49 protein-coding genes are annotated in these 57,671 nt (G+C 41.9%); 17 read left to right on the forward strand and 32 right to left on the reverse strand.

From position 1 onward, the window contains the following. Nucleotides 1-107 precede the first annotated feature (107 nt). A complete protein-coding gene (gene aepY, locus HWQ23_RS28550) occupies nt 108-1,328 on the reverse strand; it encodes a phosphonopyruvate decarboxylase (RefSeq protein WP_292836291.1) in 1,221 nt (406 codons plus the stop codon). 70 nt (nt 1,329-1,398) lie between these two features. Between aepY and HWQ23_RS28555 the strand changes: the two genes are divergently transcribed. Next, a complete protein-coding gene (locus tag HWQ23_RS28555; RefSeq protein WP_292836293.1) occupies nt 1,399-1,590 on the forward strand; it encodes a hypothetical protein in 192 nt (63 codons plus the stop codon). Nucleotides 1,591-1,832: 242 nt separating this feature from the next. On the opposite strand, the gene aepX is transcribed toward HWQ23_RS28555, so the two are convergent. From aepX to HWQ23_RS28615, 12 genes are all read right to left on the reverse strand, one after another. Then, the gene (gene aepX, locus HWQ23_RS28560; RefSeq protein ID WP_292836295.1) at nt 1,833-3,488 is read right to left on the reverse strand and encodes a phosphoenolpyruvate mutase; all 1,656 of its coding nucleotides are present in this window, start codon (nt 3,486-3,488) and stop codon (nt 1,833-1,835) included. A gap of 218 nt (nt 3,489-3,706) precedes the next feature. Beyond that, nucleotides 3,707-4,462, reverse strand: a complete 756-nt coding sequence (locus tag HWQ23_RS28565) for a phosphocholine cytidylyltransferase family protein (protein ID WP_292836297.1) — start codon at nt 4,460-4,462, stop codon at nt 3,707-3,709. A 135-nt stretch (nt 4,463-4,597) separates the two neighbouring features. After that, on the reverse strand, nt 4,598-5,311 hold the full coding sequence (locus tag HWQ23_RS28570; protein WP_292836300.1) for a 2OG-Fe(II) oxygenase family protein: 714 nt from the start codon (nt 5,309-5,311) through the stop codon (nt 4,598-4,600). A 99-nt stretch (nt 5,312-5,410) separates the two neighbouring features. Beyond that, nucleotides 5,411-6,037: a CDP-alcohol phosphatidyltransferase family protein gene (locus HWQ23_RS28575; protein WP_292836302.1), complete on the reverse strand. Its 627-nt coding sequence runs from the start codon at nt 6,035-6,037 to the stop codon at nt 5,411-5,413. A gap of 65 nt (nt 6,038-6,102) precedes the next feature. After that, a complete protein-coding gene (gene hpnI, locus HWQ23_RS28580) occupies nt 6,103-7,305 on the reverse strand; it encodes a bacteriohopanetetrol glucosamine biosynthesis glycosyltransferase HpnI (RefSeq protein WP_292836305.1) in 1,203 nt (400 codons plus the stop codon). 240 nt (nt 7,306-7,545) lie between these two features. Then, the gene (hpnK, locus tag HWQ23_RS28585; protein ID WP_292836308.1) at nt 7,546-8,460 is read right to left on the reverse strand and encodes a hopanoid biosynthesis-associated protein HpnK; all 915 of its coding nucleotides are present in this window, start codon (nt 8,458-8,460) and stop codon (nt 7,546-7,548) included. A 428-nt stretch (nt 8,461-8,888) separates the two neighbouring features. Beyond that, nucleotides 8,889-10,343 carry a hopanoid biosynthesis associated radical SAM protein HpnJ gene (hpnJ, locus tag HWQ23_RS28590; RefSeq protein WP_292836311.1) on the reverse strand — a complete coding sequence of 485 codons (1,455 nt, stop codon included), beginning with the start codon at nt 10,341-10,343 and terminating at the stop codon, nt 8,889-8,891. 651 nt (nt 10,344-10,994) lie between these two features. After that, on the reverse strand, nt 10,995-12,650 hold the full coding sequence (locus HWQ23_RS28595; protein ID WP_292836314.1) for a B12-binding domain-containing radical SAM protein: 1,656 nt from the start codon (nt 12,648-12,650) through the stop codon (nt 10,995-10,997). A gap of 450 nt (nt 12,651-13,100) precedes the next feature. Then, the gene (locus tag HWQ23_RS28600) at nt 13,101-14,408 is read right to left on the reverse strand and encodes a CO2 hydration protein (RefSeq protein WP_375466551.1); all 1,308 of its coding nucleotides are present in this window, start codon (nt 14,406-14,408) and stop codon (nt 13,101-13,103) included. A 133-nt stretch (nt 14,409-14,541) separates the two neighbouring features. Then, the gene (locus tag HWQ23_RS28605) at nt 14,542-16,038 is read right to left on the reverse strand and encodes an NADH-quinone oxidoreductase subunit M (protein ID WP_292836316.1); all 1,497 of its coding nucleotides are present in this window, start codon (nt 16,036-16,038) and stop codon (nt 14,542-14,544) included. A gap of 245 nt (nt 16,039-16,283) precedes the next feature. After that, nucleotides 16,284-16,997, reverse strand: a complete 714-nt coding sequence (locus HWQ23_RS28610; protein WP_292836319.1) for a carbonic anhydrase — start codon at nt 16,995-16,997, stop codon at nt 16,284-16,286. A 51-nt stretch (nt 16,998-17,048) separates the two neighbouring features. Next, nucleotides 17,049-18,926 (reverse strand): NAD(P)H-quinone oxidoreductase subunit F, encoded by a 1,878-nt coding sequence (locus HWQ23_RS28615; protein WP_292836322.1) that lies wholly within the window; start codon nt 18,924-18,926, stop codon nt 17,049-17,051. A gap of 612 nt (nt 18,927-19,538) precedes the next feature. On the opposite strand from HWQ23_RS28615, the gene HWQ23_RS28620 reads away from it, so the two are divergent. Continuing rightward, nucleotides 19,539-21,158 (forward strand): cyclic peptide export ABC transporter, encoded by a 1,620-nt coding sequence (locus tag HWQ23_RS28620; RefSeq protein ID WP_292836325.1) that lies wholly within the window; start codon nt 19,539-19,541, stop codon nt 21,156-21,158. Between the two features lie 139 nt (nt 21,159-21,297). Here the strand turns inward: HWQ23_RS28620 and HWQ23_RS28625 are convergent, their stop codons facing one another. Beyond that, nucleotides 21,298-21,741, reverse strand: a complete 444-nt coding sequence (locus HWQ23_RS28625; RefSeq protein WP_292836328.1) for a TOBE domain-containing protein — start codon at nt 21,739-21,741, stop codon at nt 21,298-21,300. 93 nt (nt 21,742-21,834) lie between these two features. Here HWQ23_RS28625 and modA point away from each other — a divergent pair, with 93 nt between their 5' ends. Next, nucleotides 21,835-22,629, forward strand: coding sequence for a molybdate ABC transporter substrate-binding protein (modA, locus tag HWQ23_RS28630; protein ID WP_292836330.1), 795 nt, complete (start codon nt 21,835-21,837; stop codon nt 22,627-22,629). A 146-nt stretch (nt 22,630-22,775) separates the two neighbouring features. Here the strand turns inward: modA and HWQ23_RS28635 are convergent, their stop codons facing one another. From HWQ23_RS28635 to HWQ23_RS28645, 3 genes are all read right to left on the reverse strand, one after another. Then, the gene (locus HWQ23_RS28635) at nt 22,776-23,333 is read right to left on the reverse strand and encodes a peroxiredoxin (RefSeq protein ID WP_292836333.1); all 558 of its coding nucleotides are present in this window, start codon (nt 23,331-23,333) and stop codon (nt 22,776-22,778) included. Between the two features lie 57 nt (nt 23,334-23,390). Next, nucleotides 23,391-23,633: a regulatory protein SipA gene (gene sipA, locus HWQ23_RS28640; protein ID WP_292836336.1), complete on the reverse strand. Its 243-nt coding sequence runs from the start codon at nt 23,631-23,633 to the stop codon at nt 23,391-23,393. A gap of 428 nt (nt 23,634-24,061) precedes the next feature. Continuing rightward, nucleotides 24,062-24,574 carry a Spy/CpxP family protein refolding chaperone gene (locus tag HWQ23_RS28645; RefSeq protein WP_292836339.1) on the reverse strand — a complete coding sequence of 171 codons (513 nt, stop codon included), beginning with the start codon at nt 24,572-24,574 and terminating at the stop codon, nt 24,062-24,064. Between the two features lie 336 nt (nt 24,575-24,910). On the opposite strand from HWQ23_RS28645, the gene HWQ23_RS28650 reads away from it, so the two are divergent. The 3 genes from HWQ23_RS28650 to HWQ23_RS28660 all read left to right on the forward strand — a co-directional run bounded on the left by HWQ23_RS28650 (nt 24,911) and on the right by HWQ23_RS28660 (nt 27,509). After that, nucleotides 24,911-26,176 carry a sensor histidine kinase gene (locus HWQ23_RS28650; RefSeq protein ID WP_292836342.1) on the forward strand — a complete coding sequence of 422 codons (1,266 nt, stop codon included), beginning with the start codon at nt 24,911-24,913 and terminating at the stop codon, nt 26,174-26,176. Beyond that, nucleotides 26,176-26,838 (forward strand): response regulator, encoded by a 663-nt coding sequence (locus HWQ23_RS28655; RefSeq protein WP_292836528.1) that lies wholly within the window; start codon nt 26,176-26,178, stop codon nt 26,836-26,838. The genes HWQ23_RS28650 and HWQ23_RS28655 overlap by 1 nt, the downstream gene beginning before the upstream one ends. Before the next feature lie 167 nt (nt 26,839-27,005). Continuing rightward, nucleotides 27,006-27,509, forward strand: a complete 504-nt coding sequence (locus HWQ23_RS28660) for an O-acetyl-ADP-ribose deacetylase (protein WP_292836344.1) — start codon at nt 27,006-27,008, stop codon at nt 27,507-27,509. Between the two features lie 200 nt (nt 27,510-27,709). On the opposite strand, the gene HWQ23_RS28665 is transcribed toward HWQ23_RS28660, so the two are convergent. Beyond that, on the reverse strand, nt 27,710-28,135 hold the full coding sequence (locus HWQ23_RS28665) for a nucleoside deaminase (RefSeq protein ID WP_292836530.1): 426 nt from the start codon (nt 28,133-28,135) through the stop codon (nt 27,710-27,712). Between the two features lie 88 nt (nt 28,136-28,223). Here HWQ23_RS28665 and HWQ23_RS28670 point away from each other — a divergent pair, with 88 nt between their 5' ends. Together HWQ23_RS28670 and fghA are read left to right on the forward strand one after the other, a co-directional pair. Continuing rightward, a complete protein-coding gene (locus HWQ23_RS28670; protein WP_292836347.1) occupies nt 28,224-29,012 on the forward strand; it encodes an ion transporter in 789 nt (262 codons plus the stop codon). Nucleotides 29,013-29,098: 86 nt separating this feature from the next. Continuing rightward, nucleotides 29,099-29,941 (forward strand): S-formylglutathione hydrolase, encoded by an 843-nt coding sequence (fghA, locus tag HWQ23_RS28675; RefSeq protein WP_292836350.1) that lies wholly within the window; start codon nt 29,099-29,101, stop codon nt 29,939-29,941. 74 nt (nt 29,942-30,015) lie between these two features. Here the strand turns inward: fghA and HWQ23_RS28680 are convergent, their stop codons facing one another. Then, the gene (locus HWQ23_RS28680) at nt 30,016-30,438 is read right to left on the reverse strand and encodes a type II toxin-antitoxin system VapC family toxin (protein WP_292836353.1); all 423 of its coding nucleotides are present in this window, start codon (nt 30,436-30,438) and stop codon (nt 30,016-30,018) included. A gap of 1 nt (nt 30,439) precedes the next feature. Beyond that, the gene (locus tag HWQ23_RS28685; RefSeq protein ID WP_292836356.1) at nt 30,440-30,649 is read right to left on the reverse strand and encodes a hypothetical protein; all 210 of its coding nucleotides are present in this window, start codon (nt 30,647-30,649) and stop codon (nt 30,440-30,442) included. A 57-nt stretch (nt 30,650-30,706) separates the two neighbouring features. On the opposite strand from HWQ23_RS28685, the gene HWQ23_RS28690 reads away from it, so the two are divergent. Then, on the forward strand, nt 30,707-30,808 hold the full coding sequence (locus tag HWQ23_RS28690; protein WP_292836359.1) for a BrnT family toxin: 102 nt from the start codon (nt 30,707-30,709) through the stop codon (nt 30,806-30,808). Beyond that, nucleotides 30,792-31,058: a BrnA antitoxin family protein gene (locus tag HWQ23_RS28695; RefSeq protein WP_292836362.1), complete on the forward strand. Its 267-nt coding sequence runs from the start codon at nt 30,792-30,794 to the stop codon at nt 31,056-31,058. The genes HWQ23_RS28690 and HWQ23_RS28695 overlap by 17 nt, the downstream gene beginning before the upstream one ends. Here HWQ23_RS28695 and HWQ23_RS28700 read toward each other — a convergent pair. Further along, nucleotides 31,051-31,470 carry a hypothetical protein gene (locus HWQ23_RS28700; RefSeq protein WP_292836365.1) on the reverse strand — a complete coding sequence of 140 codons (420 nt, stop codon included), beginning with the start codon at nt 31,468-31,470 and terminating at the stop codon, nt 31,051-31,053. The two genes, HWQ23_RS28695 and HWQ23_RS28700, sit on opposite strands and share 8 nt — an antisense overlap. Nucleotides 31,471-31,475: 5 nt before the next feature. Then, nucleotides 31,476-33,695: an FUSC family protein gene (locus tag HWQ23_RS28705; RefSeq protein WP_292836368.1), complete on the reverse strand. Its 2,220-nt coding sequence runs from the start codon at nt 33,693-33,695 to the stop codon at nt 31,476-31,478. 545 nt (nt 33,696-34,240) lie between these two features. Here HWQ23_RS28705 and HWQ23_RS28710 point away from each other — a divergent pair. After that, the gene (locus HWQ23_RS28710) at nt 34,241-35,059 is read left to right on the forward strand and encodes a Uma2 family endonuclease (protein ID WP_292836371.1); all 819 of its coding nucleotides are present in this window, start codon (nt 34,241-34,243) and stop codon (nt 35,057-35,059) included. A 129-nt stretch (nt 35,060-35,188) separates the two neighbouring features. Here HWQ23_RS28710 and HWQ23_RS28715 read toward each other — a convergent pair whose 3' ends face one another. Beyond that, nucleotides 35,189-36,772, reverse strand: a complete 1,584-nt coding sequence (locus HWQ23_RS28715) for a DUF1565 domain-containing protein (RefSeq protein ID WP_292836375.1) — start codon at nt 36,770-36,772, stop codon at nt 35,189-35,191. Nucleotides 36,773-37,446: 674 nt separating this feature from the next. Between HWQ23_RS28715 and HWQ23_RS28720 the strand changes: the two genes are divergently transcribed. Then, a complete protein-coding gene (locus HWQ23_RS28720) occupies nt 37,447-37,953 on the forward strand; it encodes a hypothetical protein (RefSeq protein ID WP_292836378.1) in 507 nt (168 codons plus the stop codon). 144 nt (nt 37,954-38,097) lie between these two features. Here the strand turns inward: HWQ23_RS28720 and HWQ23_RS28725 are convergent, their stop codons facing one another. Together HWQ23_RS28725 and HWQ23_RS28730 are read right to left on the reverse strand one after the other, a co-directional pair. Next, entirely contained in the window at nt 38,098-40,572 is a 2,475-nt protein-coding gene (locus tag HWQ23_RS28725) for a GGDEF domain-containing response regulator (protein ID WP_292836381.1), read from the reverse strand. A 21-nt stretch (nt 40,573-40,593) separates the two neighbouring features. Continuing rightward, nucleotides 40,594-41,382, reverse strand: a complete 789-nt coding sequence (locus HWQ23_RS28730) for a sensor histidine kinase (protein ID WP_292836384.1) — start codon at nt 41,380-41,382, stop codon at nt 40,594-40,596. Nucleotides 41,383-42,126: 744 nt separating this feature from the next. Here HWQ23_RS28730 and HWQ23_RS28735 point away from each other — a divergent pair. Then, nucleotides 42,127-43,356, forward strand: a complete 1,230-nt coding sequence (locus HWQ23_RS28735) for a tetratricopeptide repeat protein (RefSeq protein ID WP_292836387.1) — start codon at nt 42,127-42,129, stop codon at nt 43,354-43,356. A 57-nt stretch (nt 43,357-43,413) separates the two neighbouring features. Beyond that, entirely contained in the window at nt 43,414-44,412 is a 999-nt protein-coding gene (locus HWQ23_RS28740; RefSeq protein WP_292836390.1) for an NAD-dependent epimerase/dehydratase family protein, read from the forward strand. A 238-nt stretch (nt 44,413-44,650) separates the two neighbouring features. Here the strand turns inward: HWQ23_RS28740 and HWQ23_RS28745 are convergent, their stop codons facing one another. The 6 genes from HWQ23_RS28745 to HWQ23_RS28770 all read right to left on the reverse strand — a co-directional run bounded on the left by HWQ23_RS28745 (nt 44,651) and on the right by HWQ23_RS28770 (nt 52,516). Next, nucleotides 44,651-45,220 carry a Uma2 family endonuclease gene (locus HWQ23_RS28745; RefSeq protein ID WP_292836393.1) on the reverse strand — a complete coding sequence of 190 codons (570 nt, stop codon included), beginning with the start codon at nt 45,218-45,220 and terminating at the stop codon, nt 44,651-44,653. A gap of 48 nt (nt 45,221-45,268) precedes the next feature. Next, nucleotides 45,269-46,849, reverse strand: coding sequence for a DHA2 family efflux MFS transporter permease subunit (locus HWQ23_RS28750; protein WP_292836396.1), 1,581 nt, complete (start codon nt 46,847-46,849; stop codon nt 45,269-45,271). Nucleotides 46,850-47,299: 450 nt separating this feature from the next. Further along, nucleotides 47,300-48,559, reverse strand: coding sequence for an MFS transporter (locus HWQ23_RS28755; protein WP_292836399.1), 1,260 nt, complete (start codon nt 48,557-48,559; stop codon nt 47,300-47,302). A gap of 268 nt (nt 48,560-48,827) precedes the next feature. Further along, the gene (locus HWQ23_RS28760) at nt 48,828-50,294 is read right to left on the reverse strand and encodes an HlyD family secretion protein (protein ID WP_292836402.1); all 1,467 of its coding nucleotides are present in this window, start codon (nt 50,292-50,294) and stop codon (nt 48,828-48,830) included. 150 nt (nt 50,295-50,444) lie between these two features. After that, entirely contained in the window at nt 50,445-50,912 is a 468-nt protein-coding gene (locus HWQ23_RS28765) for a MarR family winged helix-turn-helix transcriptional regulator (RefSeq protein ID WP_292836405.1), read from the reverse strand. Between the two features lie 74 nt (nt 50,913-50,986). Then, nucleotides 50,987-52,516, reverse strand: a complete 1,530-nt coding sequence (locus HWQ23_RS28770) for an ArnT family glycosyltransferase (protein ID WP_292836408.1) — start codon at nt 52,514-52,516, stop codon at nt 50,987-50,989. A gap of 728 nt (nt 52,517-53,244) precedes the next feature. On the opposite strand from HWQ23_RS28770, the gene HWQ23_RS28775 reads away from it, so the two are divergent. The 3 genes from HWQ23_RS28775 (at nt 53,245) to HWQ23_RS33515 (ending at nt 56,307) form a co-directional block, all read left to right on the forward strand. After that, nucleotides 53,245-54,978, forward strand: coding sequence for a hypothetical protein (locus tag HWQ23_RS28775; protein WP_292836410.1), 1,734 nt, complete (start codon nt 53,245-53,247; stop codon nt 54,976-54,978). A gap of 97 nt (nt 54,979-55,075) precedes the next feature. Then, on the forward strand, nt 55,076-55,720 hold the full coding sequence (locus HWQ23_RS28780; protein ID WP_292836411.1) for a class I SAM-dependent methyltransferase: 645 nt from the start codon (nt 55,076-55,078) through the stop codon (nt 55,718-55,720). Between the two features lie 269 nt (nt 55,721-55,989). Further along, nucleotides 55,990-56,307 carry an anthrone oxygenase family protein gene (locus HWQ23_RS33515; protein ID WP_365743043.1) on the forward strand — a complete coding sequence of 106 codons (318 nt, stop codon included), beginning with the start codon at nt 55,990-55,992 and terminating at the stop codon, nt 56,305-56,307. Between the two features lie 51 nt (nt 56,308-56,358). On the opposite strand, the gene HWQ23_RS28790 is transcribed toward HWQ23_RS33515, so the two are convergent. Continuing rightward, the gene (locus HWQ23_RS28790) at nt 56,359-57,183 is read right to left on the reverse strand and encodes a M90 family metallopeptidase (protein ID WP_292836415.1); all 825 of its coding nucleotides are present in this window, start codon (nt 57,181-57,183) and stop codon (nt 56,359-56,361) included. Between the last annotated feature and the right edge of the window lie 488 nt (nt 57,184-57,671).

A 57,671-nucleotide genomic window follows, 5' to 3' on the forward strand; every position in this document is an offset into this window, starting at 1 on the left:
AGTGGGGAGTGGGGAGTGGGGAGTGGGGAGTGGGGAGTGGGGAGTGGGGAGTGGGCATTAATAAATTAAGAGTTTGTACAATAAATTTATTAATTACGAATTACGAATTACGAATTAGGAATTATTAGCTCAGAACCAATGTGTTTCATAAAGCGTTGCAAAACTGCTTCTGGGGTAAGGTTAGGTCGAGGTAGGTTTTCTAAAGTTCCGGGACGGATTTTTAAATGAGCGAATTTAGGTCTAGTGTTAGCATCTGCGGTAAATAAGGCATCTAAAAGGGCTGGATCATCTCCGGCTAATGTGACACCATAACCACACGCTTCGGCAATTTTGGCAAAGGAGATACCCGCAGAAACGGTGGCTTGTGCGCCTGTGGAATCGTGGACTTCATTATCTAAAAGAATATGGATCAAGTTAGCACCGCCATAAGTGCCGATAGTCGCAAAGTTACCCATTCGCATCAGTGCTGCACCATCGCCATCTATTACCACTACCTTCAGGTCTGGACGTGCTAAAGATAGTCCCAATCCCATTGAGGAAGCGCAGCCCATCGATCCAACCATGTAAAGATGATTGGCGCTGTCTTTACTGGCAAATAGTTCGCGTCCCGTGTATCCCGTGGTGGCAATTACTACAGTGTTTTCTGGATCAATGAGTTCCACAATCCGAGCTAGTGCTTCGCTGCGAGAAACGCGTTGTTCTTTGCGATCGCGAAAAAAACTTTGCTGAATATGAGCGCTACTACTATTTTCTCGTTCGGGGATAGAAGAACGGGTGAGTGCATGGGGTGCGTTGGCGTAGCCCATCGTTCGCGTAGCGTCTCGCAGAGAAGATATCGCTCCTTTACGCATAATTAGAGCATAAGGACAGCGTTCTTGTTGCATATAAGCTGTGGCTCTTTGCAGAACTGGTTCTATTTCTGCTGCGTGTGTGGGAAAAAATTCCCAAGGTATAGTCATTGTTTCCAACAATTTATCTGTGATTTGCCCCATTAATTGATGTTGCGGTTCATCTTTTAACAGGCGATCGCCTCGCAGGGTACAAATCAGCAGCAACGGAATCCGAAAGATATAAGTGAGCGAAGTTAATGGGTTAACAGCATTCCCCAAACCAGAGTTTTGCATCATTACCACAGCTGGTTTACCAGCAATTGCTGCACCGGCTGCGATCGCTACAGCATCTCCCTCATTGGCTGCGGAGATATATCTAAGTTGAACGTCATTGATGACGTAGTTAATAAAAGGCGTGAGAAAAGAACAGGGTACGCCAGTGTACCACTCAAAACCAAGATTACGCGCAGCTTCTACAAATTCCTCTGCCTGAATCATAATTAAAAATTTACAGTAATTTTTGACATAGGGAGTGGAGAATTGAGAGGAAAAATTATTACTCCAACCTTTGAACTCGGAACTCCCACCTCTGAACTCGCAACTTTTACCTCTGAACTCGGAACTTCCACCTCTGAACTCGGAACGTCAAGATTGGAACTCGGAACGTCAAGATTGGAACTCGGAACTTCCACCTCTGAACTCGGAACTTCCACCTTTGAACTCGGAACTTCCACCTTTGAACTCGGAACGTGGAGATTAGAACTCGGAACGTGGAGATTAGAACTCGGAACGTGGAGATTAGAACTCCCCACTCGCGACTCCTAATATCATGTCCGCATAATTTAGTTATGATTTCCACAGTCATTGCACCCCACCCCTTAATCCCCTCCCCGCAAGCGGGGAGGGGAGACAAAGCGCAGCTTTGGCGGGGTGGGGTTCTTCGGGTTTAATAAGTAATCCAGCATACATAATATAACTCCCCACTCCCCACTCCCCACTCCCCTATTGTTTCAATTGAAAAGCAAGGTCAAGATCATCTAAAGAATTAACATCTAACCAGTTACCGCGAATATAAAGCACCTTGATCGGTTTTCCTTGCTCGATTAAATAATTGCATAATTCTGGCAAACCCAAACTGTTGAATTCCGGTCGTTTTTGCAACTCATGGAGTGCTTCACTCACCCACTGTCTACCTTGACTCCGCACGCGCAGCATCCCAATCCAGCGTCCGCTAGATTTCCCTAATTGGGTTTGTGTTGTTTTAGAAATGTCCAACAGGTTAACATCTTGTCCAAAAATGGAAAGGTCATCTGGGATTGAACAATAGGCGTAGTCAGGTGAACCGCTAACAGACTTACCGTTTGCTACAGAATCGACTACAGCGACAATTTCTCCGGGACATTCTAATAAATCCCGCAGGATGTAGCTTCTAAATAGTAAATCGCCATAAAGTACCAGCATCTCATCGCCGAAACTGGTTTGAGCGCAGGCTAAGGATGCTAATTCTCCCGTTGTTTCATAATCTGGGTTGCGGATGACTTTAGTTCCAGGAACATTAATAGTTTCTGCTTTGTAACCTGCGACAACGGTAATATCGTTGATGGCAAGTTTTTTAAATTTGTCCACCAAAAGCCTGAGCAGGGGTTTACCTCCAAGGGGTAACATTACTTTTGGCTTATCTTGCGTCAACCCTGCTAATTCTTGGCCTCTGCTAGCAGCCAAAACGATCGCTTGGGTATGTTGTCGTCCGTTGCTAAAGTAGCGTTTTTCCGCTTCTATGAGTTCATCCGCCCCCTGTAGCCGGAAAATTTCTTTTACAGGCGCAATCTCATCTTCAATGTTGATTAAAGTTTCGCTGGCTTTCACTTCATGAGCGATCGCTTGCATACTAGCAACAGCAGCTCGAATCAGATGGTTTGCCCAGATGACCAAATTAACTTCAGCTTTGCGAAAAACATCGGTAGGTGTGCTGTAATATTTAGTCGGTATAATCACTAACGGCGAACGACTCGCCCATTCTTTGGCAAAGGCTAGCACTTGGTCAGGACGCGATGATTTACTGTGAATCAAGATCGCGGTTGCTCCGGCTGCGTGGTAAGCTTCAGCTCGGCGCATTGCCTCCGAAAGATCCCAGCCGGCAATCAAAGCTTCGAGTCGGGCGACGATGCAAAAATTTGGGTCTGTCTGACTATCCTTACCTGCTTTTATTTTGCCGCAGAATTCATCAATATCAGCCAAAGCTTGGCGACTCCCGTTGATGAAGCTATTGGTTTTGGGAAAAAGCTTATCTTCAATACAGACTCCAGCAATACCTCGCTGTTCTAACTTCTTAACCAGGCGGCGCATATTATTAAAGTTGCCATAGCCAGTATCCCCGTCTAATAAGATCGGGATGCTGGTAACATCAGACATGAACTCCAGCATTTCTACAACTTGAGTCCAACTGGCTTCATTATTATCTCGAACGCCATATTGAGCCGAAAGGGCGAGTCCACTGGCCCAAATTCCTTTAAATCCAGCCTCTTCCACAATGCGGGCGCTAATCCCATTGTGAGCTTCCATGATGAAGTCGAGTTGAGGCGATTCTAGTAATAACCGCAATTGGGCACACTTACTTAATTTTGTAGCGGTGTCAATGGGTGCAAATATTTGATGCATTTATTCTGCTTTTTTCAACCTATAGTAATAATGAAAGAAGAATTCAGAAGCCAGAATTCCGAATTCAGAATCAATTAGTGGGAGATTCAAAACCGCCACTATGTTTTTGACCACTAAATCGGATATTTAATCGGGTTTTAAACCCCTTGATTCACCCGCTAGTAGTAGCACAGAATTCATACTGAATTCTGATTCCTGAATTCTTTCTAAAGATATTTTCAGACATTTTTTGCGACTTCTATCTGAGGTAAAATATCGTTTTGGGCACGTTGAATATCCTGTGGAAAATCGATTTCAATCCAAGATAAACCAGTGATGTCTTCGTAGCCAAAGCTTTCGGGAGTTTCTAACAGTAGATCCCGAATAACTTCTTCATAAGGTTGTTCATCTCGTTCGTCAGCGATATAATATTCTGTGCGAGTAGCAATCCGGTGAGCAGCAGCACTCCCAAAACGAAAGAATCCCACTGATTCGCCAATCAAATCATAAGCCAAACCAAGAGCTACTTGTTTGCGAAACTCTACTAAATGATTATCTCTGATGCAAAGCTTTACGGGTTCATCTCCGGGTTCAAAATCCCGATCCAGTAAGAAGCAGTTGGAGATATTTGTCTTCACAAGTCGCTCAATGATGCGGCGATCGCACAACACATCTGCATCCATTAATAATATGTCATCGCCAGCAGCTAGCTGTTGACGTAAAGTCCAAAGGCTAATCACACTACCTTTGGTGTAATCAGGATTATAAACTGTACTGACCCAATTTTCGGCTCCTAATGCTTTAATTTCATCCTGAATTCTTTGTGCTTGATAACCCACAGCAATCACCACTTCCTCAATCTGGTAATGACGGAGATAGTTCAAATGGCGCTCTAATAGAGATTTGCCGTTAAATTTCAGTAAGCATTTGGGTTGGATTTGCCCGTCTTTACCTAAGCGTCGTCCAACGCCAGCAGCTAATATAATTGCCTTCATCGTCAAGTCACCAACTGAGCTAAGATACCAGAAAATCTGGGAATTTTCCCAGTATTTTATAATGACTGTTTTTTGCTCAAGACAATATTTGTTAATTAATTCTTAACATGGAAGAAAGATTAACTCTGTATCGCTTCAACGGCGAAACACTTGGCGAAAACCGAAATAGGCGATCGCGTCTTTCATATTCGAGACAAAACGTTTTAACATACCCATGCGGGTGTCGGTGACGTATTCTAAAGTTAAGACAATACGCTGTTCATTTTTACCCAAAGGTGTAACTCTGTGATAGAGTTTGTCACCATTGAATAATACTAGAGTACCAGGGGTTAAGGAGAGCGATCGCGTTTGAGTCTCCTGTTCAGGAATATCTTTGTAGAGTTGATATTCCAGCTTACTGGATGAATTATCAACTAAACCTAGCAACACTGTATAGCGTTTACCGCGATAGTAAGAGGTATCGTAATGATACTGGATATGGTCTCCAAGCTCAGTGTAATAGTACAGCGCGTAAGTATGGGGATCAGCGCCAGGACAGGGAAGGAGTTTTTCTGCCGTAATTTGGTTGAGGAACTCAAAAAAGGCACTGAGTTGATAAAACTCTCCGAAAATCGGAGCAAGACTGTCTAAACTATAGCGGCTGATACTACCGCCCTTTTTATGATTGGGAATATAGTTGCGGTTGATAGCAGGTTGCAAAGATGGCAACAGCGCCAAGAACTGCTCGATGATGCAGTTAGGGAGAAACTTCTCCACTACCAAAAATTCATTTTGAGCTTGGAACTCAGCTTGAAGTTTTTGGTAATCAACAACTGCTATAGCTTTATCAATTTCAGTTTGAAGCTCCATTGTTAATTTGATACTAATACAGGATTGCGAAAATAAATATCGCATTCGGAAAACTAGAAAAGGCTATTTTCTTAGCTTTCTGCCCAATGCCCCGTTATACTAGTTTGATTCCGGCTGCGGGAGTGCCCGAAATTGCCAAATTACCCATACAGCAAAAGTTGGTGCCCCAATTGTCGCTAACATTAGTAACGGCTCTAGTCCATCCAGTAAAGTAACAATGGGAAACAAATACAGCACGTCTTCAATGTCAAACCCGGCGAAATTTGGTTGACGGCTGGCATCTTTACCTAAACGCTGTTCCATTTCGTTTCGCAAATGAAAGATGCAAGCAACAGATACACCAGATACTATCCCCATAAGCAACGCCCACCAACCAAATTTTCCCTCCTTAAGACCATATCCAATACACACAAACAAAAAAATGTGGATGATAGCATCACTAGCGAGGTCATACTGATGTCCCCATTTGCTGCTTTTCCCACTCAAACGAGCTAATTCACCGTCCGTGTGATCTAGAAAGTTGGATAAAGCAAACAGCCCTGCCCCAATGTTAACCCAAATGGCATCGCCAACTGCGGCAGCTACGCCCGTCGTAGACATCGCGACGGCAGCCGCCAACCCTGTCACAAGTCGGACTGTTGTTAGATGATTGGGGTTTACCCAACTGTCTTTTAGAGGTTTAACTAGCCAGTAAGCAAGTTGAGCATCCCAAGGCTTTATGGTCATAGATGAACTTAAATTTGATGTGGTCTTGGAATATGTATAACAGTAATTACTAACAAGTCAAAACCTTAATTGATAATTGATAATTCATAACTTTTGTCTTTTTGTGCTAGTAGCTTTCCATCTTTAGTTAGCTTCAGTTGCTGCCCCCGCCACTCTATAGTGTTGCCAATAAAGGCAAAACACCAAATAGCAAAGCTTAATAAGTCCCACCCAGGAACGAGCCACAGAAACTTTTTGACAATTGGATCTTTCAGACTTATAGTACCAACAATCCAAGCCATCACCAATCTTGTTACCCAACAGATAGATAGTCCTAGCCATCCTAGTATTGAACCACCCGTGGCAATCAGCAGCAGCAAGCTGGTGACGATACCATAGGTAAAAATTAGTCCTAGATAACCCCAAGGACGAGAAACTCGTTTACAAAGCGCCCAACGAATCTGGCGCTTGATGACATCAATTAAGGTGGTGCTTTTATGTAGATGTTCAACTATGTAATCGGAAAGCACAACTTTGTAACCTGCTTGGACAGGTAGATAGCCAAGTTGGAAATCATCTGCCAGATAATCAGCGATCGCTTCAAATCCACCGATGGCTTCTAGTACTTTTTTCGGGATGGCAATCGTGCAACCAAAGGCATATTTTATACCCTTTTCCTGGATGTTGCTGACTAAAACCCCAGCATGAAATTCAGTAGTAGTACCAATAGCCTCTAATGTCGATATCCATCCTTGGGCTAAGGTTCGATACATACAAGTAACTACACCCACGCTTTCGTCTTGCAACGGCTGGATAACTCTTTGTAAATAGTCTGTTCCAACTCGGATGTCACTATCAGCAAGGACTAGAATTTCGTATTTAGCTTTGGCTGCGGCATTCGCCAAGTTGCTAACTTTCAGGTTTGTACCGATGACGCGATCGCTTACTATCAACAGAATATCCAAATCTGAAAAATTGTGGATGATTTTCTCTACAACCTCTATGCAAGGGTCTTGAGAGTTTCGCACAGCAAAGATGATTTGATATTCTGGATAGTCCTGCTGACAAAATGAGGCGAAGTTTTCATAAGCATCGCTATCAAGCCCGCAAATGGGTTTGAGGATACTAACTGGTGGATGAAACTCTAGATCAATTGGCTGGGGAGTAGCAAAAAAAGTTATTGCTGCATAAATTGCATAGCAATAAAACCAGACAGCCGAAATGCACAAAATTAGTAATAAATCAATGATAATCAGGTTAACGTTTGTTAAAAAAGTAGATACAAACATGGGCATTGATTAGCAGAGGAGTAATATTAGCATTTGCTAGATTCGTTGCCGATAAGTTTAGGACTTTTTCATGTAGGTTACATGAAATTGGGGTGACAAAGTTATTACTTTAGATGAATTTTACTTTTAAATTTTCAGGACATATTTTTAGCTGGCGCAATTATTTCCAAAAGTATCTGAATCAAAGCCAGATACTTTTAGGATTAATTATCATTAATTAAAAATTCTGGAAAATAAAATTTAGCTGGTAGGTTGGGATAGAAAATGGTGGTTGGTAATTTCAAAGCCGTTACTAAGGAGTACTTCGCGTACCTGATCACTTAACAAGGCAGCAAGTTCTGCTTCACCTGCCTCTAGTTCTCCATTCAAAGGTTCGCCATGAATAGCGTTGGCGTTGGCGTAGCCTCTGCAAGAGTTGCCCGCCTTCGGCATCGCCGGATGAGAGTAAATCTCCACCAAGTTTGCCTGAATTTGGGGTATCAACCCAAGCAAATATTCCTCTGTAATGCCACCAGTTTGCAATAAACCGTAAACTCTTTCGGTAAAGCTAATACCTTGGGACTTTAGCATCTTCTCACCATAGCGGCGTAGTCTGCCAAATACTGCTGACCAAACTAGCTTTGTCAGCAGATGACTGCGATTCACTCTGAGGGTTAACCCCAGTTCCTCACTTGGAAGACGAATAACTTTAATATCAAATTCTGGTGCCAGATCAACTAAAATACGCAAGATCACTGGATGCATATGCATGTGCAAATGTCCATCCACATGAGAGAGAGATAAACCCGTAGAACGGTATTTTTCTAACTGGGCGCGAATTTCTTGTCGCAGTTCTTGACGGGTTTCCTTGACAAATTGATAGCGCAACCCGGCGAAAAATGGACTGTTGGAAAAGTTACCTTGTTTGTCAACTAAATGGGGAATTTGCTCTGGCGGTAAGACAGAACGACCACATATCAATACAAGATGTAGACCAACAGCCAGGGTTGGGTGGGCAGTTGCCAAGGTGACAGCTTCTTTTGCAGCATCAGCGCTCACCATCAGGCTGGTACTAGTTAGTATTCCCTGTTTGTGTGCTTTGATAATTGCTTGATTAACTCCTTGAGAGAAACCAAAGTCATCACCATTGATAATGGCGAATCGCTTTGCTTGCATATGTTTTTTTCTGATAATTGAGCTATTGAGTTAGGGATTTCTAATAAATAAATTAAACGAACCACTCCAGACGCAGAGAACACAGAGGAATGAGGAAGAGAGAGTTTTTTCGTCAGTTTTGTGTAAGTCTCTTAGCTCGACTTTATCCAAAATTAAGAACTCGGTTTTCTTCATCCGAGCGACTAGAAGTCGCGCGCCAGGTGCTTCAAGTCGGCAAAGCCGCCCAACGCACTGGCTTGGCTACACAGGCAAAACCTGCCTCCGCAGGTTAACAAACCCTTGAATTTGTATTAGTCCACGGAGGTGGACTTTGGTTGTGTAGTAGCGAATTATATTCGCCCAATACTTTTAAAACAACCTGTTAGACTTATGTCGATCCCAATCCAAAATCGTATTATGTCAATTGCTCTAAAAAGAGCAACCAACTACTAACCAACAACTACTGATTCTGCTTTAGCCGTTGCTTGGGTGCGACGATCTTTTAAGTAGGAGAAAAATTCCCGCCCTTCACGCAGGCGACGCACTAACATTTGGGGATCGGTGAGCATTTCACTGACAATTGGAATGATCGCTCTGGGACGAAAGTAAAATTTCCGATACATGTTTTCAACTGCATCTTCAATCTCAGCACTGGAGAGATTTGGATATTGCAGTGTGGACATTTGAATCCCTGAACTAGCAACTAAGGAATTGTTGCTAAACCAATTATTTTCCTGTGCTTGACGATAAAGTTCTGTTCCGGGATAGGGAGCTGCGATCGAAACCTGAATTGTATGAGGACTAATATCGCAAGCAAACCGGACTGTTTCTTCAATTGTTTGTTGGGTTTCGTCAGGTAAACCAATGATAAATGTGCCGTGTACGGTAATGCCAAGTTTATGACAATTTTCCATAAACTTCCGCGCGACTTCCAGCTTGATTCCTTTCTTAATCCCATCCAAAACTTGCTGATTCCCAGATTCAAATCCTACTAATAGTAGGCGTAAGCCATTATCGCGTAGTTGTTTGAGGGTGTCATAGTCGAGATTGGCACGGGCGTTGCAACTCCAAGTCAGTTTGAGTCGCTGCATGTGTTCGCTAATCGCGATCGCTCGATGTTTGTCTATAGTAAAGGTGTCGTCATCAAACATATATTCTCGCACCTTGTCACCGAAGATAGCTTTAGCTTCTTCCATCTCGCGCCCAACAGCTTCTGGGCTTTTAGTGCGGTATAAGTGTCCACCAATTGTTTGCGGCCAAAGGCAGAAGGTACATTTTGCCGGACAGCCCCGCCCAGTGTAAAAGGAAATGTATGGATGTAACAAGTAGCCAATAAAGTATTTGGTAATATCCAAATCACGGTGATAAATCGGCAATACACTGGGCATAGAATCCCAATCGTGAATCAAGGGGCGGTCTTGATTATGACGTATATTACCCTGGCGATCGCGGTAGCTTAGACCGGTGATTTCTTCCCAAGATTTAGATAATGCTAGTTCTTTGCAGGTATAGTCAAATTCGTGGCGACACACAAAGTCAATAATTGGGTTTTCAACCAGCGTCTGCTCTGGTAATATTGCTACGTGCGCTCCAATTAAGCCAATCTGGATATCAGGGTTTTGAGCTTTTATTGCCTTAGCACACTTCACATCATTAGGCAGCGAAGGTGTGCTGGTGTGCATGATAATTAGCTCGTAATCTTTAGCAATTTCGATTACATCTTCTACTGTTTGGCCATGTGGTGGTGCATCCACAAGCTTACTACCAGGTACAAGGGCTGCGGGTTGCGCCAGCCATGTAGGATACCAGAAGGAAGTAATCTCGCGCTTGGCTTGGTATCTCGAACCTGCACCACCATCAAACCCATCGAAGGAAGGAGGACTGAGAAACAAAGTTCTTTTCACAGGTATATTTCCTTGTATATAGTTTGAAGGTTTTAGACTTTTTTACGATAAAACCTCAAAAACAGCATATGCGATCGCAGTCCTAAATCATTCATTAAATTTTCTATTTCTCTGGAGTTAGCGAAAAATATTTTTTAATTGAACCACACCAGACGCAGAGAAAACAAAGAGATAAGGAATGATCTAGGACTGCTATATATCAATAAAAGTGTTTACTGATAAGCATAATTTATCGAACAGAATACATGCGTCAGTCGTCAGAATACAGGAAAGGTATTCTGTACGAAAAAGCGGATAGCGTAGCGTAAAGCCTACGGCATGGCAACTCTTGGAGACGCTACGCGAACGCTTAGAGCGACTGTGCGTAGCGTCTGAATAATCGGCGTTTTTGCACCCCCACCAAATTTTCTTGTTTTGTGGTCTTCTCTACGAGACGCAAGCGCGAACAATCAGTCGCGGGTCTGAATAAGAGACTGATAGCGTTACGCTTTCTCGTGTCCGCGTACTCCTGCGGAGGACAAGCTACGCGTAGCGTCTGTCTGCGACACGCTGCGCGAACGTAGAGAGCGTCTTGATTCTGACGAATGTATTCTGACTTCTGAATTCTTCTTCAACTTTGTTTTGCTTTTTAGCAAAATGACATCTTGACAGTTAGCTACGAACTTTGGTAAGGACTTTTTGGGAATAAAAGGAAGCCGATTCTTCGTTTTTGGCACAATCTTGGGCAAACTTAATCAAATGATGTCCGACAAGTCCAACGTGAATCAAGTTTTCAATATTACCTGCTTTCAATGCTGGCTTGGCCATTTTCCAGAAAGTCTGACGATAGTTACTAAATATGCCTATCCGCAGCAAAATATTAGCTAAATAAGTTAGACCTTTGCGAATATTAGCCGCAGAAGCGCGAGATGGGCTGTTAGGTATTTCGATGCGGTTTGGGTAGGTGTGTTCCATGTTGTAGGCAAACCGTTGATATAAAAATTCTGGCTCATAAGCAGTTGTGATGCAGCGCCGCCACATCTCAATAACTTGCTCGTAGGGCATCAAAAACTCAACATTTGATTCGCGGCTTTCATCATAGATAAGTCGTCCTTCTGCTTCTAACCTCCGCCATAATGGAGTTCTCGGTAATGCATGAAGCAGGTTAATTGTCAACATGGGAATTTGGGATGCCCGAATAAATTCGATAATTCGGTCTGCTGTTTCTGGTGTATCTGTATCCAGCCCGATGATGATTCCTGAAACTACTTCCATGCCATAGCTATTTAAAATCTGAATCGCTTTTAAGATTGGCATACTCAGATTTTGGTCTTTGGAAATAGCATGGAGAGCATTTGGTTCAGGTGTTTCAATACCACAAAAGATTGTGCAAAAATAAGCTTCGCGCATCATCTCTAGCAGTTTTGGACTTTGAGCTAGGTTGAGCGTTGCTTCACAGGCAAACTGGATGGGGTAGCCATTGCGTTTTTGCCAGTCAATCAGATGAGGAAGTAACTTCATGGCGGCGCGGCGATCGCCAACAAAGTTATCATCGACAAAATACACTGCCCCCAAATTACCAGATTGTCGCATTGCATCTAACTCTGCGACTACTTGCTCTGGTGTTTTCATCCTGGGGCTGTTGCCATAGAGTTCTGGAATATCACAAAACTCGCAGCGATAAGGGCAACCACTGGAAAATTGCACATTTGCCAGGAAATAATCATTGATATTCAGCAAATGATAAGCTGGGGTGGGAAACTCGGTTAAGGGTAAACGTTCTTTAGTTTCAAACCGAATTTGCGCTTGGGGACGTTCCAGATTTTGGTCTAAATATTCGATCATGCGATCGCTAGCATCTCCCAACTCACCCAAGTGTAAAATGTCAAACTCAGGATAATATTCTGGACACCCAGATACTGAGGGGCCACCTACAACTGTAATTTTGCCGGCTCGATGGGCAAGTTCATTAATTTGATTAATCTGTGGTTTTTGGATATGCATTCCACTCACAATCACCACATCAGCCCATTGGTAATCAGCCCTACTTGCTGATTTGACATTTTCATCAATAAACCTCACTTCCCATTGTTTAGGTAAGTAGGCAGCCACAATTAAAATACCTTGGGGTGGCATAAAAGCCCGAACGCTACCCATGAGTGGGTAGGCGTGATGAAAAGTACCAAAGGACCGGCTGTATTTGGGAAATATACACAGAATGCGTCGATGGTGCGAGGGAACGTAGCGGGTTCCTTGAGCAGTAGGAGCGGTTTTTGAATCGCCCGCTACATGAATTTGTTTATCTAAAGACTTCAGATTCACAGTCATCGCAAATTTCACCCTGGAAAACTGAGCAGCTAATTTGACAGTTTATTGACAAAATCAGCTATTATTTCAACTAGCTTACCAAAGAAAGGCAGTTATGCTAGAGATGAAACAATGCGGTGAGCCAGCGTGGCATGAGAAATCCGTAATATCATGTCCGGTAGCATACCCATAATAAAAGAACCCCACCCCCAACCCCTCCCCGCAGGCGGGGAGGGGAGCTAAAGCGCAGCTTTGGCGGGGTGGGGTTCCGGGTATTATGCTTAATTACCCGGACATGATATAAGTGATCGATCACAAACTAAGTAGCAGAATAGCCCTTGTGATTGCAACTCTTGGAGACGCTCCGCGAACGCTTCGCTCGCAATGACTGTAAATATTTTTGTCCGATTACTTATTTTTCTTTTTTCGGATGAAACCACCCGGTACTTAAAAAGCGGGCTGGGGGGTTTCTTATCTATAATCTTGCTTTTGGATACTCCCTAAACGAGCCGCATCACGAATATTATATTCAGGACGAGTAAAGCGATTTAGCTGCATCTCAAAAAAATCTCGATTGGCTTGTAAATGCTTAGGATTTTGGTCATCCAATGGATATAAAAGTGCAGTTCGCAAAGCTTGAATTACCGCAGAAGTGACACAGTACATTGAGCGTTGAAAACTAACTCCCAACTGAATCAACATATCTTCTTCACCCCGGCAATGTTTGCTGTAGTAATCTACAAGATATGGTGGCAAAAAATGCAGCATATCTTGCATTAATAATGTCGGGGGAATGCCAGCAGTACCCACTGGAAATACATCAGCGTAAAGAATGCCGAAGTGAAAATCTTTTTGGTCTTCTGGTACTTGACGCGCTTGAGCATTATAAGATTTTGTCCCTCGGAAGGGTGCAGTGCGGTAGAAAACTGCTTCTACGTAAGGTAATGCGGCTTCATATAGCCACATGAAACCCTTAGATTTGGGGACAATTTCATAGCATTCGCCCCGAATATAAACGTGATGGTAAATGGGACGACCTGCGATCGCAAATATACCATTAACTAAGAAACTCATTGCCTCTGGGACGCTGTTAATTGTCCCTTCGTCATAGCGATCGGACATTTCAAAGAATACCGGAGCCATCACTTCCCAGAATAAGCCCAGATTAGCGTAGTATGACATCTGGCGGCACTGTTCTAAAAACATATCGGGGAACAGCTTGTAAAGTCCCAGCATTACGGGATTCCCTTGGAAGTAAGCTTTAATTGCCTTGTCAGCGTTGGCTTTGTATTCTTTTGAATCTAGGTAAGGGTCAAATTGCCCACCCATCCCTCTGTGCCACAACATAGCCCGCATACAAGCTTCCGCAAATTCCATGTTAATGCGATCGTGGAACAAGTGATGCAACAACTTCGGCATTTTGAAAGTTTCACCCTTCTCAATAAATGCCAAAAGTTCTGGATGTGCAGTAGCTTCGCCGCGCCAAATTCGTAAATCGGCATCATCGCCAGCATAATGATTATGCAGTTCTAAATACTCTTTGGGTAAGAAGTATTTAAAGAAGGGAAGCGGGTTTAAAAATTCGTGTTCGGCAATATAAAGTAGGTCACGCCAGTAAAAATCCATCGGCACAGCATATGCTTTGTATAAACCGATGATTTGCATCAAATTTTCTGGGGTATCGGGTAACATTGCACCGCCTGCTTCTAGGCGGTGAATTACTTCGGCAAATTCGTGCTTTGAAGGAGGTAATTTAATTGCTGTTTTAATTGCTGTCATGGTAATCGTAAATTGGTAGAGACGCGATTAATCGCGTCTGGGGGATAAATTTTGAGAGGCGATAAATCGTGTCTGGGGGATAGGTTTTGAGACGCGATAAATCGCCGTCTCTACAAGTGTTTTGATTTATTTCCTATTTCACCGCTACTTGAGAGATGACGGTTTTTTCCAAAGAGGGAATTGTAGCCACCATTGTTGTAGTTGTGGATTCACTCCAACGCACTAACCAAGTGGGTTGTACTCCCAAAAAGATGATAAAAGCTGCCAAAATTAAAGCTGGTATTTTCTCAGACCATAAAACTTTCGGATAGTAGGCTAAGTTATCGAGTCTGCCAAAACAGGTTCGGTTGAGGAGAATCACAAAATAAACTGCGGTTAATCCACTAGCGACTACACACAAAATTGTCGGAATGGGAAAGATAGAGAAACTACCTTGAAAGACGATAAATTCCGCGATGAATCCTGTTAAACCGGGGATACCAGCACTAGCCATACCACTTAAAACTAGTAAGGCGCTAATTAGGGGTAAACCGCGTATGGGACTCATTAAGCCATTGAGTTTATCTAACTCGCGGGTGCCAACTTTGGCTTCCACGACTCCCACCAAGTGGAAGAGAATCGCCAGGATGATACCGTGGCTAAACATTTGGGCGACTGCACCCACAAGTGCTAAAGGAGTACTGGCGGCAGCAGCTAGTAAGATATAACCCATGTGGCCGACGGAACTGTATGCTACCATGCGCTTGATATCTTTTTGAGCGATCGCAATTACTGCCCCATACATGGCGCTGACTGCTCCCCAAATTGCCAAAGTCGGTGCAATAATACTCCAAGCATGGGGAAACATACCTAACCCAAACCTCAACAATCCATAAGTTCCCAACTTTGCTAATACGCCACCGAGAAGAATAGCAATTGGTGCTGAAGCCTCAACATAAGCATCGGGTAGCCAAGTATGGAAGGGAACTAAGGGAATTTTAATCCCAAAACCTAATACTATCCCTGCTAGTAAAAGGATTTGTTTTGCTGTTGATAGATTTTCTGTAGAGAATGCATCAAAAGCAAAATTGGTAGAACCACTCAGCCACACCATACCTAAGAATGTTGCCAGAATTAATGCTCCTGAAACAGCAGTATAAATCAGGAATTTAATCCCAGCATAAGCCCGTTTTTCCCCTCCCCAAATTGAAATTAGTAAGTAGAAGGGGATTAATTCTAGTTCGTAGAATAGGAAGAATAGCAGTAAATTTTCTGCTAAAAAAGCACCTGCGACTCCTCCACTAACTAATAAAATCATCGAGTAGAACAGCCGGGGACGTTCAGTTTCTTTACTACTGCTGTAAATAGCAATCCAGGTGAGCAGGCTATTTAACACCAACATCAATATAGAAAGCCCGTCAACACCTAATTGATAACTCAAACCAAGGGTTTCATTCCAGGGCAAATACTCTTGAAATTGCATTCCGGGATTGCTGATATCAAATTTTAGCAGGATAAAAAGGTTCCAAAATAGAACTATCCCAGAAAAAATTAATGCTGTTAAACGAATGCGATGTTTAGGGATACTTACAGGTAATATTGCTATTAAAACAGCAGCGAAAATTGGCAGCCAAATCAAGACGCTTAACATGGTAATTTTGTCCTTTGTCTTTTCCTCGTTCCCAGTCTGAGACTGGAAACGCACTTCATTGCGGTGCCGCGAATTCGTGAGGCAGCAGCCCCTAAATTTGCATTCCCAGTCTCCGACTGGGGACGAGATTTAAAAAGCTAGTACAGCGCGGCGGAAATAAACAATCCATTCCAAATCAACAAAACGCTTACGCTGTATTAGTTTTGACTTTTGACTTTTGAATGCGTGACTTCCGCCTTGCGGTACTAGCCTACTATAGTGATTGCGCCAGTATCTAAATCGTAATAGCCACCGACTATTTTCAGTTTTTCTGCCTTGATTAACTCAGATAAAACTGTTGATGATTTCAATTTCTTGATTTGCGCCAAAATATTTGCTTTACAAGCATTTTCTAACTTATCTCCTGATTTATCTTTTGAGCTTTCTACACTTGGTTTAATTGCTTCAAGTAAACTTCCAATTTGTCCAGGTACTGGATCGCCTTTCATCGCCGCTTGTACCGCACCACATCTTTCATGCCCTACTACCATGATCACTTTGGAACCTAATACTAAACTGCCAAATTCTAAGCTACCAATTTGCTGTGTTGTGGCAATATTACCAGCTATCCGGCAGACAAATAAATCTCCAAGTCCTTGGTCAAAAACAATTTCTGAAGGGACTCGTGAATCTGCACAACCGAGAATAGAAGCGAAAGGCTTTTGACCTTTAGCAACTTCGACTAAACGTGAATAGCTTTGGTCGGGATTACGACGTTTTCTTTTGGCAAACCTTTCATTTCCATCTAATAGCTCTTGCAATGCCTTATCGGGGGTAATATCATCTTCTGCTAAGGCTTTTTCGGGTGCAAGTAAGTTTGAGCTAAGTCCGGCTGTCAATACACCTGTACCGATCGCACCTGCACTAAACTTAAATAAACTTCTTCTAGAAAGATTTATCTGGGGATGTTGTATGCTCATGAAATTATTCTCACAATATTAAACTGTTAACTTTTAGGAGGATAGTTACTGCTACCCATATGTCGAGATTTGAAAAATCACATTTAAAAACTGCACTCCCCAAAATGACCAAGTTACCCAGATTCCTAAAACGCCTACTCCTAAAAGAACAGTTAAGGCATAAAATTGGGTTTGTCCAGAGGTGCTGTATTTGAGAGTTTCGCTACCTAATAGGGAAAATAAACCAACCAAATTAACGATGCCATCGACTACAAGGCGGTCAATCATATCGGCAAGTTGGGAAATTTTGGCAACGCTGAAAATAATGGTCATCCGATAGAGTTTGGGGGTGTAAAAGTCGTATGCCAGTAAGTCTTGTAAACCTTTCCAAGGGAGGCGAATCGGTTTAGGAATATTGCCTAAATAAATCAGTCCAGTGATGCTGCAACCGGAAATACTCGACCAAATTAAAAGTAGTGTGACATCTTTATTTAGACTTGCCCAATCGGGTAAAATTGATAAGCTTTGCAACACTAAAGGAAGATGTAAACTGACACCAAGTAAAATCATCATTGGCAAAATCATCGGCCAGTGTGCTTCAGGCGATCGCTGACTCATTTGTGTAGCTTTACCGCCAAAAATCAAACCGAATTCTCTGGTTAAACTCACGGCTGTTAAAGTATTTACCGCTATCACTACTCCCACTAACCAAGGCTGCGTTTCCCACAAACCATCTGCTAATTTGATCAACGCCCAAAAGCTACCCAAGGGTGGAAAACCAATTAATCCCAAAGTCCCGACGATAAAGGCTATTGCTGAAATTGGGCGACGTGTCCACAATCCGCCTAATTGGGTGACATCTTGGGTGATGCTATTCCAGATAATTCCCCCAGTACTCATCACCAACAAGGCTGCTGATATGGCATGGGTGAGTACTAACAACAGTGCCGTTTCGGGTTGTTGCACTCCCACGGCGATGAATACTAAACCCATATATGCGCTGACAGAATAGGATTGGCAGCGTTTAAGATCAATTTGAGCGATCGCAATTAAAGAAGCACCTAACGCTGTCACTACCCCAATACCCACCATCGCTGAGGAAACTATGGGCGAGATGGTTAACACAGGTTGCAATTTAATCAGCACCCATGCACCACTAGCGACTACTACCGAATTCCGCAAAATCGTACTGGGAACTGGGCCTTCCATTGCTTCATCCAACCACAAATGCAGGGGGAACTGGGCGCATTTACCCATCGGCCCAGCAATTAAGGCTAAACCTACCAGTGCCATAGTTGTCGGGTTGACGTTAGCAGTAGCCGCCCACTTGGCTAGTTCTGGATAACTCCAAGTCCCGGCTAGGGGCCATAGTGCCAACACGCCCATCAGTAAGAATAAGTCTCCCACCCGCTTAGTTAAGAAAGCATCTCTCGCACCTGAAACTACCAACGGCTGACTAAACCATAAGCCCACTAAGAGGTAGGTTCCCAGCGTCAGGACTTCCAAAATTACATAGCTAAAGAACAAGTTATTACACAGAACAAGGGCACATAGTCCCGCTTCAAATAATCCTAATAACGAATAGAAGCGTCCCCAACCCCAATCCATTTCCATGTAGCCGATCGCATAAATCTGCGCTAGCAAATTCAAGCCAGTAATCAGAACCAAAGCGCCGACACTCACTGAGGAAATTTCTAAAGCAATAGTCAAGTCTAAACCAGCCGTAGATAACCAAGGAATAAATACTTCTTGGGCTGGCTGATTCCAAGTTGCTTGTAAAGCGATCGCACTATGTACAAACGCCAAAAATGTCATCACCAAGTTTACATAACCCGCCGGTCTTGGCCCGGTTTTCCGAATGATCCCCGGCGACCAGGGCACGGCTAATAAGCCACCTATTAAGGCATAGCAAGGAACTAGCCAAACAGTCTCAAGTAGAAACTGAGCCATCAACTTACCTCTAAATGTTCATCAAAAGTTCAGGGTTTTAAATCAACTGGCGTTGATCCCAGCTAACCCAGCGATGTCTACGACGGGCGTAGCTGCCGCTAATGCAAATTTATCTTTTTTTAATTTTCTTAGAAACAGCTTACCGTTATCTTAAGCAAAATGGAATTAGTTAACTAAATAAATTTGAGATAATTACTCTAATTAATTCTTATATAATCAACTATTTGATTAATGAATAATAACTATTGTTTTTTATCTATGATTTAACCGTGGTATTAATCAATGCTGATCATTAAAATTGATATACACCAGGAGTCAGAAGTCAAAAGTCAGGAGCCAGAATTTGGAAGTAAAACAGTCTTTATACCTGGCTTTGAGACTTGGCTTGTGTACTTCAGCTTCCTTGAAATCCTCTAAGATGAAAGCTTCGTATCATACTACAATTGAAGAATTGCGTCAAATCTACCAGGTGCCGAAATCTGATACGCAACCAGAAGTTTAGAGGCACGTCACCTCTTGGTTTTTCAGGGTTTGAAACTGTTCAAATACTGGAAATTAAACTTTTGAGCATGGATCGGATGATGAGCATTTGAGAGAGAATAAAGGCTGAAAGTGTTGATTTTACGATGGTTAGTGCGTTCTTCGTGGCGGATGGTGGCGATCGCGATCGCTACCGGATTCTTGAGTGGCGGTAGTAGTGCTGGCTTGATTGCCTTAATTAGCCATGCTGCAAGTAGCGGTACTGCTTCCCGCCTCACATCGATAATTTGGGGTTTTGCGGGGCTGGCAATAGTTGCCCTGATTACCAGTATCATTTCTCAAGTGATGCTGATTCGCCTTTCTCAGAATGCAGTTTTGAAATTACAGATGGGTTTGAGTCGCCAAATTCTCGCTTCAAAGTTGAGTAATCTGGAACGCTTAGGAAATCCTCGATTATTGGCAACTCTCACAGAGGATATCCAGGCGGTTGCTAATGCTGTTTATCAGATGCCTTTCATTTTTATTAATTTAGCGATCGTCCTGGGTTGTATAGCATATATAACCTGGCTCTCTTGGTTAGTATTGTTGATGGTTTGTGTTATTTCAGTAGTAGCGATCGCTAGTTGTCAGTGGCTACTCACCAGAGGCGGGAAATTGCTCGCCTTAGCTCGTGAAGATGAAGATCATCTATTTAAACATTTTCGCACCATTACCGAAGGAGTCAAGGAACTCAAGCTAAATTACAGGCGACGTCAAGATTTTTTAGAAGAAAAACTGCAATCAACTGCTAACGAATTCCGTCATCACAACGTTAACGGCCTAACCCTTTTTGCCATAACTACAAGCTGGGGTCAACTCGTATTCTTTTTTGCCCTCGGTTTTGTACTGTTCGCGCTACCTAATCTGCTTACCATCAATCGCGAAACTCTCTCTGGCTACATTTTGACCTTCACTTACTTGGTGTTACCAATGGATAACATCATCAGCAAACTTCCGTTATTAAGCAAAGCCAGCATTGCCTTGAAAAAAATCGACTCACTGGGTTTATCTCTAGCTAGTGGAACTGAAATATCGACTGTTCCACCTGCGATTAAATCTGACTGGCACAGCTTGAAATTTGAAAGTGTTACCCACACTTACAAAACAAATCAAGAAGACAATAGCTTTATTTTTGGCCCCATCGACTTGACACTTTATCCTCAAGAATTAGTCTTCATTGTTGGCGGGAATGGTAGCGGTAAATCTACTTTAGCGAAACTACTTACTGGACTTTACATTCCTGATGACGGCGAAATTTGGTTCGATAATGAGCTAATTAGCGAACAGAACCAAGAATGGTATCGCCAGCATTTTTCTGTAGTATTTTCCGACTTTTATTTATTTGAAGAACTTTTAGGATTAAAAAATTTTAACTTGGATGCTCAAGCCACAAAATATTTAAAACAACTGCAACTAGACCATAAAGTTAAAGTTGAAAATGGTCAACTTTCCACGACAGCACTTTCTCAAGGACAACGGAAACGGCTAGCTTTGCTCACAGCCTACTTGGAAGATCGACCAATTTATCTATTTGATGAATGGGCAGCCGATCAAGATCCAGTATTCAAAGAAATATTCTACACTCAACTTTTACCAGAACTGCGATCGCGGGGCAAAACAGTGCTGGTGATTAGCCACGACGATCGCTATTTTCATTTAGCAAACCGAATTATCAAACTTGACTATGGACAAATAGAGTATGACAAAACTTAACCCAAGCGTATTGGGTTAAGACAAAGCTGTTTCATTTTTCATTTAATCGAACCACATATGTTGTAGGGGCACAGCAATGCTGTGCCCCTACCGCGTAGTCTATTTACCTAAAAATTGCTGTAAGAATAGCGGCCACAACCTATTCGCTGGCAATAACTATATCGTTGGACTTAATAACGGCATAAGCCTCTTTCCCTTCAGACAAACCCAACTCTTCAACCGATACTCTGGTGATAATCGAAGTTAACACAACTTTCTGAACAATCTCCAGCGTCACCTCACTATTAACGGCTCCAGTGACAACTCGTTTAACAACACCCTTTAGAATATTGCGGGAGCTAACTTTGAGTGATTTCTTTTGAATAGTAATTTCTATCTCAGGCTTTTGAGTGTAGATATCTTCCTCTTCTGTGTTTATGGTTGGTAGCGAGTTGGATGGTGAAGAGTGTTGATTAAGACCACGTACCAATTCCCGAAGAATCTCCGTTTTGGTTCGCTGAGACTGGCCACAAAAGTCTTCCAAAATCTTTCGCTCCTCTTCTGAGGTTTGGAATGTGACCCACCCTTGTTCTTTTCTAGGCATAATTTTACCGATATAGTTGGGCAAATCTTGGTATTATTGTTACGATTTTACCTAGCATCAATTTTAGAAAAAAACCTCTCAAACACCTTTTTTATGAAAAGAAGACAACTTTTTGGCTTTCTGGGTATAGCGATTGCTGGCTTGCTGCTAACAATTGGTTTACCGTTAGTTACTCCTTCTCCTGTAATAGCACAGTCAAACACCAGCATACTTGTGTCCGCAGCCGCCAGCCTAAAAGAGGCACTGGAAGAAATTAAGCCTCTTTACCAACAAAGTAAATCAGATGTCAACATTAGTTATAACTTTGGGGCTTCTGGTGCCTTGCAGCAACAGATTGAGCAAGGGGCACCAGCAGATATCTTTATTTCTGCTGGCAAAAAGCAAATGGATGCCTTGGAAGAAAAAGGACTCTTGCTAACAGGTAGCCGTACTAACCTGGCAAATAACCGTCTAGTCTTGATTGTGGCTCAGGATGTTGTAGGCATCAGTAGCTTCTACGATTTAAGAGATAGTAAGATTAAAAAAATTGCGATCGGTGAACCCAGAAGTGTACCCGCCGGTCAATATGGAGAGCAAGTCTTAAAGAAATTGAAACTTTATGAGCAGGTGAAGTCAAAATTGGTTTTTGCTAACAATGTGCGTCAAGTTTTGGCAGCAGTAGAAAGTGGTAACGCCGAAGCGGGTTTAGTTTATGCTACGGATGCCAAAATTTCTAACAAGGTAAAAGTCGTAGTCGCTGCTGATGATAAGTTTCACTCACCGATTGTCTATCCGGTAGCAATAATTAAAAGCAGTAAAAATACTTCTGCTGCCAAAGAGTTTGTCGAGTTTCTATCTGGCAGTCAAGTCAAAAATGTACTCAAAAAAGATGGTTTTATTGTGCCTTAAATAAGAATGCAGATATAGCAGTTCCCAGGTGGATGAAGTAGATATCAAAACCTCACCCCAATCCCTCTCCGAACTCACGGAGAGGGGAGATAAAGCACAGCTTTATCAGGGTGAGGTTAAGCTGTACCAGTCTTGTTAATTGAGGTCTAAGAAGCTGTAGACTGTAATTTTTCTAATCGTGCCAGCACTTCTGAACTGTGAATAGTTGGGTTGACTTTGACAAAAGTCTCGCGCAAGACGCCCTGAGGATCGATGATAAAACTGTGGCGCATAGATAAAAAGCCGAGCCACGAGCCGTAAGCTTTACTCACTGAACCATCAGTATCAGCCAACAGGGGAAATTTTAGTCCCTCTGAATCACAAAATTTGGCGTGGGAATCAATGTCATCAGCACTTACGCCAATAATCTGGGCGTTCTTTTGCAGGTATTGGGGTAAGTCTTGCTGAAAACGACGAGCCTCTATAGTACAACCAGAGGTGAAGTCTTTAGGATAAAAGTAGAGGACTAGCCACTTACCGCGCAAGTCAGAGAGGGAGATTTTGCCATCACCTGTATTGGTTGGCAAAGTAAACTCTGGCGCAGGTTGATTAATTGCAGGAAGTTTACCACCAAGAGCATCAGCAGCAGGGGTAAAATTCAGCCAGCTGATGACAGAAATACAGCTGGCAAATAATATGCTTAAAAAAGTGCGGCGGGAAATCATGGTGCAAACCAGAATCACAACTTTACACAAGTTTACAATTCTTGGTTGCTAGTAATCTCACTCTAGATCAGATTTGGGAGGAATATCTATGCTTTCGATGTATTGGCTATCTAGGAGAAAAGCTCCCCTAGCGAAGCGAATACCCCAATATCCACCCGGTCTGCGGTCAATGACTATACCCTCTTCGCCAATATGAATTACATCGGGTGGGCGCAGCATGGGCATAGGTTCAGCAGTTTTGACGTAGGCTGGTAGTGCCACGACACGGACTTTACTACCAATTGCAAATTCTTTGGACATCTTAATCAAGCTAGGAGTTTTGAATTAACTCATAACTCATAACTAGCTTGAAAGTCTACTATATTGCAATACAGTTCAGTTAAGGCTAAAAACTAAAATCGGTGTAGGTTGGGTGGAGCGGAGCGCAACCCAACTGATTATCAGGATGTTGGGTTACGCAAAGCCTTCACCCAACCTACAATTTTTTTTGCTACTTGATCAAGCTAGGAGTTTTGAATTAACTCATAACTCATAACTAGCTTGAAAGTCTACCAAATTGGGCATGGGAATAAATAGGGAAAGGGAAAGGGGATGAAGTTTTTCCCCTTTCCGCATCTTCTGCAAGAAGTCTATTAATTTTTGACTATGGAAAACAATGTCTATCTTGGAATTAGATGGGCAGCATTGCCCACCCCAGATTAATTAAGTATTTTTTAAAAGATTGGGGATTATCCGGGATTCCTTTGTTGACGATTTGGACGTGATTGCTCTAGTTTTTGGCGCTGTTCGGGGGTGAGGACTCCTTGAATCTGTTGTTTTTCTGACTCCCGAATTTGTCGTATTTGGGTTTTCTGTGCTTCACTCAGATTTAAGTCAGCAAAATCACCTTTTCCGCGACCATGATGCTGACCTGGTTGCCGTTGGCCTTGACCTGTTTGCCCCTGAGCCTTACGTGCTTGCCACTCAGCCCGATGCGCTTGTTTTGCTGCCTCTAATTTTGCCTTTTGTTCTGGGGTGAAAACTGCCTCCATTTTGGTGCGGCTATCACGGCGAATTGTCTGAATTTGGCTTTTTTGGGCATCTGTTAGATTCAAGTCTTTCCAAGGGCCTCTTTCTTTTTGGGGAGTTTGTGCAAGTAGCACGGGTGAAGCAGAGGCTGTTTGGGCGTGAACAGCAAAGGAGGTTGCAGTTAAAGTAAGAGCGAACGCTCCAGCGACTAGCGATAATGCTTTGAATTTCATTATTTGTTTCGTGGTTTTTTCTTGGTTAGATGTCACTATCATAAGAACTTATCTTCAGTAGTCACATGAGGAGAAAGTCATGGTTTTACCCATGACTAAAGTCATGATTCAATTTTGACAAATGTGATTGACAATAAATAGTTAGGAGTGGGGAGTTAAGAGTTAAGAGTTAGGAATTTGGAATAAGCAAGATTTTTATTATGATTGATTTATATAGCAATCCTATCTGAGTTGTGAAAATTATTTTGTTTAACGCGGCTCAAATATTCGCGACTCCTAACTCCTAACTTCTAACTCCTAACTCCTAACTAATCCATAACTGGAGCGAAGCAACTGATGAATCGTCCAATTCAAATTAAGAAACACCCTTTTCCGTCTCTACTTTATCTGGAGTGGACACTACTGGCGATTACTGCATTGACAGCAGTTATACCACCTCCGTTACGGCAATTTCGTCCTAAGCCTCCAGAACTATCAATTTGTGGTGTATTTCCAGACTTGTCAGGTTGTAGCATATTGCCACAACTGTCAATTTATAGTCTGATTATTTTTGCGCTAATGGGTTTAACATTACCTAAGAATAACCAGATAACTAAGGTAGTCTACACAGCCATTGAAATTTTATTGATTTTAATGACTGGACTTTTTGGTGAGAGATTTGCTCGCCTTTTCCCCTTTCTTTACATAATTTTAGTTACTCGCAGTTGCTTAATATTTCAGTTACCTGGGCGTTTATTCGTTACAAGTCTATCATTTAGCTTGTTTCTATTTACGACACAACTAAAGTACCAGTTATTTAATTTTCAAGCATCACCACAGGCGCAAGAACGCTTTCGATTTCTGAGCTTGAATTGGTCGCTAGTATTTGGCTTAAGTTTAGTTTTTGTGTTGTTGATGATGAATGCAGTATTATCTGAACGGCACAGTCGAGAAAAACTAGCGATCGCTAACGAAAAACTCCGTCAATATGCCATGCGAATTGAAAATCAAGCTACCTTAGAAGAACGTAACCGCATTGCTCGTGAAATTCATGATTCATTAGGGCACTCTCTAACTGCTTTAAATCTGCAATTAGAAACTGCTTTAAAACTATGGCAATCTAACCCAATTAAGGCTGAAACATTTCTAGCAACAGCAAAAGAATTAGGTTCAAAAGCGCTAAAAGATGTCCGCCAATCTGTTTCTACTATGCGTTCTAATCCCTTACAAGAGCAATCTTTAGAACTGGCGATCGCTAGTCTTTCAGAAAATTTTCATCGCTCCAATGGCATTTTACCAATTTATCAAATCAACATTGAATATACTCTGCCACCTGAAATCAATACCGCTATTTACCGGATTACCCAAGAATCATTGACAAATATATCTAAATATGCGTATGCAACAGAGATTAAACTAGAACTCACTACCACAAGAGGAAATTTACGATTGATAATTCAGGATAATGGTAGAGGTTTTGATTTAGGGCAAAATACTACTGGTTTTGGACTTCATAGTATGCGCGATCGCACTTTAGCAATAGGAGGTGAGTTTAATATTAATAGCGCTCCTGGTTCTGGTTGCAAAATTATAGTTAATATTCCCTTAACGAGGTTGACATGATGATTAAAGTGTTGCTGGTAGATGACCAAAGTTTAATTCGTCAAGGTTTAAAAGCTTTATTGGAGCTAGAACCAGATATAGAGATAGTGGGAGAAGCAGAAAACGGTGAACAGGCGATTAATTTAGTTGCTCAATTACAGCCAGATGTAATATTGTTGGATATCAGAATGCCGATTATGGATGGAGTTGCAGCCACGCGCGAAATTCAAAAACGTTTTGCCAAAACTAAGATTTTAGTACTGACGACTTTTGATGATGATGAATATGTGTCAGCAGCGATGCAAAATGGAGCAATGGGTTATTTATTGAAAGATACACCATCAGAAGAATTAGCTGTTGCTATTCGTGCCGTTCATAAAGGATATACTCAACTAGGCCCAGGTATAGTTAAAAAACTGTTGACTCAGTTTTCTCATGTTGCACCAACCCAGTCACTGCCTGTACCATCTAGTTTAGGTGAACTTACTCCTAGAGAAAAAGAGGTTTTGCAGTTAATTGCTACAGGCGCTAGTAACCGAGAAATTGCTCACCAACTCTACATTTCTGAGGGGACAGTAAAAAATCATGTTACGAATATTTTAAACAGGTTAAATTTGCGCGATCGCACTCAAGCTGCAATTTGGGCAAATACATATTTATCCTATTTAAATGAGCCAAGTTAAATAATTCCTAATTTATAATTATAACCTCTATAGCAATTCTATTTGATTCGTGAGAATTGCAGCAGATCCCCAACTGATCGTTAAACTTGAACCTAAAACTCTCTGGTGGACATTTATATACTACACTTGTACTATATAAATGAGTCTTGATTACGCTTAATTGTTTTATGGAAGTGATTTTAGGTGATATCACAAAGCTAGAAGTTGATGCGATCGTCAATGCTGCAAATACTAGTCTGCTTGGCGGTAGTGGCGTAGATGGAGCGATACACAAGGCATCTGGAGCAGAACTAGTTGATGAGTGTAGGTCACTTAGAGGATGTAAGATTGGCGATGCTAAACTAACCAAAGGATATCGTTTACCTGCAAGCTTCATCATTCATACCGTAGGGCCAGTATGGCGAGGAGGTAATCACGGAGAACCTGAACTTCTAGCTCAGTGTTACCACAAATGTATGCAAATTGCCGCAGATAAACAGTTTAATAGTTTGGCATTTCCTTGCATTAGTACTGGTATTTACAAATATCCTAAAGCTTTAGCCGCTAAAGTGGCAGTGAAAATATGCGATGAACAGCTACAAAAGAATGGTTGTCCCCAAAGAATAATTTTTTGCTGCTATGACTCAGAAAACTATGGAATATATACGAATATTTTAGGACTTACGCATTAACAGAAGTAGTTCAAAAGGCTAGTTTTAAAAATAAGTTTTTTCATATAGCGCTTCTCGTTGGTATGCAATACACTCTCACCTCGCTTCCATTCCTCTCTGCTTTTAGGAAAGAGGTTTTGAGGCTTGCTTCCCAACGCTAGCTTTTTTAAGCGGCTGTTCTTGTTAGGTCTGTATTGAACTCAATTAAGAAGCGCTATAGCTTATTTAAATAACTCCAAGCATTCATTTTTTAAAACGCCTTTTGTGACTTTGATGTTTCTAAATGACTTAGCGATCACTTCCTCGCAAGATATATTAATTTGTGATTGATTTACCGAGATTAAATCTTGAATTGAAGCACCATATACAATTTCTGATAAACCACTCCAAACACAAGCAGTTGCACACATCGGACAAGGTTCGCCAGTTGTATATATGCTATAACCTTCTAAAGAAGGATTTTTTAGTTTAGCTGTTAAACTACGAATGACGTTGATTTCCGCATGGGCTGATGGATCGTTGTCTCTCCTCACAGTATTATGAGCTACGGCAAGGACTTCGTTATCTTTAACAATCACAGCACCATAAGGTGCATCTCCTTCTTTTGCTTCTGCCAAAGCTAAACGCATAAAATATTCTGGGTTCATATAAGCTGAGGTTAACATAAGGATAATGATTAATAATATCGTATTTCTAATGTTATAACTGAGAATTAAGATTAATTAATGGTCGAATATGTTACTCAGCAGACAAGAAACTGAATTTTACTTAGAAGACCTGGAAACACCAATAGGTAAAGCGATTAATTTAACACTTGCCTTTTTGGTGTTACTATCATCAGGAATTTTTGTGGCAGAAACATATAATATTCCTGATTCTACGCGGTTTCAGTTGAATGTAGCTGATACTGCGATCGTGATCATCTTCGCGGTGGAATATTCACTCCGTCTGTGGAGTGCAGAAAACAAAATTAAGTATATTTTTAGCTTTTATTCGATTATTGACTTAATGGCAATTTTGCCATTTTTTCTAGGGATGGTGGATATTAGCTTTATCCGCCTACTGCGATGGTTTCGGATTTTACGATTAATCAGATTTATAGATAGAAAATTTTTATTCGCCAGTATCAGCACCGAAGATGGAATGATTTTTACGCGAATATTATTTACATTATTTGCAATTGTTTTTATTTACTCTGGCTTAATTTATCAAGTCGAGCATCCGGTTAATCCTCAAAATTACGGTACATTTTTGGATGCATTTTATTTCTCTGTTGTCACAATGACAACTGTAGGATTTGGCGATGTTATTCCAATTTCTGAATTAGGGCGCTTGCTAACAGTATTGATGATTTTCACCGGAATTGCGCTGATTCCTTGGCAAGTGGGAGATTTAATTAAGCGAGTGGTGAAAACTGCTAATCAGGTAGAAACAGTTTGTTCAGGTTGTGGTTTGGCTTTCCATGATGTAGATGCTGGGTTTTGTAAAAGGTGCGGGACTAAGTTACCGACGTCACAGGGTTGATTGAGATGCGATCGCTACCTGCATAATATTAATCTAGGTTAAAATAATCTGTCTTTGGCAGCCGCTCAGGAAAGAGAATATAACCAATGCCTAACCTCAACCTCATTTCAGAATATAAAAGCTTTGGTGGCAAACTCGGCTTTTACAGTCATCACTCCTCCACCTGTAACGGTGAAATGCGCTTTGCTGTCTATCAACCACCACAAGCAAGTCAAAAACCTGTGCCGATTCTCTATTTCCTCTCTGGATTGGCTTGCACAGAAGAGAATTTTATGGTTAAGGCGGGAGTGCAACGCTTTGCGGCTGAGTACGGTTTGATATTGGTTGCACCAGATACTAGCCCGCGTAATACTGGCATTGCAGGTGAGGATGACGGCTGGGACTTTGGCACGGGTGCGGGCTTTTATGTTGATGCTACAGAAGAACCGTGGCGTCAACACTACCAAATGTATAGTTATGTCGTCCAGGAACTACCGGCTTTAATTACCGCAAATTTCCCCACCCAACCTGAAAAACAAGGCATTTTCGGTCATTCGATGGGGGGACACGGGGCGCTTGTCTGTGCGATGAGAAACCCAGAACTCTACAAATCAGTATCAGCTTTTGCACCGATCGCTGCACCTATGCGTTGTCCTTGGGGTGAAAAGGCTTTCAGTGGTTATCTTGGCAACAATCAAGAAAGTTGGCGTGCTTATGATGCTAGTGAATTAGTCAAAAAAGTAGGATATCACAGTCCGATTCTCATTGACCAAGGAACTGCTGATAAATTTTTAGCTGAACAATTACTGCCAGAGGTGTTTGAGCAAGCTTGTGCAGATCTTAACCAGCCGCTAAACTTGCGTTACCAAGAAGGCTATGACCACAGTTATTATTTCATCGCCAGTTTTATTGAAGATCATATCCGCCACCATGCGATCGCTCTTGCTTAATTTTACAGGTATCTAGAAATAAGGGCGATCGCCCGGTTGGAAAAGCTTCGAGTGATTGAGTTGGATCAATTGGTTTAGGCTGTCCAATCTTCAACGTTAAGATTCTCAATCTGTCCGAAGTCTTTTAGATTACGAGTCAGCAAAGTTGCTTGATGGGCAAGCGCAATCGCAGCAATTTTGAGATCCATTGAACCTAGTCGAGGATAGGATTTGCGAAGATTTTGGAACATTTGCCCTGCTCTTTCATCAAAACTGACGACAACGATGGTTCGGTAATTAAGAAGTTGATTTTCTAATTTGCGATACGCAGCGATTTGCCCTTCTATGGAATCGGCTTTGGCAATGTAACTGAGCCAACCCCGCATTTGTTCCTCGTAAGTCACGATCGTGGTGGCAACTTCATTGGGATTGATACGGGCTATTTTGGCAAGAAGTGGCTGGGCTGAAGCTCCACCTCGGTCAAAGACGCTGATATGGTCGGTATCGAGGAGGTACATCTCAAACGTCGAGGGGGGAGTCAGAATCAGGGCGAAGAGATTGACGGTATTGTTGCCCCAATTGCATCGCTTCGTCGTAAGCTGGATCATTGGCAAATGTGCCTAAAATGGTTTGCCACCAAGGAATAGGAGAAACGGGGAGTTGCTGCTTAAGGCGAGCAACCTCGGTTTCTAAAATTGCAAGTCTGGCTTCGATTTCGGGCGTTGACATAGGATTTTTTAATCGTCTATTGTTCTGATTATAAGAAACGAAGCTAAAAATGGCTCAATGATCGTGGTTGTCTTTACAATGCGTGGCGAACAGATCAGGATAATAAGTGCGAGAAAAGCGACAAAAATAGAGCGCAAGAAATATGAAGAAGGAATCTGAGTTCCCTTTCGAGAGGGCGAGGCGAGTCACACCAGAAGAAAGTGAGAAATTCAGAGAAGCGATTTCTGAACAGTTTGGCATGAAGTTGAGAAAGCGGGGTAGACCAGCAAAACATGAAGATGAGAAGTATGAATTAATTTCCCTCAGACTTCACCCGAAAGTCCTAGCCTGGGCAAAAGAAGAAGCCGAAAAAAGAGGTATTGGCTATCAAACAGTTATTAATGAGGTACTGCTAGAGCAAATTAGCTGATAGAGTGCGATCGCCAAAATAGCAATTGAGATCGCCGAAGTAGCAATTGAGATCGCCGAAATAGCAATTGCGATCGCCGAAATAGCAAATGGGTTCGCCGAAATAGCAAATGGGTTCGCCGAAATAGCAAATGGGTTCGCCGAAGTAGCAATTGCGATCGCCGAAATAGCAATTGCGATCGCCGAAATAGCAAATGGGTTCGCCGAAGTAACAAATGCGATCGCCGAAATAGCAAATGGGTTCGCCGAAATAGCAAATGGGTTCGCCGAAATAGCAAATGGGTTCGCCGAAGTAACAAATGGGTTCGCCGAAATAGCAATTGCGATCGCCGAAATAGCAATTGCGATCGCTGAAATAGCATTTGCGATCGCTGATCTTGTAGGTTGGGTTGAGCGTAAGCGTTACCCAACATTATTTTTATTTCGCTGATATTAGCCGTACCATCGCTGAGTGCATAGCAGTTAACCGCCGCACAATCTGGTCAATCTCCAAATCTAATATGCTGTAATCAATGACTGCCTGACGAATCGGTGTATGTCCTTGATTGATAGCTAACTCTTGTATGCGGGCTGTACGCAGTGCTTGCAGGTGCGGTTGGATTTTTTGCAGCGTTGCTTCCAAGTCAGGTAAGGGCGGTGGGGTAATTTCCTGCTGTACTGAATCAGCTAACTGCTCTAACACTAGCGAAATTTGGCGGACAAAGGTTTCTAATTCTGGGAGTGGCGCTGTTGTTCCTCGAAAATGTTCGAGATGTACTGCCAAAACTGTCACGGCGTTAGTGAAACGTCCTATGTACAGCAGCAGCGTCATCACTGGTTCTACTAATTCTTTGTGCATTTTGGGTTCGCGCAGCAATCCTTGGAAGGAGGCTTGGGCATTGCCAATTGCTAGTCCAGTTTGTCGCCGTTGACTGATAATGCTAGAGTCACGCTCTTTTGTGCCCTCGTAAACAGCCATCACATCCCGAAAGTATTTGTGACATTCTCGTAGCGCCGTGGCGAGTTGACTGGGTAAACGATCGCGTTCCCAATTTGGCCAGATAAAATAATGACTCGCAAAAGCTAGTCCCGCCCCAATTAAGGTATTCAACACCCGAAAGCCAGCAAATTGCCAGCTAATCGGATGACCAATATCGATAATCAGTAAGACAAATATTGACAAGAAAACCACCGAATATCCATAGTTAAAACGGATTAGGGAAACGCCAAAAAATACTGTCAGCAGAATGATCGTATCTAATACAGGCTTACTCGTGATGGTTGCAAGTAGGATAGCAGCTAAGACAGCTCCCAAGATAGTCCCGCCAACTCGCTGGAAAAACCTCTGGAAAGTTGCACCCAAGTTTGGTTTGAGGACTAGCATGATTGTCAGCGTTACCCAATAACCCATTGGTAAATTGGTAACTGTGTATAATATTACGCCTACAGCTAGACCGACACCAATGCGGAGAGCATGGCGAAAGATTGCTGAGTCTAAGGTGAGGTTATCTTTGAGTAAACTTAAGAGCGATCGCTGTTCCTCTTCAACTAAAAGAAGTCTATCTACATCACGTTGGCTGATTTTGCTGCGATCTGCCAGAGATTTAGCTGTCTGAGCCGTGTATTGCAATTGCTTGATCAGCTTTTCTACCATCAGCACCAGGTTACTGAGAGCAACGAGAGTTGTGTAGTCTGTCTCACTCCCCGCAATTGCTTTTCTTTGCAGACTTTCTTGTTCTTTCAGTGCCTCATAGATGCGGTTGAGATTCCCCAAGTCGATGCTAGCAGGCTTGCGAGATATGACTTTTGCTATGGCTTGAAGAATGACTGATATTTGTGCGAGTGCATCGTCTACTAATTGCTGGACTGCGTGATATTGCTGTTGTTGGAAGTGAGTTTCTAATAACTCGGTTAAGGCAATAACTGAGCCAAGCAAGCGATCGCCATCCTGAATTAGCAGCAAAAACGACTCATTCATCCAACTTCGAGCCGACTGTCCAATCCGTAATGTACCTAAAGTAGTCCGTGCTGTCTCTAATGCCTTTCTAATTTCGAGAATATTTTCAGGTGTTGCTACTTTACCGAGAAATGCCTGAATGTAGTTGGCGATTGCACTGAAGCAGTCAGCCAAAGCTATCCGTAGTGGGTCATAAGGTCTAAAAGGCCACATTACTAGGGTAAGTTGCATCGCCCATCCACCGGCAATTAGACATAGCAGCGATCGCATGAGTGCGACTTGCAAGTTTCCCGGCTGTGCGATCGTGGAAATAAATGATATCCCTACCACCAAACCGACATTTGCACCAGCATTACCGTACAGCGACGCAAAACCGGAAGCAAGCCCCCAGAAAAATGTCAGCACCACAGCTAACGCTGGAACTCTAGCGACTAGAGTACCCACAAATACTGAAACAGCTATTCCCAAAGTAGCGGCCGCCATCGCCTTAGCTTTGATCTGGTAAGGGCCACCAACATTAGCTAAGTTGACAAAGTAAGCGATTAAACCGACAAACAATCCGGTTTCCCTTTGGTTGATAAGTTGCCCAATTAGCATGGGAACCCCCAAAGCTAACGCAGCTCGCAAGCCGTTGGATATTGCTGGTTTTCCTGGCTCTGACTGGATCAGAAATCTGAGGAAATTACTTCGATTCAACTGCATTCTTTTTGTTAACAAAACAAAATCTTTATCTAGATTTTATTAATATTCTTATATATTTAGATTTATTTTAATTCATGGTGGGCAAGTCAGACAATTTTGGATTTTGGATTTTAGATTTTAGATTGACCCCAGCAATCAAGTCAGGGGCAAGTCATTTAATTTTAAATAATGGAACGCAAGAATCTTCTCTTCTTAGGCTCTGCCAACAATCCAAAATCCAAAATTTAAAATCTAAAATTCGGTGAGAGCTTTTCTAGGAACTGAATATTAGGATGCATATTTTGCCACTTTATAATTTATATAGGACTCCTATTTGATTTTTGAACAAATTAAGTACTAATCGAAAAGGCTTATTCCCTACTCCCCACTCCCTACTGCCCACTCCCAGCCTACGCAAGTCAGTTCAATAATCAAAGCGGATTACTATACTTAATTCTTTGTTAAAAAAATGTCAACGAATTGGATAGAACTTTTTTTGATACTGACATCATCGGCGATCGCTGTCATGGAAGCGATAAGATCAAAAATAAATTCATGCTGTGTTTATGGCAACCCAACTCAGCCAAGCCAAATCCCAAACTGAACTGGTAATATCTTGGGAAGCCTTGCCCAAGGATTTTCAACTAGAGGATGAACCAGTGGAGAATACAGGTCAGCCACTTTTGGCTGGTGCTTTGCGTGAAAGCTTAGAAATCAGTGGATTCATCCAACCCCAGATGTTGATAGCTTCAAACTTTGGTCTTTGTGCGACAATCAACGGGCAATTTATTGCCAAAGCACCTAACTGGGTTTATGTGCCATCGGTGAATCAAGTTGTGGGCAATCGTAAAAGTTATACACCCAATTTAGAAGGAGATATCCCAGCGATCGCCATCGAATTTCTATCGGAGACTGAAGGTGGAGAATATTCCGTAAAGCGAACTTATCCACCAGGAAAATGGTTTTTCTACGAGCAAATTTTACAGATTCCCATCTACGTAATTTTTGAACCAGATGGCGGTTTATTAGAATATTATCAACTGGAAAATAAACGCTATGAGTTAAAGTTACCCGACGAAAATGGTCGTCATTGGATTGATGTAATGGGCTTATTTTTGGGAACTTGGCAAGGAACAAAAGAAGCTCGCACTGGTTATTGGTTGCGCTGGTGGGATCAAGCTGGTAATTTATTACCGTGGGCTGTGGAACAGATTGAACAAGAACGCGAACGTGCTGAACAAGAACGCCAACGCGCCGAACAAGAACGCGAACGCGCCGAACAAGAACGCCAACGCGCTGAACAAGAACGTCAGCAAAAAGAACGACTGATTGCTTATTTGCAATCTCAGGGTATTGACCCGAATAATTTGCCCCCGTTCGAGTAGAAAGTAAAAACCGCGCGTTTGTGAAATTACATCTGTTTTGATTTATTTGAACCACACCTGTCGTAGGGGCAATTCATGAATTGCCCCTACAAAAATTACGCGATTTTGCAAAACAAACCAGTTTAAAAATCAAGCAGTCACAATATAAGGTGAGTTGATCGCTGCTACACGATTAGCATCTACCAAAGCTTGATATACCATCACCGCTACCTCAGCGCGTGTAGCATCGCGGGTAGGATTGAGTTGTTTGAGATTCGGGTGATTGACGATAATCTGCTTTTGAATAGCCTTGATTACTTCATCCTTAGCATAATCAGGAATCTTTGCTTGGTCATCGAAAACTTTAATAGTTGCTGTCCCATCAGCAGATAATCCTAATCCATTCACCAAGGAAACAATCACTTGCACGCGCTGGATATTTTTGTTGGGGGCAAAGGTATTGTCGGGAAAACCAGAGAGAAATGAACCTTCATATGCCTGCTGAATTACCTTGGATGCCCAAAAGTTTGCTGGTACATCTTTGAATTTGATCGCGGGGCGGTTTGACGATGGATTGAAAGCTTTTACCAGTAATGCGGCGTATTGCGCCCGTGTCATTGTCGCATCTGGTTTAAATGTGCGATCGGGAAAACCATTGACTATCCCCAACTTGACTAATTCCCGAATAAAGTCACCTGCCCAATGATTCGCAATATCGGTTAATTCGATAGTAGGCGTAGGTGTCGGTGTCGGAGTGGGTGCCGGTGTTGGTATAGGAATGGGAATAGGTGTCGGTGTCGGTGTAGGTGTCGGCGCAGGAGTTGGCGTAGGTGTCGGTGTCGGCGTAGGTGTCGGTGTCGGAACCGAACTATCTGCAAACTCTAGGTTTCCTGTGACTTTAGACGTATCTATTTTATTTCCTACAGAAACCAGCTTGTTGGAACTGGCATTTTGCAAATCAAATTTACCGTTATTGCGTAGAGTATTGCCGCCTGGGTTATTGGTACTGCCGATATCCGGTAGGGCAGTTCCAATTACCGTGATCCCATCGTCAGTGTTATTTTCACAGACATTGTTACGCAATAAGGGACGAGCACTACCAGAGATGATAATCCCAGAACGGTTTTCATAAATTTTGTTATCTCGAAGTATGGGTGATGCAGTATCACTAATAGCAATGCCAAAACCTGTTTTGAAGTAGGTGTTATCTAGAATTTGACCTTTAGAATTTTTAGCGATCGCAATTCCATTGGCTGCATTCTGAGTGAACACATTACCTAGAATAACTGGGTTAGCCTCACCTGTAGCAAATACTCCCTCCCGCTTACAGTTGGTGAAGGTGCTATTAGCAACAGTAGGGGCAGTTGATTCAATCCAAGCACCACTACCACGGCTAGCCAGATTTGTTACAGTCACTCCTCGGAGTTCGGCTTTATCCAGCAACACTAATGTGACATTCTGACCAGCAAAAGTACGGCTTAGGTAGTTACCACTTCCTTCAATCAAAATGCGATCGCCTTTGTTTGCTTCATCACCCACCACTATCACCCCAGATGGAATAGTTAGCGGAAAGACTTCACCACTAGCAGCATTATAATTTCCATTTGCCAGTTGAATCTTAGTGTTATCTGTAGCTACCTTAAGGGCTTGGGTAATAGTTTTGAATGGGGCTTGTTGGCTACCAAGGTTGGTATCGCTGCCTATTACTGGATTTACGTAAAAAGTTTGAGCCATATTTATACTTGAAAAAACACATAGCTATCCTAGCGCTAACCATGAAAGTGGGTAGCGGTTGATGCATTAAGTAACTTAAAGTACTTTTGAGTCCAAAGTTAAAAAAATACGCAAATGCTTTTGGTTTCACTACTACTGAGCTAACCTAAAATTGCTGGGTGAGGGTGGGAAGTGTGGGAGCAAAGGTAAAGTTTCTGACTATTGACCTAACGATTTTAGATTTTGGATTTTAGATTTTAGATTATTTCGGTTCATGCCCTGCCCCTAGTGGACGGAATAAATTCAAAATCCCAAATCCCAAATCTTCAAGCCTTGTCCCCTTGTGGGCGAGGTTAATCCAAAAGACGCTCTCTACGAGACGCTCTTGCTAGCTTGTCCTCCGCAGGAGTACGCGGACTCGCTCTCCGTGGCGCTATCGCTTTCTCCAAAATCCAAAATTGGTTAACTATTGACTATTGACTAATCTGATATCTTGCGCCATTCTCGATCAGCCAACTAGCCCGCCTCAGACTTAAGTCTGAGGCTAATAGCCCAAGTCCACTCAAGTGGACTAAAACCGTTTACTAGTAGTCTTTAAACTACTTTAGCTATAAGCAAGAGTAATTCATTACTAGGCGATTGTTGGGACTAGTGGAAGATATCAGTAATGACCATTGACTAATAACTATTTATTTATGAATCAAGATTTAACACAACAGTGGTTAGCCCAAATCCAGGTACTCAAAGAGCAGATGGCGGGACTTCAACACGATCGCGATGCTGCTTGGGAAAGTGCCCAAAAATGGCGTCAGCTTTACAACACAGAAGCAGAACAACGCCGCACAGATGCCCAACTGTGCCAACAGGCGATCGCATCCCTGAAGGCAGATGTGCATAAATTACAGGGTCTTGAGGTGGAGACACTGACTGCTGGGACACCAGTAACAGTGAACCAACAAGAAATAGAACAACTAAAATCTGTGGAAGACTTGCAAGCTAAACTCATCGCCGTGATCAAAGAACGTGATCGCCTCTTGCAAGCTTTGAAAACTGAGCAGGATAACCACGCCCAAACCCGCAATAGCCTAACTACTGCCTTGGGTGATGCTATTGATAGCTTGACACGCGAACGAGCCGGAAGAGAAAAAGGCCCAAGAGGACAAGGCGACAAGGAGATAGGGGGACAAGGGGAAACCCCATAGTTGAACAAGAATTCAGAATTCAGGAGCAAGGTGATTATGAAAAGAAGGTGTATGTGGAGGATAGCGCGATCGCAACCTCTTCCTTTCTCTGTGCCCTCTGCGCCTCGCTTTCTTGGATAATTTATTTCTTGGAAATCCCTTAGCTTATCCTTGTATCGGCTGAATGCCAAATGCAATTAATCTCTCTATCGACTTGCTATCTAGGGGTTTTGAGAAAAAATATCCCTGCGCGTACTTGCATTTCATGGCTCTAAGTTGTGCTAGCTGTTCCGCCGTTTCTACGCCCTCCGCGATTACATCTTTATTTAGATTTTTGGCTAGGCTGATGATCGTCTGAATAATCTCTAAGCTTTCTTCATTAGCACCAATCTTGGCAATAAAAGAACGATCAATCTTCAAGGCACTACTTGGAAAACGGTGCAGGTAACTTAAGGATGAATAGCCTGTGCCAAAATCATCTAACTGTAATTGAATATTCATCTCTTGCAGTTGCAAAATCATAAAACTTGTTAATTGAATATTTCCCATAAGTACGCTTTCGGTAATCTCCAGTTTTAAATTGCTGCCTTCCAGGTCAGTTTCTTGCACAATTTGGTTAATTTTTTCAATCAGCGCCGGATCTGAAAACTGTTTAGTGGAAAGATTTACACTGATTGTCAAGGGTGGGTCAGCAGGAAATTGTATTTGCCAAGCGTGCATCTGACGACAAGCTTCGCGGAGTACCCAATAACCAATAGGGATAATCAGCCCAGTTTCTTCTGCCAGTGGAATAAAGCTGCCTGGAAAAACTAATCCGTGTTGCGGGTGCTGCCAACGAACCAGAGCCTCGAAGCCAATAATCTTGTAAGTTCCTAACAAAACAATTGGCTGGTAGTGAATCAGAAACTCTTGCCGTTCAACTGCCCGTCGTAGATCCATCTCTAACTCTAATAGCTTCGTTACTTGGGTGTACATGGTTGAGTCAAATATCTTATGGCATCCCTTACCCGATGTCTTAGCGTGATACATTGCAATGTCAGCATCGCGTAGGAGTTCCTCCGGTCGGTTGTAACTAGCATTGCTCAGGGCAATGCCAATGCTGACGGTAGTAAATACCTCATTCCCACTGAGTTTGAACGCAGATTTCAGAGCTTCGTGTATCCGCTCTACTACGGTTGTTACGTCATTGATGTTGTTGAGATCATCGAGCAAAATTGTAAACTCATCTCCCCCTAGACGGGCAACTGTGTCTCCAGCACGCAGGCAATTTTCCAATATGCGAGCCAGCGCAGTTAGTAGTTGATCACCAATCATATGACCGAGACTATCGTTGATTCTTTTGAAGCGATCTAGGTCTAGAAAGAGAACAGCGAATGTATAGTCTACACGTCGTTTTGCCGACATAAGTGTACGTTCTAGGCGTTCCAGAAATAAGGCGCGGTTTGGCAGACCGGTTAGTAGATCGTGAAAGGCATCATGAATTAATTGCGCTTGGGCAACTTTTAGAGCAGTAATGTTGCGAGCAATACTCAAAACAAAATATACTGAACCATCGCTACCCAATTCTGGCACAAGACGGGTATGGTAATGTTTTGTTTCCCAAGCGATCGCTAAAGTGCATTCAAACTCAATCTCTTGCTTAGTTTGGAAAACTTCCTGGAGCTTATAATCGCATATCTGGCAAAATTCTGACGGCAGAGTTAAATCGGCGTTTGTTTTGCCAATAAATGTTTCGGCTGATATTCCTGTAATCTTTTCAATAGCTGGATTAACGTAAACGTAGCGCAATTGAGTGTTAAATCTGGAAATAATATCAGGTGCATTTTCAACTAGTACTTTGAATTCTTGCTGACGACGCCCTAGTGCCTCCAATATCTGCTTACGCTCGCTGATATCCTGAAAGACCAAAACTGCACCTGTGATGTTACCATCGTCCTCTTTAATCGGTGCAATACTATCATTAATTGGTATTTCTGCACCGTTTCTAGCAATAAGTATAGTCGGTTCTGATAAATGGGCAATAATGCCAGACTCAATGACTTGTTTTATAGGAATTTCAATTTTTATCCGAGTCTTTTCATCAACAATATTGAATACTTCTATTACTTCTTTACCAAATGCATCTGAATATTTCCAACCCGTTATTAGCTCCGCAGCCGAATTCATAAAAGTTACTGCTCCTAATGCGTCGCTAGTAATCACCGCATCCCCAATACTTTTAAGTACGGTAGTCAGCCATTGTTCACTCTGTTTTAATTTTGTTTGAATCCGATGTTTAGATAGGCTAATTTCAATATTAAACTTTAATTCTTTTTCTTTAAAAGGTTTGATAATGTAGCCAAATGGATCTGTTACTTTTGCTCGTTCTAATGTTTTTTCATCTTCATCAACAGTGAGAAAGATTACTGGAATATTAAAAATATTATGAATGATCTGGGCGGACTCCACACCGTCCATCTTTCCCTGTAGTATAATATCCATTAAAATTAAATCTATAGAATCATCTGCTGCTTTTTCAATTGCTTCTTCTCCAGAATCGACAATCCCAAAAATAGTGTATCCAAATTTTTCTAGCCGCTTTTTGATATCCATTGCCACAATGAATTCATCTTCAACAATTAATATATTTACTTTGTTCATGATTGTGTTTGATTGATGGAATTATAACTTTTTAGTCGAAAATGTAATTTTAAACTTTACTCCGTTGTTATTGCTAAAATCAATGTTCCCTCTTAGCTGATTTGTGAGACCCTTTATTAATCGCAGACCTAATGATTCTGTAGTCTGAAAGTCAAAGTCTTTGGGAAAACCAACGCCATTATCACTGATAGTAAGTGTAAATAAATTTGCTTTTAGGGAGCAAAACTCAATACAAATTTCTCCTGATTCTCTTTGGTTAAATGCGTGTTTTAGAGAATTTGAAATAAGTTCATTGATAATCAAGCCACAAAGAATAGCTGCATCACTCACTAGAAAAACATCCTCAATCTTGATTTTCAAGTTAATAGCGGTAGAATTAAGTTTGTATGAATTCAACAAATTAGTTATTAAGTCTTGGATATATTCAGCAAAATTAATACTTGCCAGGTCTTTAGATTGATACAGTTTATCGTGGATTAGAGCCATTGATTGAATCCGATTCTGGCTATTTTTGAATACTTCAATTGCTCGATTATCCTTGAGATACTCTGCTTCCAAACTTAGCAGACTAGAAAGAATCTGCAAATTATTTTTTAGTCGGTGATGAGTTTCTTTTAATAGCACTTCTTTTTCTTGAAGCAATACTTTAATCTGCTCCTCTGATTCTTTACACGCTAAACTGACGATAATAGAAGCTAGCATGCTGCCAAAAATAGTCAGCAAATTTGTTTGATTAGTCCTGGCGTTCGCCTCTATTAACAGCTGTTTCAAGAACTCATTCTCTTCGTTATCCCTAACTGTAGTAAGCATTCGCATGTCCTTCATAATTTGCTGACCCTGAACTCTCTGAACTATACCAGTTTGCGTTAGCATCTCGTAGAGAAGAAAAGTCGGACTTTTAAAACAACCTTTAATAAAGGATATCTGTATTAGATAATTATTGTCATAGTATATTTACTGAGTTAAAAGAAAAACAACAATAAATATGTTTGATTTTCCCAGTATATTTGCGTATGCAGCTCCAGATATTTTCGCTTGCATAAATTATGTTAATGTGGTATAGAACCTCAATAATTGCACTTAAAAATATTCGATCATATTAGCTTGATATTAAATTGACTTACTGAATACTTACACTATATATAGGACTCCTATTTGATTTTTGAAAAAAATCAGTACACCCCAAAAAGGCTTCTTCCCCACTCCCTACTCCCTAATCCCTACTCCCTGTCTACGCAAATAATTATGGCTACGCCACGCTGCGCGAACAAAAATCAAAGCAGACTGCTATATAGGAATCCGGTTTGATTTATGAAAAAAATTAGGTATTGTAGGGTGTGTTAACGCCGAGAGTACGGCATCAAATCTTTATAAAGGGTGCCGTACTCTCGCACCTACACACCTAAAGAGTCTTTTCACGCAATCAAATAGGAACCCTATAGAGACATAAAATAATCTAGAGAAGCAGGATAATAACCCTTGACGTAAATAATAAGGTATGGGGATAATTAGCAATTTCCTTATGCAACTAACTCAAGGCAAGGTAAAGTACCCATGCTCAGGCGCTTAATTGTGATTGTTACTGCCGCTATACTCTTTAGCAACTCCTTGACGCTGGCAGAGAGTAAAAAGCCCAAACCACCGGATGAATTTCCTCCTAGTCCCCTAGAAATTACCACACCCGATCCACTGCTACCACGTTTGCCCAAGGATAAACAGCCGTTAACTCTGGAAGAACGGCAAATGTTAGAACCAGCGCTGGATGCCTTAAACCAAGAAGCAGCAGCGAAACTGCAAGCAGGGGATCAGGTGGCGGCGTTTGAAATTTGGAACCGGGAACTGCGCTTGCGACGCTTTTTAGGTTCATTAGCAGAGGTACAAGCACTATCACGAGTCGGGGCGATCGCTTGGAAGCAAAACGACAGCCCAGAGGTACAATATATTACGCAGCGATCGCAAGCAATTCAAAAGCAGGCACAATCTCAGAAAACAACTGCCCAAATTGATCTAGAATTGTGGCGATCGCTAGGTCAAGCTTACCAAAATGTGCGATCGCCTAAACTAGCTCTAGAAGTTTACGACCAAGTTTTGTTAGTAGTGCGACAGCAAAAAAATCCCACAGCACTAGTAGAAATCCTCAAGACAATTGGAGAACTGCATTTGAGTTGGTTTGATTATCGCAAAGCCGCCCCAATCTACGAGGAATTATTCAGTTTAGCGACTTCCCAAGGCGAACGTGCAAACGAGGTAACATATCTGCAACGACTGGCTGAGATTTATGAGCAGACAAACCAACCACAGCAGTCATTGAATGTACTTAATAAACTAGCAGAAATTTACGTCAATGAAAATAATCTTACTGAAATACCACAATTAAAGCTAGCGATCGCTTCAAATTATGAATCTCTAGCAAAGAAAGATCCTAACTTACTGTTAGAAGCTTTTAAAAATTATCAAGAAGCTTACACCACTGCTTGGCAATTAAAAGAGTACGTTCGTGCTGGTGAAGCTTTGCAGAAGTTAATTGTGCTGTACCGTTCTCAAGGACAAACAGACGAGGCTTTGCAGGCTAGCCAAATTCTTGTGCAAATACAGGCGCAAGCCGCCAATTTTTACGGGATGATGCAAGCTTATGACCAAATTGGGCAATTGTATCTAGAACGCAAAGAGTTTCCTCAAGCACTAACAGCTTTTCAAAAAGGGTTAGAACTAGCGCAACAACTCAAACATGAAGAAGCATACTTTACTGGGCAAATTGAAAAACTGTCGAAAGCAAATTTGTAGTTAATATTAGATAGTTGAATGAAAATTGAAAAATTTGATTAGTTATAACTCTCAAATATGTTAGAAACAAAAGAATTTCCAGACGAGATAGACAGTTCAGTTAAAAATATCTTGCTCATGGGCGCAACCGGCTATATTGGTGGAGCATTGTGTCGCAAGCTTTCCCAAACACAAGATTTTGCCGTATTAGCCCTTGTGCGTCCAAGGAGTGACATTGAGGCTATCAAACCCTTCTGTAAAGAAATAATTTACTCCAAAGAAGAACAATTTTCTCAAGAGGATGTTGAAGAAGTAATTCGCAAGCATGATGTTAAAACGGTAATTAATTTGGCATGGCACATGCCTCCAGAATCAACCAAAGAAGCTCAATTTGAGAAAGATCGTATAGCATTAGAAGCCGCTTTAAACGCTGCTAGTGCGGTTTCCCCAGATATTCATGTCATCGCCACCAGTGGCAATTTCTCTTTAGTGACTGCTGATGGAGGAAGAATAACAGAAACACCTCCCCACACAGGCTCCAGAAAGCTGGAATATTTGGCATGGATTGAGTTACTAGTAAATGTAAATTTGATGAAGGATGAACTAATAGAAGAATATATTAGCAAAGGAGGTAACGCCTCCATCGTCTATCCTTCATCAGTGTATGGTTCATCCCCTACCCGTGGCAGTATCTGGGATTTTGCAATTCAGCAGTTCATCACTGGGAAACCCCACGAAGGCTATCAGCCATTTCCGCCAGATTTTATCACCGCTTGGATTCACGTTGAAGATTTGGCAGACTGCTACATCGCCGCAGCACGAAAAGGCTCCAAAGGAGGACACTACCTTGCGGCGGCTGAAAATCTGAGTATTAGCCAGATGGCAACTTTGTTTGCACAGGCTGCTCAAGTAAAATTCCAAGCACCAATATTTGAAAATAAAAACAACGTGGTGTTTGATGATTCTTACACCAGAGAAGTACTTCAACTTCAATGGAAATATAAAGCGGCTGATGATGTTAAAGCTTGGGTAGAGCGAATCAAAGAGTTGGGAACTTATTTCTTAGAGAATGTTTGAAAAGTCTAATTTATTACTCACCGGGCGACTGGAAGTCGCGGCTACACATACAAAACCCACCTCCGTGGGTTAAAAAACCTTAATTTTGTATTAGTCCACGGAGGTGGACGAGAGTTTGTGTAGTAGCGTACTCCTACGGAGAAGCAAGCTACGCGTCAGCGTGCCGGAGGCTCTATTCTATTCGCCCAATACTTTTCAAACATCCTCTTAGAGAATGTTTCAAGTCTAGTGCGTTGGATTAGGATACTAATAATACATCTTCATATATAGCTGCGACCGCACACCGAAAATCAACGCTAGCTAAATGCACTTCTTGCTCTTTTTCATAAGGGTAAAGTACCCAATGTCCTTCTTCATTGCGGCGGAAGCATTCGACACTCATTCGATCTGGTGAAATTAGCACATACTCTTGTAGTGATTCTAAGTGTCGGTAACTAGCGAATTTCTTGCCTCTGTCATAGCCTTCTGTTGACTCAGAAAGCACTTCGATAATTAAGCAAGGATGGGACTTAAAATATTCAAATTCTTTATCTCTTGTATCACAAGTAACCATCACATCAGGATAGAAATAGCGGTTTATGACATCAATTTGTGCTTTCATATCTGCCATGTAAACACGGCATCCACTACCCCGGAGATGGTTTCGCAGCATGGCAAATAAGTTTCCTACTACAGTGACATGAGCATCACTTGCCCCTGCCATTGCGTAGACTTGCCCATCAATATACTCATGTTTGATTTCACTTAGTTTCTCGCCTTCTAGATACTCTTGTGGGGAGATATAGTACTTACTTTGACTAATGACCATTTTAGTACCTTAGTACTTTTATCAAACATTTTAACCTATTGAACAAATTTAATGAGCGACAGCACCACCAGTTGGTTTAACCTTTTTTAAGAATATAATTGCAATCCCACTGAGTAACAATGCAATGCCAATAAAGTAGAAACAATCGTTAAAAGCCATTACAAATGCTTCCCGGCGAACGATGTTAGATATGGATGCGATCGCTTGATTTTGTGCTGTAATTAAATCTGCTCCTTTACTGACAAAATACTGCGTCATTTGGTCAATTCGCTGTTGAGTTTCTGGGTTATATAAAGATACTGTATCACCCAATCTATTCGAGTGAAATTGCTCTCTGTTACTTAATATAGTTGCTAAAGATGCAATTCCTAGAGAACCGCCCAGATTCCGCATCATATTAAATAAACCACTTGCTGAACCCGCTTCTTGCTGACTCAATCCAGCAGTGGCGATAGAACTAAGCGGCACCATAATTAAAGGTTGTCCCATTGCACGCACAAATTGCGACCAACGTAACTGATCTAATCCAGTTTGATTAGTCATTCCAGAGTTCATAAATGCACTAATGGAAAACAAAGTCACACCCACAGCTACCATTAACCGCACATCAATGCGTTGCATCAATTTGGGTATGAGGGGAATAATAAACAGTTGGGGAATACCAGCCCAAATTAATACTTCACCAATTTGCAACGCATTGTATTGCTGAATTTGGGCAAGATACAGAGGTAAAATATAAATTGAACCATACAATCCTATTCCCAGCGATACATTGACAATACTCGCTAAACCAAAGTTTCGCCGAAACACAAGCCGTAAATTAATAAATGGTTGTTTACGAGTTAATTCAATATAGAAAAATATCGCCAAAAAAATTGCCGCGATCACACTTAAGCGCACAATCAACGCTGAACCAAACCAATCTTTACGGCTACCTTCTTCTAAAACAACTTGTAGGGAACCTAACCCAATAGCCATCGCAATAATTCCCCACCAGTCACCTTGTTTCAGTAAATTAATTTGGGGTTTTTCTTGCTTAATTCCATACCAAACACCAGCTAGCATTAATGCCCCTGGAATTACATTTATATAAAAGTTGTATTCCCAACCAAAATTTTCTGTTAACCAACCTCCTAATGTTGGCCCAATTGAGGGTGCAAAAACTGCACTAAAACCAAATGCAGCCAGACCAACTGATTGCTTAGATTGAGGTAAAGTCGTTAATACAACTGTCATTGCGGTGGGAATTAATACTCCTCCACTAAAACCTTGTAAGACCCGAAAGAAAATCATGGAATTGAGATCCCACGCCCAACCACAGCAGATAGAAAAGAAAATAAATAATGCAGTATTGACTAACAGATAACGTCGTAGAGAAAACACTCGTGATAACCATCCTGTGAGAGGAATTACCACAATTTCTGCTACGAGATACGCCGTAGAAATCCAAGAACCTTCTTCTAGAGTTGCTCCTAAACTTGCTTGAATATCTTGCAGCGAAGCATTAGTTATTTGAATATCTAATACTGCCATAAATGCACCAAGCATACTGGCCAATACACCAATCCAGGTTTTTAGCGGGACACGCTCTGGTGGTGCTTGCTGATGAATTACACCTGTATTAGCCATAGTGTTTTTCCTGTTTCAGAGTTAAGTAGTAAAAAATCTATTATTAAATCTTATCTTTCTCTGGGCGCGGCGAAATTACAATATGAGTAGTCGATAAAAGCTCATTATAAGGTTTTCGCTTGGGTGCAGTACAGTTTTGGCCTCACTCCAAACTTCTCTTTTTTTAGGAGAGAGGCTTTAAATCTTACTCCTCTTCCCTCTCTTCTCTACGAGAGGCTGCGCCAACGAGACGCTGCGCGAATTTAGGGGAGCCAGTGCGTTGGGCGGCTCCGCCGACTTGTTCGCGTAGCGTCTCCCCTTCTCCCAAAGGGAGAGGCTAGCGCCTGCCGTAGGATGCCCGCAGGGCTGTAGGGAGAAGCACCTGGCGTAAGGGGTTGGGGGTTAGGTCTGTATTGGACTCAACTGCAAATCGGTATAACATAGATATAAATTTAACTGCGGTTATCTATCTTAAACTTCCTGAGTCGTAATAATACCTTTTTGCTCATAAATTGGACGCATTATTTGCCTTAAAGCAGGCAACTGTCTGCTAAATATGATCGACCCGATAATACAAGCTATCCCATCAATAATTAAAGTGTTGGGAGCACCAATATGACTTGCTAAGAAACCTCCTAATAAATTACCCACGGGAATCATCCCCAAAAATGACATCGTGTATAAGCTCATCAATCGCCCGCGTTTGTCATCCTCAACAATTGTTTGTAAAAATGTGTTGCTAGCAGCAATCTGGAGAATTGTTCCCAAGCCAACAAATAACATTGTAAATAAAGAAAGTGGTAAAAATCGAGAAAAAGAAAAGGCAATTAGACCAATTCCTAAAATTGTTGGTGCTAAAGCAATCAATTTCCCAATTCCCAAGATTGTTTGGCGCGTCGCTAGATAAATACCACCAGTTAAGGCTCCAACTCCAGAAGCCGCCATCAAAAAACCCAAACTTTCTGCACCACCTTTGAGAATTTGTTCGGCAATAACTGGTACGAGAATAGTGTTTTGCAGTCCCATCAGGCTGACTAAAGCTGATAGCAATAGGATGGATCGAATCGGTGGGAAACTAAAGGCGTATACAAATCCCTCTTTGACTTTTTGTATGGGATTCCCGTCACTTACCACATTTTTCCACGGTTTAACTTTCATTGCCAATAAAGCGGCGATTACAGCAATGTAGCTCAAACCATCAATTAAAAAACAATAGCCAGTTCCAACACCAGCAATTAATAAACCCCCGATCGCAGGCCCAATTAATCTAGCACCGTTGATCATTGTGGAGTTAATCGCGATCGCATTGGCTAAATCTTCTCTGCGTTCAATCAATTCTGGCACAAATGCTTGGCGGGCTGGCGCATCTAAGGCGTTAATAAATCCTTGAAACAAACTCAAGGCGATGATCTGCCATACCTGAATCACACCAGTCAGCGCCAGCGCTGCTAATGTTAACGATTGAATCATCGCCAAGATTTGCGTACAAATTAAGGTACGATACCGAGAAAAGCGATCTACAAATACTCCGCCAAAGGGAGCTAAAAAAAAGCTCGGAATTTGACTCGAAAATCCCACAACTCCTAGCATTAATGGGGAGTTTGTCAAGTGATAAACTAGCCAAATCGTCGCAAGTTGCGTCATCCACGTCCCAATTAGGGAAATACCTTGTCCGGCAAAAAACAGTTGGTAATTTTTTGACCTTAAAGCAGGTAGTAGCGGTTTTTTCATATCAGGCTTGCTTTATACCAATCTGTTTTCATAGATATCATCTCACCTCATCTTTATACGCCTGTCTTTAGATGTAGGAGAATGTTATAGGTAGAAAGAGGTTTTTCATCTGTTTCCAGGCAATTTCGGATTAATGATGTCCGGTTGATTACTTACTAAACCCTAAGAACCCCAAAGAGCCAAAGCGTAGCTTTGTCTCCCCTCCCCGCAGGCGGGGAGGGGTTGGGGGTGGGGTTCTTTTATTATGGGCAATTTGGCGCACATGGTATTACTTGACTTCCACAGCAATTTCCGCAGACATCCCCGGAGTAATCCGCGATTCGTATCCTTGAATGCTCTTTTGGTCGAATACTACTTTTACTGGGATGCGTTGCACAACTTTGGTAAAGTTACCTGTAGCGTTATCCGGTGGTAATAAGGCAAACTGAGCGCCGGAAGCTGGGGAAATACTGTCAACACGACCAATAAAGGTATGATGAGGGAAAGTATCCAGCTTGATTTCTACTGGCTCTCCTGGCTGCATCTTTTCTAATTGAGTTTCTTTGAAGTTCGCAATTACCCAATACTGGTTATCCACGATCGCCATTAATGGTGTCCCTGCTGCGACTCGGTTGCCAACTTCGACATTTTTTCTACCTATGCGTCCGGCACTGGGGGCGGTAACATTAACGTAGGATAGTTGCAATTGTGCGTTTTTCAGCGATGCTTCTGATTGCGCGATCGCCGCTTTTGCCGCTTCGTATTGACTACGTTTTACTGTGGTATCTTGTCCGCCTGCGGTAGCTTGTTGCAATCCTCCCTTAGATGCTGCCAATTTCGCTTGGGCGTTGGTGACATTTTCTTGCGCCTGGGCTAGTTGAGACTGGGCTTTGGCGACACCAACTCTGGCAGAGGCTAACTTGGCTTGGGCTTGTTGTACTCCCTGAATAGCACCGTTTTTTTGTGCCGTAGCCACATTAAAAGCGGCCTTGGATGCGTCTAGCTGTTGGCGAGCGATCGCACCTGATTCATACAACTGCTTGTAGCGATTGTAATCTGCTTGGGCATTTTCCAAATTCGCATTTGTTTGCGCTACCTGCGCTTGGGCGGCGGGAATCCCTGCTTCGGCTAGTCTGACTTCAGCTTGCGCTGCTGGTATCCCAGCTTGGGCTTCTTGTACTGCTGCTTGGGCTGTGGAAATTGCTGCGACTGCACCACTGACATCTCCTTGCGCTTGAGTTGTCTTACCAGTGGTGGTTTGTGAAGTTAAAGCAATATTTGCTTGGGCGGCTAGCGCCTGACCACGAGCATTTTCTAGGGCGGCTTGTGCTTGTTGTACCTGACTTTGATAGTCTCGTGGATCTAACTTCACCAACAATTGTCCCGGTTGCACCAGTTGGTTATCATTCACTAGCACTTCACTTACAGTTCCGGGAATGCGGCTACTAATTTGGTGAATGTTTCCCGCAACGGTGGCGTTGTCTGTTTCCTGGTGGGTGGAGGCGTATTGCCAGTAGTGATAACCAAAAGTACCTGCGGCGATCGCACCTACGCCTAATGCTGCCAAAATTAAACCAGTCGGTTTTTTCCGTTTTGCTGGAACTTCTTTCTCGATCTCAGGAGTTACAGCAGGTGCTTCTGCTGTTGCGGATGTCTCTGCTGTCACAACTTCTAAAGTCTCTGAATCAGGAATCAATTCTTTTTCTAAAACTGGGGTCTTGTGTCCGTTGCGTCCGTTCAAAGTATTAGCGCCCATAATTGCTAACTCGCTTGTTCCTTCAATAAATTGATTATTTAGAATGCGTACTATTTCCTGAAAAAAATCTTATTTCCTTAGTATGCGTATTATTATCTCAAAATAAATCTTTACAGTGCCTCACCCGAACGGGTGATTGTGGGACTATCTTTAGGAGAGGTTAGCGATCGCCCGATTCAACATTTGGGAAAACAGTTCGCGGTCAGCAAAGGAAATACCGTCCATCGCTTCATCACGCACGGCTGCGGCGATTGGCGGTAAAACAGCTTCTAGTTCCTTACCTGCATCCGTTAGCCAGATCCGCCAGATGCGGCGATCGTGGGTGTCGCGTTCTCGACGCACCAAGCCGCGTTCTTCCATCCGATCTAGTACGCCTGTTAAAGTGCCTCCCACTTGTTTGAGTTTGTCTCCAATACTAGAAGTAGGTAAACCATCTTCTTGCCAAAGACAGCACAACACCAACCAGTGAAATGGTGTTAATCCAAAGGGTTCTAGCCTCTCAGTAAACTTGCGACTCAGCAGTTGCGAGACTAATTTGATTCTGTAGCCCAAATTGTATGGTGCGAGATTTTGTTGCCACGACTCTAAAGCTAGGGAGTGATTAGATGTAGAAACCATTTCACAAAATACTTAGTGTACGTACTATTGTAACTAGATTAATCTTTTTTAGCAACAGTTGATTTAAATCCGTCTTAGGGAAGGATTTGAATCAACTGATACTCTTTTACTGTACCAATAATGCGGTGAGGTCGAGATAATTTTGGTGATTGGTCAGCATAGGTCAGAACATAGCTTAAAGCTGGTACTTGGGAAATAGAGACTACTGGTTGGGGGCGAATATAAAGATAGAAATTAAGCAGTACTTTGGTTTTAGCGTCTAGTTGCACAAAATAGATCGGATGAGTTTGGATAATTGGGGCGATCGCACTTTGTTGTAAAAAAGTTCTCAAAACAGGATTATAGTCACTTAACAGACCGATGCTACCCATCGTCGCCAAAGCCAGCCAACAGGGAATTAACCAACCTGCAATCCAGTAACGAGGTGTGAGAAACTTTTTGCCAAAGTGGTAACGACTAATCCACACCACAGGCAAAATTAACCAACCCAAGCCCATAGCCAAGCCAATAGTTGCATACTTACGGATGTCAGAATCACCCCAAATAAGAACGCCAATACTCGCTATTACCAGTAAAACACCTAACCCACCAAAGCCATAACTGAGATTTCGCGGCAGATTCTTCCTGGCAAAAAAGTTTAATATATTTTTTTTACCCTTTTTAAGAGGTAATTGTGGGGGAATTTCTGCTTGGTAAATATTGCCTAGCCAGTTTAAACCCACAGATGCAAACCAAGCTATGAACGGATAAAGGCAAAGACTATAGTGAGGGAAACGAGTGGTAAAAAGACTAAGTTCACAAAATAAGACAAGTGGAAAACCAACTAATATTAACTGGTAGCGAACAATCGGACGACGGAGAGTCAAAACTAAACCTAAAATTCCGAAAAAAGCCCAAGGAAATGCTATTAAAGGGATATTCCATATATAGAACAGCGGCCCATTATTGTAACGATCCTCAGAACCTAACTGTACAACAAACTTGAACAACTCCTCAAAACTCTGATTTCCGTAGTGCAGCCAGCTTAAGTACAGCCAAACACAAGTAGGTATTAAACCTACGAAAAAGCCTAAATACAAAATTGGGTTAGTAAGATGACGATGACGGCGATGTTCCCCAATTAAATAAGGGAATAAAGCTATAATTGGCAAAAAAATCATAAAGCTTCTGACTAAGAAGCCTAAACCTAAACTTAAACCAGCTAGAAAACTCCAAAAATAGTGATATTTAGGATGTAATTCCGTTTTTATTAAAGACCAAATAGCTAAAAGTACCAAGAGAACCATAGGTACATCAGGTGTACTTAAGCGGCAGTATTGCAGCCAGAGAAATTCCACACTTAAAATTGCAGCAGCTAGCAAAGCTAATTTTTTGCCTAGCATAATTTTGCCGATTTCATACACAAGCCATAAGCTAAAAATGCCAGCAATCATGCTAGGAAGACGCGCACTAGTATCACTGATACCAAACAGCTTGTAGGAACTGGCAATTAACCAATAAGGGCCAGGGGTTTTATGATGTGCATTTTCCCAAGGAGTTATCCAATTACCAGAATCAAACATCAGACGTGCACGCGATGCGTAAAGCCCTTCATCATGTGCCATCAGACTATTGTGCCCAGAATTAAATAGTAACAAGGGCAGTATCCAAGCTAACAAACTAAAAATAGTAAATCGCAAAGTTTTTCTTAAGGGCGATCGGGAACCAGAATCTAAGTATAATCAAGTAGCACAAGCTAATCATTTATATAATATCAACCTATGACTGATAAGAAAAGCCTTGCAGAAGTTCTAGGTGAAATTTTGCATCCGCAAGCGACACCCCATCCTTTTAACCCAGACAGTTAGGCTTTGATTACCTTTCTTTCTGGGTAGAAAACAGAGTGTTGCTAGAATTATTGGGAGCATCCCAATCGAAGCAAATTTACCAAAATCGTTATAAGTCAATTGCGAATCAAGCCCAATCAAGAGAAGCAATCGCAACATGTGTACGGGTGCATCCCAGTTTTTATTATTCAATGAAATAATAAAATTTAATATGTCATTGCGAGGAGGAACGACGGAAGATTGTTAGATTTTACACTCATTGGGATGCTCCCCATCTGTACTTTGCGATTGCTTCTCTTCTCTACCTTGGGCTGCGCCAACGAGACGCTTTGCGAATGCTAAAGAAGTACGCAATCACAAATTATGTTTTTACACATTTGGGATGCCCCGGAATTATTGACTCTAGAAATGGCCGCTTAGTACTTGAAGATTGTACAATCAGAAAAATTGAAAAAAGCTTTTGATTTTCCTAATTCACACGATTTATTTATACATGGACGCGCACAATGCTAATTGCACAATTACAAAAGCTTTTAACAACACCTATTACTCAAAAAAGCAGACATCAATCTAGATTGGCTGTCATCTTTTGGTACAGTCTAAGTATAACTTTTGCTGTTGGCTATATTCTTATGGGGCTGCGACAAGCTTTCAGCAGTAAATATATAGTCAGCGACGATGCACGGGAATATATTTCTTGGATGTATCGTTACTTTAACCCAGATTTATTTCCTGGGGATTTAATCGCTGATTATTTTCAGTCTGTGACACCAATTGGATATGGTATTGTTTATAAAATAATTGCGGCTTTAGATATCGATCTAATTTTATTTAGCAAAATTTTTCCAATAGTACTGGGACTAATTACAACTAGCTATTGCTTTCTAGTCTGTATGCAGATATTACCAGTGCCAATGGTGGGTTTTATCGCATCTTTACTTTTAAATCAAACTCTTTGTATGCATGATGACCTATTTTCTGCTACTCCTAGAGATTTGATTTATCCCCTATTTTTAGCTTTTCTATATTATTCAATACGGTGTTCGGGGTTAGGTATATTAATTGTACTTGCACTCCAATGTTTAATATATCCTATAATAGGTTTTGTCAATTTATTAATTTTATTTATGAGATTATTTCGCTGGCAGAATGGGCAGATAACTATTTCTCAGAACCGAAAAGATTTTATTTTCTTTGCAGCAGCCATGATGATTGCTGCTATTGCGATTTTACCTTATGCCATTCAATCATCACAATTTGGGCCGGCAATTACTGCTGCTGTTGCGAGAACTATGCCGGAGTACTGGCATGGAGGAAGAGTCAGCTATTTTAGTAATAATATTATTAATTATTGGTTTGATGGTAGAGATAGCGGTTTTCTTGCTTTAATTTCACCTCCTCAACTATTATTTGGTTTATTATTACCAATTATCCTGAGATTCCAGCCTCATTTTCTCCTAACCAAGCAGCTAAACGATGAAGTAAAACTATTACTACAGGTAGTAATAGCTAGTTTAATAATGTTTTTTACTGCCCATGCCTTAGCTTTTCAACTGCACTGGCCTAGCCGCTACACCCATCATACTTTTAAGATGGTACTTGCGATCGCAGCAGCAATCTCTATTACCTTGGTTTTAGATGCTACATTTCAATGGTCGAGACAAAATGGGAGAGAAATTTTAATATTGGGGACTATTATGATCTTTAGTGCAGCACTCATTTTGTACCCTAGCAGCTTCACCTTAAAAGTTTTTCCCAAAACCCCTTATCTAGAGGGTAAAGCCCCAACATTATATAATTTTTTGCAAAAGCAACCGCAAAATATTGTCATAGCTTCTACTTCTGGAGAAGCAGATAACATACCTATCTTTGCTCAAAGAACAATTTTGGTGGGTAAAGAATATGCTTTACCGATCCATACAAAATATTACGCTCAATTTCGGCAGAGGATGGTTGACCTTATTAATGCCCAATATACTGAAGATATTAACCAGGTTAAAGAATTTATCCAAAAATACCACGTAACTTTTTGGTTATTAGAACGTTCTGCATTCGTTCCAGAATATATAACTAAAAACACTTGGCTACAACAATATCAGCCAGCAGCACAACAAGCGATCGCAAAGTTACAGAAGACTCTACCTGTGTTAGCGACATTAATTAACTCTTGTACAGTTTTGGAGACTGATAATTTAGTCCTTCTCAAAACAGAATGTATCAAAGCCGTAACCAATACTTGAACACAATGCCCAATTATAATCAAAGCTATCTGATTTAAATAGCAATGGTGCTGAACTACTTTGACTTAACAAAAAAAGTTCTCCAAAACAGAGATTTATGCAGTTAAAACCGAATCAACGCCTGAAATTAGACGATACAGACGATAAGCTATTCTATGCCTATCCCCGGTTCGTTACCCATGTCGATGAAGGATTTATTCAACAGCTAACGGATTTATATCGCGATCGCCTCAAACCCAACACCCGCATTTTTGATATGATGAGTAGCTGGGTATCTCATTTACCAGAAGAGATGCAGTTTTCTCATGTGGAAGGACACGGACTCAACGCTGAGGAACTAGCACGAAATCCTCGCTTAAATCATTACTTTGTGCAAAATCTTAACGAAAATCCACAGATACCTTTACCAGATGAAGATTTTGATGCTGTTCTCAATTGCGTATCTGTGCAGTATGTGCAATATCCAGAAGCAGTATTTTCCGAAATTTACCGCATCCTGAAACCCGGTGGTGTCGCAATTATCAGCTTTTCTAACCGGATGTTTTTTGAAAAGGCGATTCAAGCTTGGCGGGAAGCTTCAGAAGCAGAGCGAGTAGAATTAGTCAAAGCTTACTTCGCCTCAGTTCCAGGATTTACAACCGCAGAAGTTATAGCTCATAAATCAACATTACCGAATTTCTTACAGTGGTTGGGTGCACCTGGAGGAGATCCGTTTTATGCCGTTATAGCTTACCGCAGTTAAACCAAACAATTACGATAGCTTAATCGCTGGTTATCGGCTGTTTGCAGATAGCTTTGCGGTAGCACAAGAGGCGGTAATCTACAGGAGGCTTTATGACAACCACTAATCTTTTCGCATTGAAGCTGTTCTCGGCACTAGGCTGCGGGCTGGTGGCTGGCGTCTTCTTTGCCTTTTCGACTTTTGTGATCAATGCCCTTACACGACTCCAACCGAAGGAGGGTATTGCCGCTATGCAATCCATTAATATCACGGCGATCAATCCGTTGTTTATGGTAGCGCTTTTCGGAACGGCTGCGGCTTGCATGTTTCTAGCAGTTTCCTCGGTGTTAAACTTGCATCAACGTGGTGCTGCCTACTTGCTTGTCGGCAGTCTGATCTATCTGATTGGCACCGTTTTAGTGACGATCGTCTTCAATGTGCCACTGAATGATGCACTGGCGATCGCCAAACCGGACAGCACTGAAGGTGCGAACCTATGGGCTAAATACCTGACCAACTGGACAATCTGGAACCATGTTCGCACAATAGCAGCACTGGCGGCAGCAGCACTGCTGACGATCGCGCTTTGCGATCAACCGGTGAGATAGGATTGAACTATATGAGTCTTCAAGCAACACTAACTTACAATCCGATGTAGTTCAAACCCATTGCACAGGATCTAATTGATAGTAACGTTGCAGTTGCTCATAAAGTGTCGGATGTTTGGACAGCAATTGGTGCGGTTTCTCAAAGAATGTCTCGGTCGCTACGGCAAAAAATTCTGCGGGATTCGTTGCACCATAGCTATCCATTACCGTATTTACGCCTTGTAGAACATCATTACAAAGTTGCTGATATGCTTCTGTCATCACCTTTGCCCAAATAGGATAGTCTGAGTTCCGTTGCAGTATAGGAACTCCTTCAGCTTTACCATCTTCTTGATCCAACTGATGGGCGAATTCATGAAGTACAACGTTACGTCCATCTCTCCAATTAGTGCTGTCTAGTTTCACCTGTTCCCAAGACACTACTAATTGGTCAGTTGTCCACGATTCCCCCAGTCTTGCCACACGCGTTTCTTCAACAACATAATTTCCGATGGAAGTCCTTTCCTCAACAAAATAAGCATTGGGATACACCAGAATTGAACGAAGTCTGGGGAAGTACTGCCCACGTTCATTTAGTAGGAGTAAACAGGCGATCGCAGCAAGGGTCAGTTTCATTTCCTCCGTCACCTGTAATCCTCTACAGCCAATAAATTGTTTTTCTGCTAAGAATACTTGAACATGTCCCTTAAGTCGTCTGAGTTCATCGGGAGAAAGACAAGGATAAATGGGGAGATTATTTTCAATAATGGCATTCCAAAGTGGGGGAAAAGGACGATGTTTGAGACGGTTTCTTCGCCTTTTAACTAGAATGGGATTGATTAAAATCCCAGTGATAATCAGCCCAATGATGATAAAGAAAATTATTGTTTTAATCATTGACTTTTCAGCAATTTACATATTTAATTCACTGGTAATACCAATTCTGTATGAAGATGCGCCAACCAATACGGTTCAGTTAAGGCTTAACTCTTTGTCAAAATCAATTTTTTTAACGAACCGCGTTCGCGTTAGCGTCTCCCCTTGGGAGAAGGACGCGAAGGACGCAAAGGAAGAGAAGAAAGAGAAGGAAGAAATGCTTAACTGAACTGTATTGATGCGCCAACCCCTATTAAGACTTAAGCCGTTTCAAGGTGGGTAAAAATTTTGGTCAAAAAATTCTTCTTTAATCTCTTTACTCTGTGTTCTCTGCGCGGCAGTCGCTCATGGGGGAAACCCCCAAGACCGCGCTGCCTTGCCTCTGTGGTTAGATAAATTACTTTTAAACCGCAGAGGCGCAGAGAAAAAAAACAGATTCTAGGAGTCACCTTGAAACGGCTAGCCTTAACCCTAGCGTATTGACTTTTGTCTCTAAGTTTGCATCTTTA

The sequence above is a fragment of the Nostoc sp. JL33 genome (assembly GCF_017114985.1).
Lineage (GTDB): Bacteria > Cyanobacteriota > Cyanobacteriia > Cyanobacteriales > Nostocaceae > Nostoc.

What these genes read in the sequence shown, in the direction of transcription:
- HWQ23_RS28745 (WP_292836393.1), bottom strand. Translation starts at nt 45,220, where the DNA reads ATGGTCATTAGTCAAAGTAAGTACTATATCTCCCCACAAGAGTATCTA.
- HWQ23_RS28760 (WP_292836402.1), bottom strand. Translation starts at nt 50,294, where the DNA reads ATGGGCGCTAATACTTTGAACGGACGCAACGGACACAAGACCCCAGTT.
- aepY (WP_292836291.1), bottom strand. Translation starts at nt 1,328, where the DNA reads ATGATTCAGGCAGAGGAATTTGTAGAAGCTGCGCGTAATCTTGGTTTT.
- HWQ23_RS28575 (WP_292836302.1), bottom strand. Translation starts at nt 6,037, where the DNA reads ATGACCATAAAGCCTTGGGATGCTCAACTTGCTTACTGGCTAGTTAAA.
- HWQ23_RS28735 (WP_292836387.1), top strand. Translation starts at nt 42,127, where the DNA reads ATGCTCAGGCGCTTAATTGTGATTGTTACTGCCGCTATACTCTTTAGC.
- hpnK (WP_292836308.1), bottom strand. Translation starts at nt 8,460, where the DNA reads ATGCAAGCAAAGCGATTCGCCATTATCAATGGTGATGACTTTGGTTTC.
- HWQ23_RS28700 (WP_292836365.1), bottom strand. Translation starts at nt 31,470, where the DNA reads ATGTTGGGTAACGCTTACGCTCAACCCAACCTACAAGATCAGCGATCG.
- HWQ23_RS28650 (WP_292836342.1), top strand. Translation starts at nt 24,911, where the DNA reads ATGAATCGTCCAATTCAAATTAAGAAACACCCTTTTCCGTCTCTACTT.
- HWQ23_RS28715 (WP_292836375.1), bottom strand. Translation starts at nt 36,772, where the DNA reads ATGGCTCAAACTTTTTACGTAAATCCAGTAATAGGCAGCGATACCAAC.
- HWQ23_RS28725 (WP_292836381.1), bottom strand. Translation starts at nt 40,572, where the DNA reads ATGAACAAAGTAAATATATTAATTGTTGAAGATGAATTCATTGTGGCA.
- HWQ23_RS28680 (WP_292836353.1), bottom strand. Translation starts at nt 30,438, where the DNA reads ATGTACCTCCTCGATACCGACCATATCAGCGTCTTTGACCGAGGTGGA.
- HWQ23_RS28615 (WP_292836322.1), bottom strand. Translation starts at nt 18,926, where the DNA reads ATGGCTCAGTTTCTACTTGAGACTGTTTGGCTAGTTCCTTGCTATGCC.
- HWQ23_RS28605 (WP_292836316.1), bottom strand. Translation starts at nt 16,038, where the DNA reads ATGTTAAGCGTCTTGATTTGGCTGCCAATTTTCGCTGCTGTTTTAATA.
- HWQ23_RS28565 (WP_292836297.1), bottom strand. Translation starts at nt 4,462, where the DNA reads ATGAAGGCAATTATATTAGCTGCTGGCGTTGGACGACGCTTAGGTAAA.
- HWQ23_RS28770 (WP_292836408.1), bottom strand. Translation starts at nt 52,516, where the DNA reads ATGGCACATGATGAAGGGCTTTACGCATCGCGTGCACGTCTGATGTTT.
- HWQ23_RS28690 (WP_292836359.1), top strand. Translation starts at nt 30,707, where the DNA reads ATGATCGTGGTTGTCTTTACAATGCGTGGCGAACAGATCAGGATAATA.
- sipA (WP_292836336.1), bottom strand. Translation starts at nt 23,633, where the DNA reads ATGTCCAAAGAATTTGCAATTGGTAGTAAAGTCCGTGTCGTGGCACTA.
- fghA (WP_292836350.1), top strand. Translation starts at nt 29,099, where the DNA reads ATGCCTAACCTCAACCTCATTTCAGAATATAAAAGCTTTGGTGGCAAA.
- HWQ23_RS28740 (WP_292836390.1), top strand. Translation starts at nt 43,414, where the DNA reads ATGTTAGAAACAAAAGAATTTCCAGACGAGATAGACAGTTCAGTTAAA.
- HWQ23_RS28635 (WP_292836333.1), bottom strand. Translation starts at nt 23,333, where the DNA reads ATGATTTCCCGCCGCACTTTTTTAAGCATATTATTTGCCAGCTGTATT.
- HWQ23_RS28625 (WP_292836328.1), bottom strand. Translation starts at nt 21,741, where the DNA reads ATGCCTAGAAAAGAACAAGGGTGGGTCACATTCCAAACCTCAGAAGAG.
- HWQ23_RS28775 (WP_292836410.1), top strand. Translation starts at nt 53,245, where the DNA reads ATGCTAATTGCACAATTACAAAAGCTTTTAACAACACCTATTACTCAA.
- HWQ23_RS28685 (WP_292836356.1), bottom strand. Translation starts at nt 30,649, where the DNA reads ATGTCAACGCCCGAAATCGAAGCCAGACTTGCAATTTTAGAAACCGAG.
- HWQ23_RS28755 (WP_292836399.1), bottom strand. Translation starts at nt 48,559, where the DNA reads ATGAAAAAACCGCTACTACCTGCTTTAAGGTCAAAAAATTACCAACTG.
- hpnI (WP_292836305.1), bottom strand. Translation starts at nt 7,305, where the DNA reads ATGTTTGTATCTACTTTTTTAACAAACGTTAACCTGATTATCATTGAT.
- HWQ23_RS28660 (WP_292836344.1), top strand. Translation starts at nt 27,006, where the DNA reads ATGGAAGTGATTTTAGGTGATATCACAAAGCTAGAAGTTGATGCGATC.
- HWQ23_RS28720 (WP_292836378.1), top strand. Translation starts at nt 37,447, where the DNA reads ATGAATCAAGATTTAACACAACAGTGGTTAGCCCAAATCCAGGTACTC.
- HWQ23_RS28610 (WP_292836319.1), bottom strand. Translation starts at nt 16,997, where the DNA reads ATGAGCATACAACATCCCCAGATAAATCTTTCTAGAAGAAGTTTATTT.
- HWQ23_RS28710 (WP_292836371.1), top strand. Translation starts at nt 34,241, where the DNA reads ATGGCAACCCAACTCAGCCAAGCCAAATCCCAAACTGAACTGGTAATA.
- HWQ23_RS28665 (WP_292836530.1), bottom strand. Translation starts at nt 28,135, where the DNA reads ATGAACCCAGAATATTTTATGCGTTTAGCTTTGGCAGAAGCAAAAGAA.
- HWQ23_RS28670 (WP_292836347.1), top strand. Translation starts at nt 28,224, where the DNA reads ATGTTACTCAGCAGACAAGAAACTGAATTTTACTTAGAAGACCTGGAA.
- HWQ23_RS28600 (WP_375466551.1), bottom strand. Translation starts at nt 14,408, where the DNA reads ATGACAGCAATTAAAACAGCAATTAAATTACCTCCTTCAAAGCACGAA.
- HWQ23_RS33515 (WP_365743043.1), top strand. Translation starts at nt 55,990, where the DNA reads ATGGTAGCGCTTTTCGGAACGGCTGCGGCTTGCATGTTTCTAGCAGTT.
- HWQ23_RS28790 (WP_292836415.1), bottom strand. Translation starts at nt 57,183, where the DNA reads ATGATTAAAACAATAATTTTCTTTATCATCATTGGGCTGATTATCACT.
- HWQ23_RS28765 (WP_292836405.1), bottom strand. Translation starts at nt 50,912, where the DNA reads ATGGTTTCTACATCTAATCACTCCCTAGCTTTAGAGTCGTGGCAACAA.
- HWQ23_RS28730 (WP_292836384.1), bottom strand. Translation starts at nt 41,382, where the DNA reads ATGCTTACTACAGTTAGGGATAACGAAGAGAATGAGTTCTTGAAACAG.
- HWQ23_RS28655 (WP_292836528.1), top strand. Translation starts at nt 26,176, where the DNA reads ATGATTAAAGTGTTGCTGGTAGATGACCAAAGTTTAATTCGTCAAGGT.
- HWQ23_RS28570 (WP_292836300.1), bottom strand. Translation starts at nt 5,311, where the DNA reads ATGGAGCTTCAAACTGAAATTGATAAAGCTATAGCAGTTGTTGATTAC.
- HWQ23_RS28705 (WP_292836368.1), bottom strand. Translation starts at nt 33,695, where the DNA reads ATGCAGTTGAATCGAAGTAATTTCCTCAGATTTCTGATCCAGTCAGAG.
- HWQ23_RS28750 (WP_292836396.1), bottom strand. Translation starts at nt 46,849, where the DNA reads ATGGCTAATACAGGTGTAATTCATCAGCAAGCACCACCAGAGCGTGTC.
- HWQ23_RS28695 (WP_292836362.1), top strand. Translation starts at nt 30,792, where the DNA reads ATGAAGAAGGAATCTGAGTTCCCTTTCGAGAGGGCGAGGCGAGTCACA.
- HWQ23_RS28780 (WP_292836411.1), top strand. Translation starts at nt 55,076, where the DNA reads ATGCAGTTAAAACCGAATCAACGCCTGAAATTAGACGATACAGACGAT.
- HWQ23_RS28645 (WP_292836339.1), bottom strand. Translation starts at nt 24,574, where the DNA reads ATGAAATTCAAAGCATTATCGCTAGTCGCTGGAGCGTTCGCTCTTACT.
- HWQ23_RS28595 (WP_292836314.1), bottom strand. Translation starts at nt 12,650, where the DNA reads ATGACTGTGAATCTGAAGTCTTTAGATAAACAAATTCATGTAGCGGGC.
- aepX (WP_292836295.1), bottom strand. Translation starts at nt 3,488, where the DNA reads ATGCATCAAATATTTGCACCCATTGACACCGCTACAAAATTAAGTAAG.
- modA (WP_292836330.1), top strand. Translation starts at nt 21,835, where the DNA reads ATGAAAAGAAGACAACTTTTTGGCTTTCTGGGTATAGCGATTGCTGGC.